General features: G+C 63.8%; 32 protein-coding genes and 7 tRNA genes (1 of these 39 only partly in view). 9 read left to right on the top strand and 30 right to left on the bottom strand.

What is annotated here, in order from left to right:
- From KDG50_11685 to KDG50_11700, 4 genes are all read right to left on the bottom strand, one after another.
- A protein-coding gene (locus KDG50_11685; protein ID MCB1866085.1) for a 5'-nucleotidase C-terminal domain-containing protein crosses the window boundary here: on the bottom strand, nucleotides 1-699 show its start. It extends 957 nt beyond the left edge of the window; only the first 699 of its 1,656 coding nucleotides appear in the window; its start codon is at nucleotides 697-699; its stop codon lies beyond the left edge, outside the window.
- 230 nt (nucleotides 700-929) lie between these two features.
- Nucleotides 930-1,553 carry an outer membrane lipoprotein chaperone LolA gene (gene lolA, locus KDG50_11690; GenBank protein ID MCB1866086.1) on the bottom strand — a complete coding sequence of 208 codons (624 nt, stop codon included), beginning with the start codon at nucleotides 1,551-1,553 and terminating at the stop codon, nucleotides 930-932.
- A gap of 1 nt (nucleotide 1,554) precedes the next feature.
- Complete coding sequence (locus KDG50_11695) at nucleotides 1,555-3,915, bottom strand: DNA translocase FtsK 4TM domain-containing protein (protein MCB1866087.1); 2,361 nt, start codon at nucleotides 3,913-3,915, stop codon at nucleotides 1,555-1,557.
- Nucleotides 3,916-4,027: 112 nt separating this feature from the next.
- Nucleotides 4,028-5,062 carry an alanine dehydrogenase gene (locus KDG50_11700; protein ID MCB1866088.1) on the bottom strand — a complete coding sequence of 345 codons (1,035 nt, stop codon included), beginning with the start codon at nucleotides 5,060-5,062 and terminating at the stop codon, nucleotides 4,028-4,030.
- Between the two features lie 385 nt (nucleotides 5,063-5,447).
- Between KDG50_11700 and trxB the strand changes: the two genes are divergently transcribed.
- Nucleotides 5,448-6,419: a thioredoxin-disulfide reductase gene (trxB, locus tag KDG50_11705; protein MCB1866089.1), complete on the top strand. Its 972-nt coding sequence runs from the start codon at nucleotides 5,448-5,450 to the stop codon at nucleotides 6,417-6,419.
- A gap of 95 nt (nucleotides 6,420-6,514) precedes the next feature.
- On the opposite strand, the gene KDG50_11710 is transcribed toward trxB, so the two are convergent.
- The 6 genes from KDG50_11710 to KDG50_11735 all read right to left on the bottom strand — a co-directional run bounded on the left by KDG50_11710 (nucleotide 6,515) and on the right by KDG50_11735 (nucleotide 12,195).
- Nucleotides 6,515-7,315 carry a ParA family protein gene (locus tag KDG50_11710; protein MCB1866090.1) on the bottom strand — a complete coding sequence of 267 codons (801 nt, stop codon included), beginning with the start codon at nucleotides 7,313-7,315 and terminating at the stop codon, nucleotides 6,515-6,517.
- 206 nt (nucleotides 7,316-7,521) lie between these two features.
- Complete coding sequence (locus KDG50_11715) at nucleotides 7,522-8,658, bottom strand: acyltransferase (protein ID MCB1866091.1); 1,137 nt, start codon at nucleotides 8,656-8,658, stop codon at nucleotides 7,522-7,524.
- Nucleotides 8,655-9,380, bottom strand: a complete 726-nt coding sequence (locus KDG50_11720; protein MCB1866092.1) for a hypothetical protein — start codon at nucleotides 9,378-9,380, stop codon at nucleotides 8,655-8,657. Before KDG50_11720 ends, KDG50_11715 begins: the two co-directional genes overlap by 4 nt.
- A 23-nt stretch (nucleotides 9,381-9,403) precedes the next feature.
- Nucleotides 9,404-10,792 (bottom strand): NAD(P)(+) transhydrogenase (Re/Si-specific) subunit beta, encoded by a 1,389-nt coding sequence (locus KDG50_11725; protein MCB1866093.1) that lies wholly within the window; start codon nucleotides 10,790-10,792, stop codon nucleotides 9,404-9,406.
- Between the two features lie 12 nt (nucleotides 10,793-10,804).
- Nucleotides 10,805-11,092, bottom strand: coding sequence for an NAD(P) transhydrogenase subunit alpha (locus KDG50_11730; protein MCB1866094.1), 288 nt, complete (start codon nucleotides 11,090-11,092; stop codon nucleotides 10,805-10,807).
- A complete protein-coding gene (locus KDG50_11735; protein MCB1866095.1) occupies nucleotides 11,092-12,195 on the bottom strand; it encodes a Re/Si-specific NAD(P)(+) transhydrogenase subunit alpha in 1,104 nt (367 codons plus the stop codon). Before KDG50_11735 ends, KDG50_11730 begins: the two co-directional genes overlap by 1 nt.
- Nucleotides 12,196-12,412: 217 nt before the next feature.
- Between KDG50_11735 and KDG50_11740 the strand changes: the two genes are divergently transcribed.
- The 4 genes from KDG50_11740 (at nucleotide 12,413) to moaC (ending at nucleotide 17,599) form a co-directional block, all read left to right on the top strand.
- Nucleotides 12,413-13,447 carry a glycosyltransferase family 2 protein gene (locus KDG50_11740; GenBank protein ID MCB1866096.1) on the top strand — a complete coding sequence of 345 codons (1,035 nt, stop codon included), beginning with the start codon at nucleotides 12,413-12,415 and terminating at the stop codon, nucleotides 13,445-13,447.
- Nucleotides 13,444-14,370 carry a glycosyltransferase family 2 protein gene (locus tag KDG50_11745; protein MCB1866097.1) on the top strand — a complete coding sequence of 309 codons (927 nt, stop codon included), beginning with the start codon at nucleotides 13,444-13,446 and terminating at the stop codon, nucleotides 14,368-14,370. The genes KDG50_11740 and KDG50_11745 overlap by 4 nt, the downstream gene beginning before the upstream one ends.
- Nucleotides 14,371-14,529: 159 nt before the next feature.
- Entirely contained in the window at nucleotides 14,530-17,067 is a 2,538-nt protein-coding gene (locus KDG50_11750; protein MCB1866098.1) for a glycosyltransferase, read from the top strand.
- 34 nt (nucleotides 17,068-17,101) lie between these two features.
- On the top strand, nucleotides 17,102-17,599 hold the full coding sequence (moaC, locus tag KDG50_11755) for a cyclic pyranopterin monophosphate synthase MoaC (GenBank protein ID MCB1866099.1): 498 nt from the start codon (nucleotides 17,102-17,104) through the stop codon (nucleotides 17,597-17,599).
- 30 nt (nucleotides 17,600-17,629) lie between these two features.
- On the opposite strand, the gene KDG50_11760 is transcribed toward moaC, so the two are convergent.
- From KDG50_11760 to KDG50_11830, 15 genes are all read right to left on the bottom strand, one after another.
- The gene (locus KDG50_11760; protein ID MCB1866100.1) at nucleotides 17,630-22,099 is read right to left on the bottom strand and encodes a glycosyltransferase; all 4,470 of its coding nucleotides are present in this window, start codon (nucleotides 22,097-22,099) and stop codon (nucleotides 17,630-17,632) included.
- Nucleotides 22,099-22,956, bottom strand: a complete 858-nt coding sequence (locus KDG50_11765) for a glycosyltransferase family 2 protein (GenBank protein MCB1866101.1) — start codon at nucleotides 22,954-22,956, stop codon at nucleotides 22,099-22,101. The genes KDG50_11760 and KDG50_11765 overlap by 1 nt, the downstream gene beginning before the upstream one ends.
- Nucleotides 22,953-23,426, bottom strand: a complete 474-nt coding sequence (gene ispF / locus KDG50_11770; GenBank protein MCB1866102.1) for a 2-C-methyl-D-erythritol 2,4-cyclodiphosphate synthase — start codon at nucleotides 23,424-23,426, stop codon at nucleotides 22,953-22,955. Before ispF ends, KDG50_11765 begins: the two co-directional genes overlap by 4 nt.
- Nucleotides 23,426-24,130 (bottom strand): 2-C-methyl-D-erythritol 4-phosphate cytidylyltransferase, encoded by a 705-nt coding sequence (ispD, locus tag KDG50_11775; GenBank protein ID MCB1866103.1) that lies wholly within the window; start codon nucleotides 24,128-24,130, stop codon nucleotides 23,426-23,428. The genes ispF and ispD overlap by 1 nt, the downstream gene beginning before the upstream one ends.
- On the bottom strand, nucleotides 24,130-24,414 hold the full coding sequence (gene ftsB / locus KDG50_11780; GenBank protein MCB1866104.1) for a cell division protein FtsB: 285 nt from the start codon (nucleotides 24,412-24,414) through the stop codon (nucleotides 24,130-24,132). The genes ispD and ftsB overlap by 1 nt, the downstream gene beginning before the upstream one ends.
- Nucleotides 24,415-24,462: 48 nt before the next feature.
- Nucleotides 24,463-25,749, bottom strand: coding sequence for a dicarboxylate/amino acid:cation symporter (locus KDG50_11785; GenBank protein MCB1866105.1), 1,287 nt, complete (start codon nucleotides 25,747-25,749; stop codon nucleotides 24,463-24,465).
- Between the two features lie 9 nt (nucleotides 25,750-25,758).
- Entirely contained in the window at nucleotides 25,759-27,660 is a 1,902-nt protein-coding gene (locus KDG50_11790; protein MCB1866106.1) for a SurA N-terminal domain-containing protein, read from the bottom strand.
- Between the two features lie 61 nt (nucleotides 27,661-27,721).
- Nucleotides 27,722-27,798, bottom strand: a tRNA-Asp gene (locus KDG50_11795).
- 47 nt (nucleotides 27,799-27,845) lie between these two features.
- Nucleotides 27,846-27,921 (bottom strand) — tRNA-Val (locus tag KDG50_11800).
- 17 nt (nucleotides 27,922-27,938) lie between these two features.
- Nucleotides 27,939-28,211: an HU family DNA-binding protein gene (locus tag KDG50_11805; GenBank protein MCB1866107.1), complete on the bottom strand. Its 273-nt coding sequence runs from the start codon at nucleotides 28,209-28,211 to the stop codon at nucleotides 27,939-27,941.
- 293 nt (nucleotides 28,212-28,504) lie between these two features.
- Entirely contained in the window at nucleotides 28,505-30,943 is a 2,439-nt protein-coding gene (lon, locus tag KDG50_11810; protein ID MCB1866108.1) for an endopeptidase La, read from the bottom strand.
- Nucleotides 30,944-31,070: 127 nt separating this feature from the next.
- Entirely contained in the window at nucleotides 31,071-32,345 is a 1,275-nt protein-coding gene (gene clpX, locus KDG50_11815; protein MCB1866109.1) for an ATP-dependent Clp protease ATP-binding subunit ClpX, read from the bottom strand.
- 129 nt (nucleotides 32,346-32,474) lie between these two features.
- Nucleotides 32,475-33,119, bottom strand: coding sequence for an ATP-dependent Clp endopeptidase proteolytic subunit ClpP (clpP, locus tag KDG50_11820; protein ID MCB1866110.1), 645 nt, complete (start codon nucleotides 33,117-33,119; stop codon nucleotides 32,475-32,477).
- Nucleotides 33,116-34,420, bottom strand: coding sequence for a trigger factor (locus KDG50_11825; protein MCB1866111.1), 1,305 nt, complete (start codon nucleotides 34,418-34,420; stop codon nucleotides 33,116-33,118). The genes clpP and KDG50_11825 overlap by 4 nt, the downstream gene beginning before the upstream one ends.
- Before the next feature lie 63 nt (nucleotides 34,421-34,483).
- Nucleotides 34,484-34,568 (bottom strand) — tRNA-Leu (locus KDG50_11830).
- Nucleotides 34,569-34,692: 124 nt separating this feature from the next.
- Between KDG50_11830 and KDG50_11835 the strand changes: the two genes are divergently transcribed.
- Complete coding sequence (locus tag KDG50_11835; GenBank protein MCB1866112.1) at nucleotides 34,693-35,568, top strand: CPBP family intramembrane metalloprotease; 876 nt, start codon at nucleotides 34,693-34,695, stop codon at nucleotides 35,566-35,568.
- Between the two features lie 83 nt (nucleotides 35,569-35,651).
- Here KDG50_11835 and KDG50_11840 read toward each other — a convergent pair whose 3' ends face one another.
- From KDG50_11840 to KDG50_11860, 5 genes are all read right to left on the bottom strand, one after another.
- On the bottom strand, nucleotides 35,652-35,948 hold the full coding sequence (locus KDG50_11840) for a hypothetical protein (protein MCB1866113.1): 297 nt from the start codon (nucleotides 35,946-35,948) through the stop codon (nucleotides 35,652-35,654).
- 247 nt (nucleotides 35,949-36,195) lie between these two features.
- Nucleotides 36,196-36,271 (bottom strand) — tRNA-Lys (locus KDG50_11845).
- Between the two features lie 308 nt (nucleotides 36,272-36,579).
- Nucleotides 36,580-36,655 (bottom strand) — tRNA-His (locus tag KDG50_11850).
- A 60-nt stretch (nucleotides 36,656-36,715) separates the two neighbouring features.
- A tRNA-Arg gene (locus KDG50_11855) sits at nucleotides 36,716-36,792 on the bottom strand.
- A gap of 11 nt (nucleotides 36,793-36,803) precedes the next feature.
- A tRNA-Pro gene (locus tag KDG50_11860) sits at nucleotides 36,804-36,880 on the bottom strand.
- 137 nt (nucleotides 36,881-37,017) lie between these two features.
- On the opposite strand from KDG50_11860, the gene folD reads away from it, so the two are divergent.
- From folD to KDG50_11875, 3 genes are read left to right on the top strand one after another with little or no spacing between them, the layout of a single operon-like run.
- The gene (gene folD, locus KDG50_11865; protein ID MCB1866114.1) at nucleotides 37,018-37,878 is read left to right on the top strand and encodes a bifunctional methylenetetrahydrofolate dehydrogenase/methenyltetrahydrofolate cyclohydrolase FolD; all 861 of its coding nucleotides are present in this window, start codon (nucleotides 37,018-37,020) and stop codon (nucleotides 37,876-37,878) included.
- A gap of 34 nt (nucleotides 37,879-37,912) precedes the next feature.
- Nucleotides 37,913-39,334, top strand: coding sequence for a glutamate--cysteine ligase (locus tag KDG50_11870; GenBank protein MCB1866115.1), 1,422 nt, complete (start codon nucleotides 37,913-37,915; stop codon nucleotides 39,332-39,334).
- A complete protein-coding gene (locus tag KDG50_11875; GenBank protein ID MCB1866116.1) occupies nucleotides 39,331-40,389 on the top strand; it encodes a succinylglutamate desuccinylase/aspartoacylase family protein in 1,059 nt (352 codons plus the stop codon). The genes KDG50_11870 and KDG50_11875 overlap by 4 nt, the downstream gene beginning before the upstream one ends.
- Nucleotides 40,390-40,616: the final 227 nt, after the last annotated feature.

The following is a 40,616-nucleotide window of genomic DNA, read 5'->3' on the forward strand; positions in this document are numbered from 1 at the left end:
GTGCGAGAGCAGGATCACGACGTCAACGTCCTGCTTGTTCCGCAGGTTGTCCACGTCGGCCTGCACCTCGTCCAGTCGCAGGCCGAAGCTCCACTGCGGATGATTGGTGACTTTCGACATCCAGTGATACGTCATGCCGATAATGCCGACCTTTATGCCGTTGAGTTCGCGCACAATGTACGGTTTCAGATTGGGCAGATCGGCGCGCTCACCCCACTCGGCGTCGTAGAAATTGGCTGCGACAATCGGAAACTCTGCGGCTTCGAACAAGGCCTCCACCGTACCCTGGTCGTAAAATAAGTCCACATTGCCGGGCACCATCGCGTCATAGCCCATCGCGTTCATGACTTCCACCACCGGCTTGCCAGCCAAGCGCACCGGCACGGCTGTGCCATGCCAGGTGTCGCCACTGTCCACCAACAAGGTACGATCTGGATGGCGCTGCCGCTGCTGATCAATGGCAGCCGCCATATGGGCCATGCCGCCCGAGCGGCCTTCCTCCCGCGCGCGATCGACAAACTGATAATCACCTTCCTCGCGATGAAAAAGCGGGCTCAAATAGCCGTGCGTGTCATTTGTCCACAGAATGCGCAGTGTTGGCTCTGCTGCGGGTTGCAAGCCCCTGGCCGTAATCCCCAGCGCCAGGGATAGAAAAACCAGTCCCAGAATGTTCAGTGGATCAAGTGGTTTTAACGACACCGGCACCCCTTGAATAAAAAGGACCTATTGCCCAGTGTAGACGGAATGGGCCAGTTCGCCGTGCGCGCGGTGTATCTTCCTGATGCCTTTGATAATGAGCGATCGCGCCATCTGTATGGAAAGCGAAACCCGCGCAAGTCGGGCGTGTTCACCCGGGAATTCGCCATCAGACCAATATCCAGCACTCCGGAGCAGACACCACCCGGCCGCCGCCCGAGCGCTCCGTTGCATCAGCCCTGGAAGACGTCGAAGGCGTTCTGTGGTTCGAACTTGAATTCCTTTGGATCAAGCTCGAGGTTGCGCACGACGTCGCGAAACTCGATGCGCGTCGTGCGTCCAAGTCGATCGTCGATCTCGATCACGCGCAGGTCCTTTAGTCCGAAACCGGCCCGCAGGCGCGTGAAGTCGCCACTCTGGTCGTGCGGCGTCATCTCGGCCCACTGATAATCGCGCTCCAGGCCGAGATCGCGAACATCGAAGTCGTCGGTTATGCGCCCGCCACCGGCGAGCAGAACCGCCGGCGTGTTTCGCAACGCCAGCGACTGCAACGCGACGCTGACCTGATCGAGTTCGACATCGTGCACCCAGATGCTGAGCCCGTCGGCGACGATGATCTGCTCGGTGGGTTCGATGTAGGTCCAGCGAAACCGACCCGGGCGGCTGAGCAGCAGGAAACCGCTCCCGCGTTGCAACTCGCGGTGATGCTCGTCGTAAACCGTCTGCACAAAACTCGCGCGCAGGGTCTTGACGTCGGACAGGAATTTTTCCAGCCGCTCGCTCGCGGTATCGCCCCGCGCGAACCCGGCGGCGACCAGCAGCGACGCGAACAGAACAAACCGGGTCAGTCCAATCAATTCAGTCCTCCGGCGGTGGCGGCGCGATGACCTCGCGCATGCCGTTGTGCATGGGCGCCGAGACGATGCCGGCCGCCTCCATCTCCTCGATCATGCGCGCGGCACGGTTGTAGCCGATCTGCAGGCGACGCTGGACACCGGAGATCGACGCCCGGCGCGTCTCGGTGACAATGCGCACGGCCTGGTCGTACAGCGGGTCGGACTCACCGCCATTCGAGCGCGCGGAGTCGCCGTCGCGCACCTCGCCGGGCAACAGTGGCAGATCGGCTGTGTCGTCTGTGACACCGGCGACATAGTTCGGTTCGCCGGTGGATCGCAGGAATTCGACGACCTTGTGGACCTCGTTGTCGCCCACGAAGGCCCCGTGCACGCGTACCGGCAGCCCCGTACCGGGTGGCAGGTAGAGCATGTCACCCTGTCCGAGCAGGGTCTCGGCGCCCATCTGGTCGAGGATCGTGCGCGAATCCACCTTGGCCGAGACCTGGAATGCCACGCGCGTCGGAATGTTCGCCTTGATCAGCCCCGTGATGACGTCCACCGACGGGCGCTGTGTGGCAAGGATCAGATGGATGCCGGCGGCGCGGGCCTTCTGCGCGAGGCGCGCGATCAGCTCCTCGACCTTCTTGCCGACGATCATCATCATGTCGGCGAGTTCGTCGACCACCACGACAATGAACGGCATCTTTTCGAGCAGCGGCGCCGGTTCCACCACCGCGGGCTCGCCATCGGCCGTAAACGGCGGCGGCGCCACGAAGAACGGGTCGCGCAGGGGCTCGCCGCGCTTGGCGGCATCGTCCAGCTTGCGGTTGAAGCCGGTCATGTTGCGTACGCCGAACGCCGCCATCAGCCGGTAACGGCGCTCCATTTCGGCGACACACCAGCGCAGGGCGCTCGAAGCATCCGCCATGTCGGTCACGACCGGCGCCAGCAGATGCGGTATGCCCTCGTAGACCGACAGCTCGAGCATTTTCGGATCGATGAAGATCAGTCGCACCTGATCGGGCGTGCTCTTGTAGAGCAGACTCAGGATCATGGCGTTCAGGGCCACGGACTTACCGGACCCGGTCGTTCCCGCCACCAGCAGATGTGGCATGCGCTGAAGGTCCGCAACGATCGGCTGCCCGGAGATGTCCTTGCCGAGCACCAGCGTCAGCGGCGAGGCCGAGCGGTCGTAGTCACGCGAGTGCAGAATCTCCGACAGCGCGATGAGCTCACGCTGCTCGTTCGGGATCTCGATGCCGATCACCGATTTGCCGGGGATGATCTCCACGACCCGCACGCTGACGGTCGACAGCGCCCGCGCAAGATCCTTCGCGAGTCCGACAATCCGGCTCGCCTTGATGCCCGGTGCCGGCTGCAATTCGAATCGCGTGATCACCGGGCCGGGCGTCGCCGCGACGACCTCGGCCTCCACGCCGAAATCCGCCAGTTTCAGTTCGAGCTGCCGGGACATCGCCTGCAGCGTCTCGGCCGAGTAACCGCCCTTCTGCGGCGGCGGCGCATCGAGCAGATCCAGCGCCGGCAGCAGGGCCCCAGCCGGACCGGGCGTCGCCTTGAACAGCGGCTTCTGCCGCTCGCGCTCCACACGCGGGCTCGGCTCGACCGTGCGTACGACCGGCTCGATTCGCACCGGCTCGCGCTTTTCGATCTTTTTCGAGGTCGCCTTCACGGTGCGTTCACGCTCGGCCGCACTGGCGCGCGCACGCGAGGATTCGCGCAGTCGCGTCCAGCCGCTGCGGATCGCCGCGAGCATGTCCAGCGTCGCGCGGCCCACCGCATCGATGAACCCGAGCCACGACCAGCCCGTGAACAGCACGATGCCAACCACGAACAGTGCGAGCAGCAGGATCTTGGTACCGACGGCGCCCGCCTGGGCGCCCAGTGCATTCGCAACCAGGTCACCCAGGACGCCGCCCGCGGTCGCCGGCAGCCCTGCGGCCATGCCGGCATCGCCGAGCAGCAGCCGCGCGAGCGCGCTCCCCGCGATGATGGTGGCGGCCAGGGCGCCGATCCGGATCGCGAGAAGGCCCGGACCGTGTGCTGGCGCGCCGCGACTGGACGCGGGCCGTAGCCAGCGCCAGCCGGCCAGCCCGATGAGCAGGGGAAACAGGAACGCGAACAGCCCGAAGACGTACAGGGAAACGTCGGCGACCCAGGCGCCAATCCAGCCGCCGGCGTTCTGGACGCGCGTATGCGCACCGCCCGCATGTGACCAGGCCGGGTCCTGCGGGTGATAGGTCAGCAATGCCAGCAGTACGTAGGCGGCGCACACGAGCACGACGAGCAGCGCGGCCTCGCGCACGCCGCGCGCCAGGATCGGGTGCCGTTCGGCGGCCGGCTGGGCCTTACGCGCCTGCGCCATTACGCACCTCGAAACAAGTGTTGAAACTGTCTATAAGCACTTGTTTGATTGAATAATGTTGATGGCATGGATTGTACCGTACCGGATGGTTCAGCGCCGGGCGGCGGCCCTTTCAGATCACGCGCTGATCGTCGACACTGATCGCACCGGCCAGCGCGGGATCGCCCCGCCAATCGGGGTTCGCCAGGCGTCGCACCCAGGGCATCAACACACCGGACAAAGCCAGGGTCGAGGTGCGCGGCACGATGCCCGGCAGATTCGTGATCGTCGAGTGTAGAACGCCGTTCACGGCATAAGGCGCTTCGCCATGGTGCATCGGACGGGTGGTGGCCACGCAGCCGCCCTGATCGACCGAGATGTCTACGATTACGCTCCCGGGACGCATGGCTTCGACCATCGCCCGGGTCACGACAACCGGCGCCCGCGCACCGGGGACGAGCACGGCACCGATCACGAGATCGGCCGCGCGCACCGCTTCGCCGATGGCTGCGGGCTCGGCAAACAGCGCGCTGACATTCGGGCCGATCGCCCGCGCGCGACCCAGCGCCTCGCGTTTCAGGTCGAACACCTCGACCGCCGTGCCGAAGGCGGCAGCCAGACCTGCTGCCGCAAGGCCCGCGGTACCCGCGCCCAGCACCACGACGCGCCCCGTCTCCACGCCCGGAATCCCGCCCAGCAGCACACCGCGACCGCCACCGGCCTGTTCGAGCAGATGCGCGCCGATCTGAATGGACAGACGGCCGGCGATCTCGCTCATGGGCGCCAGCAACGGCAACGCGCCGTTCGCGAACAGCATTTCAAACGCCAGCGCCGTCACGCCGCGGGCCGCCAGCGCCGGCCCGAGGTCCGGCACGGCTGCGAGATGCAGGAAGCAGAACAGCGTTTGTCCGGCCTGGAGCATGGCAACCTCGTCGGATTGCGGCTCCTTGACCTTCACGACGATGTCGGTTTCGGACCAGACCTGCGTGCGGGTTCCGGTCCGGGCGCCGGCTGCGAGGTATTCGGAATCCGCAAACCCGCTCGCCACGCCCGCCCCGGTCTCCACGCTGACCGCATGACCGGCGTCGACCAGCTCTTGGACGGCCGCGGGCGTGAACGCTATGCGCCCTTCGTGGGACTTGGTTTCGCGCGGCACGCCTATGTGCATCCCGTCACCTTTACCATTGTGGAAGGGAAACGTAGTATGACCCCAGCGACGCTCCGCGCCAGCGCCGTTCATGAAGGGTTTTCGGCGGTCTGGCCGGGTCAGAGCGGTGGCCCGCGAGGCGCCGGCCGCAACACAGCGGGGCTTGAGGTCCCGGCCCGCCAAACCCATCTGAGGAAGCGCTGATCGAATCTGCGTTTCCTGCTGCGTACGGACGCGCCGCAGTTTTCGACGGCTGCAAGCCGCGGAAAGTGAATGAAGACGAGAGATTGCGCCTTTTCGTTTTCGCCGCTCTGGCGAGCCAGGATGGTTTGATCAGAGTTCCCTTGGATTTACCGCCAATGCACCATCCGGCACAACGGTGCTGTGCGATGTGGAGCGATTGTACATGAGCGAGATACAGCACCATCGATTGTTGATCCTTGGCTCGGGCCCCGCCGGCTACACGGCGGCGGTGTATGCGGCGCGCGCGAACCTCGATCCGGTCCTGATCACGGGTCTCGAGCAGGGTGGCCAGCTCATGACCACGACCGACGTCGACAACTGGCCCGGCGACGACGACGGTGTTCAGGGGCCGGACCTGATGGAGCGCATGCGCAAGCACGCCGAGCGGTTCGACACGAATCTGGTGTTCGACCACATCCACCGCGCGGACCTCGGCAAGCGACCGTTCCTGCTTTACGGCGATTCGGGCACCTACAGCTGTGATGCACTCATCGTCGCAACCGGCGCTCGGGCAAGCTATCTCGGCCTGGAATCCGAGGAAAAATACAAGGGCAAGGGCGTTTCAGCCTGTGCAACCTGTGACGGTTTTTTCTATCGCAACCAGAAGGTCGCAGTCATCGGCGGCGGCAACACCGCCGTGGAAGAGGCGCTGTATCTAGCGAACATCGCGGCCGAGGTCACACTCGTGCATCGGCGCGATGAATTGCGTGCCGAAAAAATCCTGCAGAACAAACTGTTCGAAAAGGCCGCCAACGGCAATGTGCGCATCGAGTGGAACCATGTCCTCGACGAAGTGCTCGGCGATGACAGCGGAGTGACCGGCATGCGCATCCGATCGACGGTCGACGACTCGGCCAGGGACATTGATCTGCACGGGGTGTTCATCGCCATCGGACATGTCCCGAACACCGGAATCTTCCAGGGACAGCTGGACATGGACAACGGCTATATTCGCGTGCAGAGCGGGCGCGACGGGAACGCCACGGCGACATCGGTCCCAGGGGTGTTCGCGGCTGGCGACGTCATGGACCATGTTTACCGACAGGCAGTAACCTCGGCCGGAACCGGGTGCATGGCGGCGCTGGATGCCGAGCGATACCTCGACGCCTTGGCCCATTCCTCAGCGGCCAAATAACCCGCAAGCAGACCACTCGGCGGCGATGTAACAGGCCGTTGAAAACAGGATTTTGGCAGCCGGCCGAACGGGGCCGAGCGACCCCGGACGCTCGATCAGCTGACCTGCTCGACGGAAGGTTGCCCAGAGGTCAGGGCTGCGTCGATCCAACGCATGACGCGATTGAGCTGCGCAACATCACGCCGCGTGTTCGCGTCCAGCGGAAGATCCGCCACCCCTTTCCCGACCGCCGCCGTCCGCACGTAGTTCTGCGTGTCGCGGAGCACGCCGACAACGGGTATCTTCACCTGCACGAGAAACCGCTGTAACGCACGATACGCAATGGTGTTCTGACGGACCCGATTGGCGACAATCCCCACGGGCTTGCCAAGCGATCGCACCTTTGCAGTCAGCAGAAGTTCCTGAACAAACCGGGCCGCGGCATGGATATCGATCGCGGACGGCAACACCGGCACCACGATGGCATCGGCCTGGCGGACATGGTCCATGAGCAACTCTCGACGGACCCCGGCCGGCGTATCAACCAGACAGACATCGGTAAAAGGCTCTACGCGCATGAACCAGGAGCGGGTCACCCCGACCGGCACCTCGTGCGCGGAAATACACTGAATGCGTGGAAGCTGCGTATCGCGCAGACTGGCCCAGCGGGCGCTGGAACCCTGTGGGTCATAATCGAGCAACGCCGCCGTCTGGCCACGGCGCGCAAACGCGGCGGCGAGATTCGTCGCAACGGTCGTCTTGCCGCAGCCGCCCTTGTGATTGATCACGAGGATCCGGCTGACGCAGCCCCCACAGCTCAATGAATTGTAGTCCCCCAACCTTTTACCCTCCCGGCCGCTTGCAGCACCGGGCAATACTCTGGGTAATTTTGTAGCAGGAACAAGGGGTTTCAGCAAGTTTTCGTGCCACTGGCTCAGGAAAACGCTCTATGTGGACTGCGGCCGAGGGCCGCCGGGCTGCTAGAGCGTGCGCCGCCACCGCCTGCCAGCCCAGGACTCCCGGTTCGGTCGCAGCGTAGTGCCGAGCCCGGGAAGCCGCTTGCAAGCCATTGAATATCCTCGCACTCTCGGACCATCAGGGACTGCCGACCAATCACCTGAATCTAGGATCTGTGGCTGCCGCCTCGCTCTGCGCGCCGGCCGAAGTGGCTGCGCCGAAGCTGAAAATAGGGGCGTTCGGCAATTGCGAACAGCCCGATCGCAAAGACCAGGCTGAGCGCAAACTCGCTCGCCAAGAGAACGGCGTAGGTCCAGCCCCCCGCCGCCAGCTTTGCGACCTGTCCCGCCAAGTGAAAGGTCAGCACCAGCGCCGGCACGTGGACCAGATAAAACGAATAAGAGATATTGCCGAGATAGCGAATCGGTGCCAGGGTAAACAGTCCATTCAACCAACCTTTACCGAACACGACCTGAATGAACAGCCAGCCCCCGGCGAACGAATAAATGGGCGTAAAGATGGCAAACTCGTGAATGAAGGAAAACGACAGCGTTGCCAACAGATACAACAATGCGACCCAATGATCGCTCACCCTCCGGGCAATCACCGAGAGCGCATCGTCCGACTGTTTCGCCACTATTGCCCCGGCGATGAACATCCCGAACCGGGGATTCCCCTCGCCACTAAGCCATGCTGCAATCACGATAAACGCGAACAACAAGACAAGTCGGGTCGTGGTGTTGACACTAAGATTTTTGAAAAGTAAGGGAAATACAATATAAAACGCGAATTCATAGAACAGCGACCATGTTACAAAGTTGATCGCCTGGATGCCGTGTTTGGGGACACCATTCAGGAAAAAAAGATTGCCAAGAAGAATCCATGGGTCCAGCTTGTACTGATGCAGCCACGTGGAAATGCCGATCATCAATACTAACGACACGAGAAATGCGGGATAGATTCGCACTGTTCGCCAGAACAGAAAGCGCCCATATTCGAAGCGCGCGCGCCCAATCATGCGCGTGATCAGAAATCCGCTGATCAAGAAAAACAGGTCCACCCCGTAGTGGGAACGAAACAGTACATACAATCCGATATCCGACCATCCCTGCAGGTCGAGAATGTTGACCAAATCAAGATTCTGGCCTTTCATGAAGCGCGCGTACGATCCGGTCGTATGCACGATCATGACAACCAGCACGGCGTATGCCCGCAGCCCTTCCATGGCCGCGTAACGGTTCGATTCATTGGGTAGCGCGAACAGGCCGCTACCGGGCGCGTGGTTTCCGGGGTGGTTGCTCACCGGCGTTCGTAAACGGTCGTGCGTATCACGCCGCCCAGCTGTGGCACCTCATGCAGTACGCGCGACCGATGGCCGGCAAAGCCAAACGGCGGCTTCGTGATGTCAACCATTGAACGCTGACGCAGACGGATACCCGGCCCGTGAGGCTTGTCTCGATTCGCCCGGACAAACAGACCGACCGGTCGATGTTCCGACACAATCAGTCTGGGATACACGTGGAGTTTGGGCACGACCTCGGCAATCTCGGCGTTGCTCAGGTGCTGTAGGACCTGCCGGATGATCGCCACATCGCCGCGCGGAAGTGCGTCGGCAACGATGTCGAGCTGCCGGAAATCGGCCCCAAGCCCGGCAAAGTGAGACCGATTGCGCTCGATCAACGCGCCGACGACGTCACAGGCCAGATACGATCCTGCCGCGCTCACCAGCTGGGCACCGATGTGAAAATCCCCGCAACCCAGATCCACCACCCTCGGGCACCCGGGCATCGATCGCAGATAGCTGCGTACCGCACGGACATATGAATCCGTGATTGCGGCGTCATGCGAACCCGAACCCGAGAAGTAACCGTCGTCACCCCGCCCCCAGGTTCCGCGGGCGTAGATGTCGGAGAACACCGACTCCAGCGTTTGTCCTTCGTACTGGAGATCGATTGCCTGCGCGGTCGCCGCTCCATGCCAGCGCCGATGCAGACGCCACCACTGCTCGCGCAGGGCCCGCAGCATCGTTCGCAGGTCCCGCGAAGTCTTCAGGCGTCCTTGACGGCGCGGGTCAGGCCTTCAACAACATCCTTGGCATCGCCGAGCACCAGCGAGGTGTTGTCACGATAGAACAACAGGTTGTCGACGCCTGCATAACCCGGACGCAGGGACCGTTTGACGAAGAACACCTGGCGGGCCTTCTCGACATCGAGAATGGGCATGCCGTAGATCGGACTTGAGGGATCGGTCTTGGCCGCAGGATTGGTGACGTCGTTGGCACCCACGACCAGCGCGACATCGGTCGAGCCGAACTCCGGATTGATCTCCTCCATCTCCAGCACGTGGTCATACGGGATGTCCGCCTCGGCCAGCAACACGTTCATGTGGCCGGGCATGCGTCCGGCGACCGGATGAATCGCAAACTTCACCTCGATCTCGCGACTTTCCAGCAGTTCGGTCAGTTCTTTGACCGCGTGTTGCGCCTGTGCCACGGCGAGCCCGTAGCCGGGCACGACGATGATCTTCGATGCGTTGACGAGCCAGTAAGCGGCATCCTCGACACCGGCGGTCTTGATGCCCTTGTCCATCGCCTGCCCGGTCGCGCTCGGCGCGGCCGCATCGCCGCTGCCAAATCCGCCGAACACCACGTTGAAAATCGAGCGGTTCATCGCCCGGCACATGATGAACGACAGAATCGCGCCAGAGAAACCGACCAGCGCACCGGTGATGATCAAAAGCTTGTTCTGCAGCGTGAATCCCGTCGCTGCGGCGGCCCAGCCCGAGTACGAGTTCAGCATGGAAATGATCACGGGCATGTCCGCGCCGCCAATCGGGATGATCAACAGCACGCCGAGCAGGAACGACAACAGCGTCAGCGCCACCAGCGCCGCGACCGAGTTCTGCGTAACGAACACAACCGTGAGCACGACGATCAGGATGGCCAGCGCCAGGTTGATCCAGTGCTGGCCTGCGTAACGAACCGGGGCCGATCCGATCAGCCCCTGAAGTTTGCCGAATGCGACGACGGACCCGGTAAACGTGATCGCACCAATGACGATGCCGATGCCGAGTTCGGTCATCAGCACCGAATTCAGTTCGTTCGCTGCGAGGTGCGACCAGTAGGTGCCCACCGCGACGAGCACCGCCGCCATACCCACGAAGCTGTGCAGGGCCGCGACCAGCTGCGGCATGGCCGTCATCTGGATGCGCTTCGCCAGCACGACGCCAATCCCCGAGCCAATCACCACCGCGACGGCAATCAGGCCATAGCGCGTGACATGCGCGCTTGCCAACGTCGCAACCAGCGCAATCGCCATGCCGGTGATCGCGAACAGGTTCCCGCGGCGGGCCGAGGCCGGCGAGGTCAGGCCGTTCAGGCCGAGGATGAAGAGCGCACCGGCGACCAGGTAGATCAGCCCGAGGAGATCGGCAGGCAGTTGCATGGCGGTTTACTTCTGCTTTTTCTTGAACATCGACAGCATGCGCTGCGTGACCATGAAGCCGCCGACGATGTTGATCGTCGCCAGCAGCACGGCAAAAAACCCGAACCAGCGCGCGCCCGTTGGCGCCGTCTCCAGCCCCGTGACCAGCAGCGCGCCGACGACGATGATTCCGGAGATGGCGTTGGTCAGCGAAACCAGCGGTGTGTGCAGCGATGGCGTCACGCCCCAGATCACCCAGTAGCCGATGAAACAGGCGAGCACGAACACGTACATCGCGATCATGGTTTCGGACATCAGTGACTCTCCTCGCGATTGGCCCAGGCCGCGGCCGTGATCTCATCGGACGCGAAGTCGATGAACTCGCGTGAGCCATCGCGATCAGCCGTCATGAGTTCAAACAGGTTGAGCAGATTGCGCGCGTAGAACGAACTGGCGTCCGCCGCGAGCATGGACGGGTAGTTCGTGAAACCCACGATGGTCACCCCATGCGCCGTGATGACCTCATCGGCTTTTGTCAGCGGACAGTTGCCACCGGTTGCCGCGGCCAGGTCGACGACCACCGAGCCCTCGCGCATGCCCTGCACCGCCGCCTCGGTCACCAGCACGGGCGCGGGGCGGCACGGAATCAGCGCCGTGGAAACCACGATGTCGGCCCGGGTCAGGGCCTGTTCGAGTGCGGCCTGCTGGCGGGCCTTGGCCTCGTCCGACAGTTCTTTGGCATAGCCGCCCTGCCCGGCCCCGCTTTCACCGACCTCCAGTTCGAGGAACTTCGCGCCGAGTGATTCGATCTGCTCGCGGACTTCCGGTCGCACGTCATACGCCCAGACCTCGGCGCCGAGCCGGCGCGCCGTCGCGATCGCCTGCAGCCCCGCCACGCCGGCACCGAGCACATAGAATTTCGCGGGCTTTGCCGAACCGGCCGCGGTCATCATCAGCGGCAGAAACCGCCCATAGCGGTTCGCGCCCTCAAGCACCGCTCGATAGCCGGCGATATTCGCCTGCGAGGACAGCGCGTCCATGGACTGCGCCCGCGAGATGCGCGGAATACGTTCCATCGCAAAGATTTTCACGCCCTGGGCGCTCGCCGCCGCGAGCGTGCCGTCGTCCTCGCACAGCTCAAGCAGGGACACATGCACGGCCCCGGACCGCATCTGCGCGAGGTCGTCGCGTTCCGGCCGCCGGACCTTGAGCACCAGATCGGCGGCCAGCGCCGCGGCCCGGTCCACGCATTGAGCACCGACAGCCTCGAACTGTGCGTCGGTATAGGCCGCTGCATCGCCGGCGCCGCGCTCGAGCAGAACCGCCGCGCCGCGGGCGACATAACGCTTCACCGTGTCGGGAACCGCGGCGACACGCCGCTCCCCGGGCAGGGTCTCTTTGAGAATTCCGATTTTCATGCCGCTCGAGTTTGTGGTTTTACGAATGGGGCGGCGACCGGCGCAGGCCGGAATCGCGGTGGGCAGCCATTATGATTTGTTGCAGTGCACAAATCAAGGCGTTCGTGCGCCTTTGCACCATTCAATCGCATCAACCGACCGATCACGTGCCCGCCCGTCCGCAGGCCTTTGTGTCAAAATCGGCGCCCATGCGCGGGCGGACGCTCGCTTGATCCTCATGCTCGTTGCAATGCAGCCGCCGCCCGATTCCGCGACCAGCGCGCCAGACCCCGTTATACCGCAGCAGGCACCATTGGACGGCGCCGTGCTTGTCGTGATCGTTCTCGCAACGCACAACGGCGAAACCCATCTGCGCCAACAGCTGGAATCGATTGCCGCGCAGACGTACCCGAACTGGCACCTCCTGGCGCGCGACGACGTATCGTCCGACGGCAGCTGCGCAATCCTGAACGAGTTCCAGCGCGAACTGGCCGGTCGCGTAACCATCCTGAGCGCTCCGGATCTGAACCGGGGGCCGTTACGCAATTTTTCTGACCTGATTGAGGCGGCACTCGCCGCCGAACGCCCATGGAGTCGGCAGCGCTTCTGTATCGCGCTCTGCGACCAGGACGACCACTGGCGTCCGGATCGACTTGCGCGCGGCGTTGAGGCCCTATTCACACAGCCTGATCGGGAACCCTGCCTGGTGCACTCCGACCTCGCCGTGATCGCGAACGACGGCGCAGTGATCGCCAAACGATTCACGGCTTACCAGGGCCTCAACCCGCGACACAACCGATTCGCCGATCTGCTGCTCACGAACATCGTCACCGGCTGCACGATCACACTCAACACGGAACTTGCCCGCAAGGTAGTGCCGATTCCCGAACATGCCGTGATGCACGACTGGTGGATCGCACTGGTCGCGGCGCTGACCGGGCGGATCGTGTTCGTCGATGCACCGCTCGTTGGCTATCGCCAACATGGACGGAATACGCTTGGAGCACGCGAGGACCTCAGGCGATCGGTCATCAACCGGATCAGGGCCCTGACATCGCCGCGCAATGACCAGGCGTTTCGCGCGGTTGCACGCCAGGCCGCCCGGATCGCTGACAGCCGCCCGCGCGGACTCACGCTGCGCGGGCGTTTCGCCGCCTGGGTCGCATCCACGCTGCTTCGACCGTCGAGTCGATGCCTGCGGCTGCTCGGCATCGTCGGACTGCGCCTGCTGGCCGGACGGCGTCCGGTGCGACGACGCGCGGCAGCATCATGAGTGCGTCTGGAAGTGTCTGCGCGGTCGTCGTGACCTACGATTATGACTATGCGCTGCTCGCCGAGATGATCGCATCGATTCACGATGTGCTGCCGCAGATCATCATTGTCGACAACAATGCCCGGCCCGACGAGCAGGCCATCAAAGGCATGGGCGAGCGGTTCTCACGTTGCATTTTCATTGTCAATCGGCATAACGCCGGTCTGGCAATCGCATTGAATCAGGGCATCGAACGGGCATTGAATGCCAGTCATGGCTGGGTGTTGTGTTTCGACCAGGACAGCCGGCCGACGCCAACCATGCTCAATGCGCTGCTGGAGGCTCGCGTAGTTGTCGCGCCGGAAACAACGGCGGCGATTGGTCCACGGATTCACGATGAGCCCGGCCACCGTGATCTGCCGTTCGTGCAATTCACCTGGTATGGCGTGCGTCGCAACGTCGTGGATTCCACGGACAGCCGCTTTTTCGCCGCAGACTTCCTGATCACATCGGGATGCCTGATCAGTGCGCATGCATTGCGCACCGTGGGGTTGATGGAAGCCGATCTCTTTGTCGACAACGTTGATCTGGAGTGGTGTCTGCGCGCTCGGGCCGCGGGGTTCCGGTGCCTGGGACTTGGCGCGGCCGTCCTGAATCATCAGATCGGGCACGGCAGCCGACGTCTGCCCGGCGTCGCCCGGCCGATCCTGATGCACGGGCCTCGACGTCAATACTTCATGATGCGCAATCGCATCGCGCTGTATGGCCGCGCATACGTCCCGTGGCAATGGAAGACCGGCGATCTGCCGCGCCTGGTTTTCAAGCTCGTCTATTTTCCGCTGTTCGTGACGCCGCGCTGGCAGAACCTCACCAGCATGCTGGCCGGCATCCGCGACGGTGTGCGCGCGCTGCGCGCCGCCGGACGTATCCCACGCAGTGTCTGAACGGGGCGCCCTGTAGAATGGTGCGCACGAAACCGACACCCATTGCACCGCCCAGTTATTTCAGGAATCCCGCATGAACCCGGGGCCCCGAGCCGACGCCGAACCTGAGTCCAGCGCCCGCGTGGCGACGTTTCACTAGCACGCAAGGCAAGCGGAGTCATGCGCGTCTGTCTGGTCACCTACGGGAAGTTTCCCGATCCATCCGGCGTCGTGGCGGGCAACAGTGTCCGCGGACACCTGCTCGCGCGCGGTCTACTCGCGCACGGCATCGGCGTCGATTGGCTGTATCCCGCGTTTCTGGACCGGGAGAACGACCCGAAGTTGCCCAGTACCAGCAACATTCGAGTGTACTCGTATGCCGACACCGCCGATCTGCTGTCGCGCATTGACGGGCTCGCACCCGACGTGGTGCTGGTGGGTTACTGGGAAATGCTTGAGCATTTTCCAGAGAACTACGCACGACCAATCGTCGTCGATGTCGTGGCCCCGCGCATACTCGAAAGCCTGTACGAAAACGGTCGTGATCTCAGCGAAGATGTGACGCGACTGACCACGCTGTACCGGCGTGCCGATCTGTTCATCTGCGGCACCGAGCGCCAGCGGCATTTCCTGTTGCCGTGGCTGATTCTCGCCGGGTTCGACTGCCGCGAACAGGTGCCGTCGATCGTCATCCCGATCTCTGTGGAACCCGCGGAACATCCGCTCGTGCCTCCGACCGAGCCCGAGCCGTGGCGTTTCGTGACCGGCGGTGTGCACTGGCCGTGGCGACGGACCCGGCGCTGGATCGATGCGCTGGAGCACGAAGTCAGGGCCCTGGACGGTCGTGCACACCTCGAATTGCTGAGCGGACGCTATGTCTATGCACCGGACCGGGACCAGGCCGCGGTTTCAGACGCCCGGCAGTCCGCGTTCGTAACGGAGCATGCGCTGAAGCCCTATGGAGAAATGCAGGGTTTTCTGCGCGGATGTCATGTCGGACTTGAACTCGCCGACCGCAATACCGAGCGCGAATACAGCCAGTCGTTCCGGGCCATGGAGTTCCTGCGCCAGGGACTCCCTCTGATCTGCAACCGATTTCTGGAGATCGCCGAGCACATCGACCATGCCGACGCAGGCTGGATCGTCGACGACCCGGCGGAACTCTCGGCCCTGGTCAGGCGCATCATCACCGATCCGTCGGAGTGGACCCGCCGCAGCAACAACGCGCTCGCGCTGGCCGATGAACGGTTTCATTTCGCGCGTACCGTCGAACCGCTGATCGCATACCTGCGCGCACCCGCGCGCCCGGCACGCGGGAATCAGCCACTGGGCCACCGGCCCGAACCGGTTTCGCCGGCCGAAACCCAACCCGGAGAATCCACGCAATCCACCCCGCCGCTTACACCGATGCAGGCGGGCCAGGTCGACGGCCTGCCGCGAAAACACACCCTGATCCGGCGACTGGCGCAGGGTGCAGGCGCGGTGCTGCGTCGCCTGGCCCCGGGTCGATCGGCTGGCGTGATCACGATCACCCGCGACGACATCGATCCGCCGGACCATGGCGCGGCGGTCAAGATCGACCGAACGGCCTGGGCGCTGTCCCTGCAACTAGGGCACACCTGGATCGTGACCGAACGCCGGGACCGATACTTCGAATACACAGATGGCGTACGCAGCGAACGGCGCTTCCCGTTCTGGCTGCGCTGGCTCGGGCCCGATCGGCGGCGGGTGCATGCGCGGCTGACCGCCGCCGGCATCCCCGCCGACAACGCGTTTCTGTACGCACCGCTGCATGACTGGAGCTTCATCCTGCGTACGGTGTACGTGGCGCTGCGCCACGGCGCACGTCGCTATCTCGCGGAATTTCCCGCCTATGCGCGGGCCGGACTCTGGGCGCGGCGCATGCTTGGCGGTCGGCTGATGATTGCCGAACACAATGTGGAATATCAGCGCCTGCACGAGCAATACCCGAGCATGCCCGAACTCGGCTATGAAATCGCACGTCTGAGCGAGCTGTTTCTGTGCGGCGCGGCGGATGCGGTGATCGCTGTATCGGATCGCGACCTTCAGACACTGGCCGCCGCCGGCGTGCCGCGCGAGCGGCTGCGAATGGTGCCGCACGGGGTGGATCTGGATGCCTTTGATCAAGCCGTTCCGCTGGATCTCCAGACACACTACGCGATTGAGCCCGGCACGCCCGTGCTCGTCTACCACGGCATCTACGGCTACCCGCCGAATCTGGAGGCCATGCAGGTGTTCGCGAAGGAAATCCTGCCGCGCATCCATGCGCGCGGCCTGCGCCCGAAGGTGCTCGCCATCGGACGTCATCCGCCCGCCCGCCCGCTGCATGAAGACATCATCTTCACCGGATCGTTGCCCGCGCTGGCGCCGGTATTGCGCGCCGCGCAGATCGCCGTGGTGCCCCTGATGCAGGGTGGTGGCACGCGCATGAAGGTGCTCGACTATTTCGCCGCCAATCTGCCCGTGATCAGCACCAGCAAGGGTGTGGAAGGCCTGCCCGTGCGCGATGGTCGCGAAGTGGTCGTGCGCGACGATTTCGGTGCATTTGCCGCCGCCGTCGTGGACCTCGTCCAGAATCCGGACCAGGCCCGCAAGATCGCCGCGAAGGGCCGCGCGCTTGTCGAACGACTGGACTGGCGTGAGATCGGTGCCCAGTATGTCCGCGCGTTTGATCAGTCACGCGCAGGCAATCATTGACGAAATCATTTCCGTTGACCGTGCACGAAACCTGATGAACGACGACGAACCCAGACTCACGCATCTGAACGAGGCCGGCGAAGCGCACATGGTCGATGTCGGCGACAAAACACCCGCGCGTCGCCGTGCCATTGCCAGCGGTCTGATTCGCATGGATCGACGCACGCTGGAGATGATCGCGGACGGCGCCCATCCAAAAGGCGATGTGTTTGCCGTCGCGCGTGTGGCCGGCATCATGGCCGCCAAACGTGCTTCCGAAACCGTTCCACTGTGTCACCCGCTGGCGCTTTCGCGCGTCGCAGTGGACCTGGGAACCGATCGCGAGATCAATGCGGTTGTCGTTCACGCGACCGCGGAGACGACCGGACCGACCGGCGTGGAAATCGAGGCCCTCGCCGCCGTGCAGGCCACGCTGCTGACGGTCTACGACATGTGCAAGGCGGTGGATCGCGGGATGGTGATCGACCAGGTGCGGCTCGAGCACAAATCCGGCGGTCGATCCGGCACCTGGGAACGCACACGCCAAGCCTGACCACCCGCGGTAGCGGACCGATCCGGCGGCTCAGTCCGCAGGGCGATCCAGAATTCGCGCCAGCGTCTCTCTCGCGCGCGCGGTGGAAAAGTTCTCTTCGATGTTGCGCACACCGCCTGCTGCCAGACGCCGCCAGAGCGCGGAATCCGTATAGGCGCGGACGATCTGGTCGGCGAATGTGACTGCATCGTCAGCGACGAGCACGTCCTCGCCATCGACCAGCCCCATACCCTCCACCGCAACCGCCGTTGCCACGGCCGGCACACCAAAGCTCATCGACGAATTGATCTTGCCCTTGACGCCGGCGCCAAAGCGCAGCGGTGCCACCGTCAGACGCACGCGACGCAGCAGTGCGTCGAGATCCGGAACGAAACCCATCACCGTGACCCCGTCGCCAGACAGCGCGCGGACCTCTTCGGTGATGTTGCTGCCGACCAGCATGAGTTCGGCATCGGGAAGCTGTCGACGGACGCGTGGCCAGATGTCCCAGACCAGCCACTGGGCCGCATCCACGTTCGGCGGGTGCCGGAACCCGCCTACGAACAGAACACCCGAGCGCTGACCAAAATCGGCGCGACTCGACTCCGGTTCCGGTTCATGGATGTTGGAGACCACCTCCACCACGAGCCCGGGGTTCTCTCGCAGCAGCAGTTCCCGCTCGACCGGGCTCACGACCAGCGTCACATCCGCGGACTTCATCACGCCAATCTCCTGCTGACGGGTCCGCGCGGCATCGGCACGGCGCTGATCGTCGTTGCGCAACTCGGCCTCGCGCTGCTCGCGCAGATAGTGCAGATCCACGGTGTCGAAGATGAACCGGGCCTGCGGCGCGTGACGTCGGATCAAATCGGCATACCGACCGGCGATGTGATGGCGGCTGACCAGCACGGCCGCCACACCTGCGCCGTGATTGCGAAACCACGCTTCGGCACGCGGCTGCCAGTTGCAATAGACCTCGATACCAAGATCGCGCAGCTGATCGCCGTAATCGCCGTGACACGAACCGTTTGCCGGAAAGAACACCACATGCATGCCAAGCGACTGCACGGCCTGCATGAGCCTGACGATACGCAAAGAACCCGAATCCTGATCGGGTGTGGGCATGATCGCGTCGATGAGCACGAGCGTCGGCCGCTCGCGGCGGCTGGGCCAGTCGATGTTCGAACTTTCGGAGGCCGCCCTTGCCGAGCGCAGGCGTTCCAGCGCTGAACCTGCGGTGCTTGACTGGAATAACGCACGCGGCTGCACGAAAACCCTGCGCCCGGCCAGTCGCGCGCTCACGCTGAGTTCATACGCCGCGGATTCGAACGAATCCGCGGCAGCGGAGACCCCACCGAGCGCCTCGAAGGTCGCGCGCGTCATTGCGATTGCCCCGGGCCCCAGCGCATCCACTTCGGTAAAAAATCCAAAGCGGGCGGCATCCGCGCGCTCGCCGGCACCACGCGGCTTGACACCGCCATTCTCCAGGACTCTCAACCCCGCAGCGACCAACTGTCCGTGGACGTCGGCCAGGGAACCACCAACAATCGCCGTCGAATCCGCGACAGCGGCCGCGTACAACAGATCGACGGCACCTGCCCCCGGGACGCAGCCGGCATCGATGAAAATCAGCTTTTCCGCCCGCGCGTCAGCCACGGCGGCTGCGAGCAGACGCGGGACTTCCGCGCCCGCTGCTGCATCAATCGCACGAACCCCTTCCACATCATTCAACGCCTCGGCGTCGGCGCCCGCGACGAGGACTTCATGGGCAACCTCCGGCCTGTGGCTGGCAAGCGCATTGAGCGACGAACGAACCGGGACGCGGGAACGACTGGCCAGGACAATCAGCGAAATGCGGGGTTTCTCGCTCGTATCCAGCCTGATCGGCGTGGCCACCGGCTGTGCAGGTTCGCCAGATTCCGGTTGCACAGCACCCGGGCGCAACCGGGAGCGAATACGCCGGGCGTACTCCGTCGCCGAGCGCAGGGGTCTGGTGATGCGCCAGGAGCGACTGTTCTCGATCAGGTTCAGGCGCTGCTGTGTCAGGCTGTGCTCGGATTCCAGCGCAAGCCGCGATCTTTCGCTCGTTTCCAGCCGTTCGCGCGTATCGCGAAGCTGATCCTTGAGGGTTTCGGAGTAGTCGACCAGCTTGTCGCGGACCGCACTGACTTCGCGCAGGGTGGCGTCAAGCTGTTCATGACGCTCCAGAAGCTGGTTGTGCCGGCCCAGCAACTTGTCGTGACGTTCAACGAGCGCGTCGTGCGCACGCAGTTGCTCCAGGAGCCGCCCGTGACGTTCCACCAGTTCATCGTGCGCCTTGAGCCGATCGAGCAGTCTCTCCTGATCCGCCATGACCCGCGCGCGTTCCTGCACGAAATGCGCATGCTCGATCTGACGATCCTGATTGATCGCATTCAGATGTCCCTGGTGTTCATCACGCTCGCGCTGCAACTGATCCGTGGCCCGCCGGAAGTGACCGCGAGTGTTCTCCAGTTCGCGCTCGACGACCGACGCGTGAATTTCCAGGTGCTCGAACGCGCGTGCGCGGCGCTCCGTGACGGCGTTCCAGAACGACTGTTCGGCGTCCGGCATGCGGGGCCGATAACGTAGCTCGCTGACCTCGACAGGCCCGAGCAGGGCGGCATAGTCTGCAACCATCGCCTCTGCATCACGCTCACCGACAGACCGGGTACGGGCCGCAGCGAGACGCCCGGGGTCTGCAGCCAGCGCGACGAGTTCGGCGATCGCTTCGCGTTCGTCGTCAGGCAGCAATGCGCCGCCACCCCGCTCGATGCGCTCACCAAGCGCGCCGATCGCGGTCGCGACCAGCGGAATAGCCAGCTCTTGCAGTTCGAGCGCGATATAGGAAAACGTTTCGGCGATCTGCGATGGAATCCACGCAAGCGAAGGTTGCAGCGCGTTGACGTAACTCGCGAGCTGCGCCGGCTCGTAGTTTTCGATCATCGTCAGACCCGTGCACATCGGGACCTGATCCCCGCCAACGCCCGCCCCCAGCAGCACGATGTCCCAGGCGCCGAGCAGCGCGTCCAGGTTACGCACGATCAGCAGGCGCCCCTTCTCCGGAGACATGCGTCCGGGCACCAGCAACAGCGGTTTGCCCGTTCGGGAAACTCGCTGGAGCTCGGCGTCATCCGCGGCAGATTCGCCCACCGGTTCGAGCCCGTGCTCGATCACCGTAGCTGGCGGCAGGCGCCCGTCCGACAGCTCGCCCACGAGTCGCGCCGCCGCCCCAGAGGGCGCAATCAGTGCGACTTGCCGGGTTTCCACCGCCGCGACGAAACGCTGCATCCGCCGCGCCCAGCGTTGCGGTCCGAGATCGGCGAACACGCTCGCGTACGGGTTTGCGTCCAACCGATGCACATGCCCGGCCAGGGGATCCTGACCCGGCGTCAGCCGCGCTGCGAACATCACCATGTCGTGGAAGACGAACACCGTGGGGCGACCTGTTTCCAACGCTGTGATCGTGTGGCCGATCAACGAGGACACGAGCACGGCGTCCACCCCGTAGTCGCTCAGCACGCTGTCGAGAACGTTGTCATAGTCCAAACTGTTCGTTTCAATATCACCGTTCGGCGCATCCAGCACCCATCGTCGCAGTGGGTCGCGTTCATTGCCGTAGTACAGGGCCAGCGACTGTCCATGCTCACAACGCTTCCATTGCCCTTCGGAACGCAGCTGCAGATGATGGCGCGCCGCATCGGCGGCGATGAAGTCGTGTACGAAGCGCGCAATACCGCCGCCCCAGCTGTGCGTGACATGCAACACCACGGGTTTGCGATCCGCACCCGGATATCCGGCGATCCTGCTGTGTGCATCGCGCAACGCGACGCGCAACTCGTCGAGCGCATCGCCGCGTGCGAGGGCATGCGGATCGTCCTGCGCCGCGCGCGCCACCGGCAGCGCGGGGTGCCCTACGAAGACATGGTCGCAAAGACCGATGCGTGCACCGCCGTCCCGCAGCGCTGCGAGCAGATCCGCAAGCGTGCAGCCGAACGAATCCCCGTGCGGCAATGCGTCCACCTGGAGACAAAGACACGGACCGACGGGCTCGCGGGTTTCGATGACCAGACGACGGGATGCGCAAAAGACCTGCGCATCCAGTGGGTCGGAGGCGCGCTGGTCGTGCGCAGAATCCGCTGGAAGCGGCGCGGCGTGCACGCCGGCGCCGCTCAACGGCGCGACCGCGACCAGTTTCGAATCGGCGCTGAATGCGTGTTCGAGCCGTGCGAAGCCGAGCGGCGCGATCGCGGCCTGCGGTGCAAGCAGCACCACGAATCTCGCGTTGGCTAAGCCCGCTCGATCGCGCAGTTCATTCCAGGGCATGTGCACCGCATCGAGTCTGCCGTCCTCCGGGCGCGCTCCCGCGTCGGATTCGACACCCAGCAATGCGATTGTGCCCTGTCCGTCCAGCCCTGCGAGCCAATCCGGATCCGGCGCACTCGCAGGCGAATGCATGACTGCAATCAGCCGACCGGGTGCGTCGACCATCCGACCGGCCATCAGCGGGCGGACGCCTGGTGGATGTTCAACCAGGCCAGCGCACGTTCCCGAAACGGACGTGGCGGGTCCGCATCGATGAACGCCCGAACCAGCTTCCCATAGTGTGGATGCGCGGCACTGAGGACTCGATCACCGGCCTGCATCAACTCACGGCGCGACTCGCCGAAACTGCTGCCACCCTTGTGAAAGACATAGACATCCGTGGCGAGCACATTGCGCAGCCCGGCCGCCAGCGCACGCATGCACCAGTCGTTCTCCTCGCCGTAGCCGCGCGGATAACTTACGGCATCGAACAGGCCGACCCGGTCGATCGCATCGCGGCGGATGTACATGCAGAATCCCACCGCCGTCGGGATATCAATCGTCTGGCCGCTATTCACGCTGGAGAAAGCACGATCGAGCTGCGCCACGCTCTGCCCCGGCGCCAGGGCATTGTCGATGAGGAACTCCGGAAAACTCGCAATCGTCGCGTTGTTTGAAAACGGCGTGACGCTCGCGATATCGGGCGCGCTATGCGCGGCGTTTCGCAGTCGCGCGACCCAGTCGTTCGCAACTACTGTGTCGCTGTTCAACAGAATGACGTCATCACGCCAGGCAGCATCCATCGCGGCGTTGGCCGTCCGGGTGAATCCGAGATTCTCGGGCTGGCGAACAATCCGCACCCCGGGAGTCTGCGTGTAACGATCGAGCAGCGCGCCGATCTCCGCATCCGGGCTCGCGTCATCGCGCAGTTCAAGCGTGAATGGCGGGTTGATCGCCATGCTCGCGACCACGCTTTCCACGCAGCGCTCGACCAGCTGCGCCGCGCCATGGATCGGGATCGCGACCACCAGGCCGCCGGGAGACACGAGGTTCATATCGACTCAATCAGCACGACGGCAAACGCCGCAATGCCCTCCCCGCGTCCGGTGAAGCCAAGCCCTTCGCTGGTCGTCGCCTTCAATCCAACGGCATCGACGCCGATCTGCAGGTCGCTCGCGATGTTCGCGCGCATTGCATCCACATGCGCGGCGAGGCGTGGCGCCTGCGCGACGACGGTCAGGTCCGCGTTCACAACGCGATAACCGACCTTCGCCACCCTTGCAACCACGCTGCGCAAGAGTTCGCGTGAATCGATGCCGCGATAGCGCTGATCGGTATCCGGAAACTGCCGGCCGATATCGCCGAGTGCCCCCGCACCCAGCAACGCATCGCAAAGCGCATGCAGGACCACATCGCCATCGGAATGCGCGACCAGACCGTGAGAGTGTGGAATGCGCGTTCCGCCCAGCACCACATGGTCGCCCGGTCCGAACCGATGCACGTCAATGCCCTGCCCGATTCGCATCAGCTGATCTCCCGCGAAAGGAACTGTTCGGCGCGTTCGAGATCGCCCGCACGCGTGATCTTGATGTTCTCGATCCGCCCTTCAACGATTGCCGGCCGGACGCCATGGGCCTCGAGCGCCGAGGCTTCGTCGGTGATGCGCAATCCACGGTCAAGCGCCGACTCGATTGCATCGACCAGCAGTCGATAGCGAGAAACCTGCGGTGTATAGGCCTGCCAAAGATCCGCCCGATCCACGGTCTGAACGACGACGCCGTTCGCGACGCGCTTGATGGTGTCGGCAACTGGCACCCCAAGCAGGGCCGCCTGGCCATTCTGCCTTGCCGCATCAAACACCCGATCTATATCGGAAATGCCCAGGCAGGGACGCGCGGCGTCGTGGACGGCGATCCAGTCGTCATCGCTGACCCGACCGCGAAGCGTATGCAGTGCTGCGAGCACCGAGTCGACACGCTCGACGCCGCCGGCAACCGCCGTGACCCGCGCATCCGCATGGAATTGAGACTGCTTCCAGTGCATGTCGTCGGCACGCAGCGCTACGACCACGCCTACGACCGCCGGTGCTTGCAGCAGCGCCCGCAAGCTAATGTCGAGTACGGTTGCGCCGGCAAGCGGAAGATACTGTTTCGGCGTCTCAACGCCCATGCGGCGCCCCGTGCCGGCGGCTGGCACGACTGCCCAGAGTCGGTCGCCTGGAGAGCCCATTACCGGTTCGCCCGAGGTTCTACGATCTGGTAGAAGGTTTCACCGGGACGCACGAGCCCGAGTTCGTTACGCGCCCGCTCCTCAAGGGCCTCGTTGTCGGTGCGCAGGGCCTCGACTTCGCGCTCCAGAACCAGATTGCGTTCGCGCAGACGCACGTTCTCGGCGATCTCGACCTCGGCCTGCGTCGCCAGTCTGCGTAGTTCGATCAGACCGCCGTCACCAAACCAGAGGTGGTAGTGCACGACCACCAGCAGAAAAATCAGTGCGAGAAGGATCCAGCGCATGTCTCACGCCAGCGCCCGGAAATCGTGGGTAATGCGCCGCTGCGACACTCAGACGCGGCCCGAAGAAGGTTCCGACGCCAACGGCCGCTCCCCCTCCAGGCGCGCGATCACAACCGAACCGCAGCTGTCGCTGAACACGTTGACACTGGTGCGACACATATCGAGCACGCGATCGACCGCCAGAATCAACCCGATGGCTTCCAGCGGCAGGCCGATGATGCCAAGGATGATGGTGATCGCAACCAGGCTTGCGGCCGGAATACCCGCGACACCGATCGAGGTCACCAGCGCGACCCACACAATCGTGAACTGCTGCGCGAGTGACAGATCGAGTCCGTAGGCCTGGGCAATGAAGATCGCAGCGACGCACTCATACAGGGCCGTGCCGTCCATGTTGACCGTTGCACCCAGTGGCAGTACAAAGCTCGCAGTCCGATTGGACACGCCGGCATTCGCCTGCACGCAATCCATGGTGACCGGCAGGGTCGCGGACGAAGATGCGGTTGAGAATGCCGTCAACAGCGCGGGACTCATCGCCCGGTACATGCGAATCGGCGAAACGCCGCCGACCATTCGCAGTATCAGCGGCAGGGCCACGCCGATGTGCAGACCCAGTGCGATGAGCACCGTCAGCGCAAACGACAGCAGCGGCAAAAGCGCGGCAAAACCGGTGGTTGAAATCACCTTCGCGACCAGCGCGAACACGCCCAGCGGCGCGAAGCGCATCACCAGTTCGGTGATCCGCATCATGACCTCGAACACGCCGGTCCAGAAGCCGAGCAGGGTTTTCGCCGGACCATCGGCGATCCGCACCATGAAGTAACCGAACAGCAGGCTGAAGAAGATGAGCCCGAGCATCTGACCGTCGGCGGCGGCGGCCACGACGTTGGTCGGAATCATGCGGATGAAGACTTCGACAACGTCTCCCGCGCCGCGATCCTGCACCTTTGCCGTGACCGACGCGGTTTCGGCCGAAAACCCGACCTTGTCGCGGACCGGACCATCGGCGTCGATGCCGGGCTGCATCACGTTGACCATCACAAGCCCGATCAGGATTGCGATCAGACTGGTGCTGAGGTAGTAGACGATGGTTCGGGCGCCGAGTCGCCCGAACCCGCCCTCGCCACCCAGGTTGCCCACGCCCACGATCATCGACGAGACGATCAGTGGGACGATCAGCATCTTCAGCGCATTCAGGAAAAGCTTGCCGACGAACTCATAGGTATCGAGCAGAAAATGCGCGAGCCCGACCGGCAGGCTCTCATGAATGGCGCCGGCCGCCGCGGCCAGAACCAGCGCAATCAGGATCTGCCAGTGGAGTTTGAGCTTCAGCATCGACCCGGATTATTCCGAATCGCCCTTGGAGTCGAACCGTTCAATCTCCGCGACTGAACGTAACGTACGCAGATAGGCCGTCAGCTGCGCGCGGCCCATCGCGCGGCGGTACTCGACCGTGTCGGCCGCCGTCCCGGGTGTCTCGCCGTCCCGCACGCTCTCCAGCGACACAACCCCGCTGTCACCGTTCGCAAACTGTACCGTGCCGACACTGGACCCACCTGCGGCGGGTTTCGCGAGACCGAACAGTGTCGCAATCAGTTCCGGCGGATGGTTCGTGTCGTGCCGTGCGACGGCATCGAGCTTTTCCGCCGAGCCGCCGGCCGCGACTGCCAGTTCGGCAAACGCAGCGCCATTTCGGGCGCGGTTCGCAAGTTCGTCGGCCCGTGCCGCCACCAGATCGGCGGCACGGTCAGCACGCAAGGCCTGCACGACCTGCGCGCGAACCTCGTCAAGCAGAGGTATCCGGCTGTCCTGGTGATCGGTGACCCGCAACACCACCAGATGCTCAGGGGCAACCTCGACGGGATCAGAGTTGTGACGGGCGCCCAGCACTTCATCGCTGAAGGCTGCATTGGATACTCGCGGCGAGGCGAGAATCCCGTCGCGCGTTTCTCGCGTCACCCAGTCGGTTGTATGCCGTGTCAGACCGAGTTCCTCCGCGGCGGGTTCGAGCGAATCGGGCTGCTCGTACGCCAGCTGGGCCAGGCGCTCGGCCTGTTCGAAATAGATCTTTTCGGCCTTTTCGCGCGCAACCAGTGTTCGCAGCTGATCGCGAATCTCGTTCAGGGCACGCACACGCTCCGGCTCGACGGAATCGAGTCGAATAAGATGCAGGCCAAAACGCGTCTCGATGGGACCACGCAGCTCGCCAGTCTGCATCCCAAACACCGCATCGTCGAACGCCGGCGCCATGACCCCGCGGCGGAAACTACCCAGATCGCCACCGGCGGGTGCCGAACCCTTGTCGTCTGAAACCTCTCGCGCGACGTCGTCGAACGATTCGCCTTCCGCGATGCGCTTGCGCGCCGCCTCGATCCGGTCACTGGCAGCCGTACGGGCCGTCTCGTCCGCATTCGCGTCAAGGCGAATCAGGATATGCCGTGCACGCCGCTGCTCGGGCTGGGTAAAGCTCGATTTCGCGCTCTCGTAGTGGCGTTGCAGTTCTCCGTCGTCGACCTTGATGGTCGACGCGATGTCATCGATTTGCAGTTCGACGTAAGCGAGCTTGACCCGCTCGGCTTGCCGCCAGCGTTCGCGGTTCGCCTCATAGTAGGCGATCACATCGCCGTCGCCGGCCTCGCCCACGGCCGCCGTGGATTTGCTGACACGAAAAAAGTGGCCCGATCGCGTCTGGCCCGTCAGCCGCGCCACCGCACGCTGCTCGCCTGGGGTCAAGAAGTCAGTACCGGCGATGCCGCGCGCAAGTTGCTGATGGACGAGATCGTCACGAACTTGCAGCGCAAATCCGTCGGGACTCAGCCCCTGGCTGCGAAGCGCCTGCTGATAGCGGTCATAGTCGAACTGGCCACCGACCTGAAGCTCGGGCAGTTCTTGGATGTACTGCTGAATTGCGCCGCTGCCGGCACCCAGCCCGAGTTCACCGGCCTTCTGGCGAACGAGTTCCTGATCGATCAGTCCATCGACCACCTGGGCGCGCAGCTCGCGATCCGCGATTGATGTCGGGTCGAAACCCGGACCCGCGAGCCGTGCGAGCTCCTGACGGGCGACGGTGAATGCGCGCTGCACCTGGCCGTCGTCGATGTCCTCGCCGTTGACAGTGGCGACCGGCGCCTGACTGCCACCGCCGATGTATTGTTGAATTCCCCAGAGGGCAAACGGAATCGAAATCAGGACCACGATGGTCCAGGCGATCCAGCCCTGCGCGCGATCACGAATCGCTTGCAGCATTTATGCGTAAACCGAAACGAGATGCGGACCGCGTGCGAACGCGGGCCGCTGATTTGGAAGTTGGCGGAGTGGACGGGACTCGAACCCGCGACCCCCGGCGTGACAGGCCGGTATTCTAACCAACTGAACTACCACTCCGGCGTTTGGCGCGGGAACTGCGCCGCAGCTTTTTTTGGCCCGGATGCTGGTGGGTGCTGAGGGGTTCGAACCCCCGACCCTCGCCTTGTAAGGGCGATGCTCTCCCAGCTGAGCTAAGCACCCGGACCGAGGAAAGCGCGTTAGTTTACGGCATCCTTCAGGGCCTTTCCAGCCTTGAATGCCGGCACTTTCGAGGCGGCGATTTCAATCATCTCGCCGGTGCGCGGATTGCGGCCCGAACGCGCGGCGCGCTCGCGCACCACGAAGCTGCCGAAGCCCACCAGATTCACGCTGTCGCCACCGCGCATCGCATCGGTGACCACTTCGACGAGCGCATCCACCGCCCGCGTCGCCTCTGCCTTGCTCAGGTCGGCGACGGCTGCAACGCGATCGATCAGTTCGGTCTTGTTCATCTTCGAGAACTCCCTTGGGATTGGAATAGTGTGGATACGTAGATAGCCCGGTGCGGCGTCAGACAACCAAGCATGGCAACAAAACCTTATAACAATCGAACTCCGCCTCGGTCAAGCGAGCGCGCCATCGAGTCGAGTGTTGCAGACATCGCCCACGGGAACGGATTTCGCGCAAGTGGTTGATTTTCATGGTCTGCCGCGAACTGCATCCTTTCGATCTCCGCGCCAATACGGCGCCCTCGCGCGGACACCCGCGACCACCCAGCGGTTGAAACGAGCATTTCTACAGCTTGCTAATGATGTGTGAGTTCCGGCCCCTTGGAGCGTTCGCCCTTGCCATCCGAGGATTCCGCTGCTTCCTTGTCCTTGCCCTCGCTCAGCGGAGTCGGCGCGTGAACCAGCGCCACCTCAAGCACATCGTCAATCCAGCGTACTGCACGAATATCCAGGTTCTGTCGAACGTTTTTCGGAATGTCGATCAGGTCGCGCTCGTTTTCATGCGGGATCAACACGATCTTGATGCCACCGCGATGCGCCGCGAGCAGCTTTTCCTTCAGACCGCCGATCGGCAGCACCTCGCCACGCAACGTGATCTCGCCGGTCATCGCCACGTCGGCGCGAACCGCAATGCCCGTCAGCGCCGAAACCATGGCCGTACACATGCCGACGCCAGCGCTCGGCCCATCCTTCGGAGTCGCGCCCTCGGGCACGTGGATATGAATATCGTTGACCTGGTGAAAATCCGGCCGAAGACCCAGCGCCGCAGACCGGCTGCGCACCACGGTCATGGCCGCCTGAATCGACTCCTGCATGACCTCACCCAAGGAACCGGTGAAGCTGAGCTTGCCCTTCCCAGGCATAACGGCCGCTTCAAGATTGAGCAGCTCACCGCCGTTCTCAGTCCAGGCAAGCCCCACGACCTGGCCAACCCGATCCTGCTCCTCGGCGCGTCCGTAGCGGAACCGTTTGACACCCAGGTATTGCTCAAGCGATTTTTCGGAGACCGTGCGTCGCTTGGTCTTGCGAGAGTCGAGCAGGATCTCTTTCACCACCTTTCGGCAGATCTTGGAAAGCTCGCGCTCGAGATTACGGACACCGGCCTCGCGCGTGTAGTGCCGGATGACATCGCGAATTACCGCCTCACTCACGTGAAGTTCGTCATCCTTGAGCCCGTTGTTGCGCATCTGTTTGGGCAACAGGTAACGCTGCGCAATATTGACCTTTTCATCCTCGGTGTATCCCGAAAGGTGAATGATCTCCATCCGGTCACGCAGCGGGGCAGGAATGTTCAGGGTATTCGCCGTTGCGACGAACATGACGTCGCTCAGGTCGAAATCGACCTCGAGGTAATGGTCGTTGAAGGTATGGTTCTGCTCTGGGTCCAGCACTTCGAGCAGCGCGGACGATGGATCCCCACGGAAATCCATGGACATCTTGTCGATCTCATCGAGCAGGAACAGCGGGTTACGCGTACCGATTTTGGCCAGGTTCTGCATGATCTTGCCCGGCATGGAACCGATGTAGGTACGTCGGTGGCCGCGAATCTCGGCCTCGTCCCGCACGCCGCCTAGGGCCATGCGCACATAGCTGCGCCCCGTAGCCCGTGCAATCGATTGACCAAGGGAGGTCTTGCCCACCCCGGGGGGGCCGACCAGGCAGAGAATCGGACCTTTGAGTTTCCTGACCCGCTGCTGTACGGCGAGATACTCGACGATTCGTTCCTTGACCTTTTCCAGACCATAGTGGTCTTCTTCGAGCACCGCCTCGGCCTTGGAGAGATCGAGTTTCACGCGGGTACGCTTCTTCCACGGCACCGACAGCAACCAGTCGATGTAGTTGCGTACAACCGTGGCCTCCGCCGACATCGGTGACATCAGCTTGAGCTTGCGCAGCTCGGAGTTTGCCTTGCCCAGCGCTTCCTTGGACATGCCGGCCGCGGCGATGCGCTTTTCCAGATCGTCGATCTCGTTCGGTGCATCTTCGAGGTCACCCAGTTCCTTCTGAATGGCCTTCATCTGTTCGTTCAGATAGTACTCGCGCTGATTTTTCTCCATCTGTTTTTTGACGCGACCGCGAATGCGCTTCTCGACCTGGAAGATGTCGTTTTCCGACTCCATGAGCCCGATCAGGTGCTCGAGTCTTGCGCGCACGCCGTGCATTTCGAGAACGGCCTGCTTCTGGTCGAGCTTGAGCGCCATGTGCGCGGCCAGGGTGTCGGCCAGCCGGCTTGGGTCTTCGATACCCGCGAGCGAGGACAGGACATCCGGCGGAACCTTCTTGTTCAGCTTCACATACTGTTCGAAAACGCCCAATGCCGAACGGGTCAGGGCATCGGTCTCTGTCGAGCCCTGCTCGGCATCGTCGTCCTGGATGGCCGCGACACGCGCTGAAAAATAATCGTCGGCGTGGATGTACTCGATCACACCAGCGCGCTCGACCCCTTCCACGAGCACCTTCACGGTGCCATCCGGAAGCTTCAGGAGCTGCAGAACCGTGGCACGGGTGCCGATGCTGTACAGATCATCGGTGCCCGGGTCGTCGATTTCGGCGCCGCGCTGCGCGAGCAGCAGAATCTGCTTGTTGGAACGCATCGCCTCGTCCAGCGCCCGGATCGAACGATCGCGCCCGACGAACAGCGGTATGACCATGTGCGGATACACGACCACGTCGCGCAGCGGCAGGACCGGCAACTCGTCGGAGACCTCGGGACTGGGAAGCTTGACGCTGGGCATCTTCACGTTCTCACAAGCAGGTGCGCGACGGGGTGCCGCGCCGATGGGGTCATCTGGAGCCGCGCTGGGGGCGATTCAAGGTCGGAGGGAAAACAGGGGATGCAGCCCCCTGTTCCCGCTGTCGGCGTCACTCGGTCGCCGCGCGCCGGCTTTCGCTGCCGTCAATGATGAGATAGGGCTCGGAATCGCCGCGGATGACGCCGGCGTCGATTACCACTTTCGAAACGTTCCCCATTGAGGGAAGCTCGTACATCGTGTCGAGCAGGATCTGCTCCATGATGGTGCGCAGCCCGCGAGCGCCAGTCTTTCGCTCCATGGCCTTGCGGGCAATCGAGCTGAGGGCATCATCGCGGAATTCCAGCTCCGAACCTTCCATGCGGAACATGCGCTGGTACTGCTTGACCAGCGCGTTCTTGGGCTCGGTCAGAATCTGGATCAGTGCTTCTTCGTCGAGCTCTTCAAGCGTTGCGACGACCGGCAGGCGACCAACGAACTCGGGGATCAGGCCGTAGCGGATCAGGTCCTCTGGTTCCACCTGACGCAGCACCTCGCCCACATTCTTGCTGTCGCTGGGGCTGCGCACCTCGGCGGAGAATCCAATGCCGCCACGCTCGGAGCGATCCCGGATGACCTTGTCGAGGCCCGCGAACGCGCCACCGACGATGAACAGGATGTTGCGCGTATCGACCTGCAGGAATTCCTGCTGCGGGTGCTTGCGCCCGCCCTGCGGCGGGACCGAGGCGATCGTGCCCTCGATCAGTTTCAGGAGCGCCTGCTGGACGCCCTCGCCCGAGACGTCGCGGGTAATCGACGGGTTGTCGGACTTGCGCGAGATCTTGTCGATCTCGTCGATGTAGACGATGCCCGTCTGCGCCTTCTCTACATCGTAGTCGCATTTCTGCAACAGCTTCTGAATGATGTTCTCGACGTCCTCACCGACGTAGCCTGCCTCGGTCAGGGTCGTGGCATCGGCGATGGTGAACGGCACGTTGAGCAGCCGCGCCAGCGTCTCGGCGAGCAGGGTCTTGCCGGAGCCCGTGGGGCCGATCAGCAGGATGTTGCTCTTGGCGACCTCGACCTCGTCGTCACCGCCGGCCATCTCCAGCCGCTTGTAGTGGTTGTAGACGGCAACCGACAGAACCTTCTTGGCCTCTTCCTGCCCGATCACGTACTCGTTCAGTACATCCTTGATTTCGCGGGGTTTTGGCAGGGAACTCGTGCTCGAACCGGCGTGCTCCTGCATCTCCTCGCGGATGATGTCGTTGCACAGCTCCACGCATTCGTCACAGATGAACACCGACGGGCCCGCAATGAGCTTGCGCACCTCGTGCTGGCTCTTCCCGCAGAACGAGCAGTACAGCAACTTGCCGTCTTCGGTTCGGTTCTGCTTGTCGTCTCTCATGTCTGGGTTCCGCAGCGAGCCAGGAGAATCCGCCATGGCGCCGCACGGCGCGACGAAGGCCCTGTTCCCATCATAGCCGATCGGTTGGTCGGCGCAAATCCGACCCGTTCCCGTTGTCGGGCGCCATGATCAGGCCGGTTTTGACGCCGGCGGTGCCGCACGCGCATCCAAGACCGAGTCGATCAGTCCGTAGTCCACCGCGTCGGTCGAGGACATGAACCGGTCGCGGTCGGTATCGCGCTCAATCGTCTCGATCGACTGACCAGTGTGGCGCGAGAGGATGCGGTTCAGTCGGTCACGAATCAGCAGGATTTCCCTCGCGTGAATGTCGATGTCCGTCGCCTGCCCCTGAAACCCGCCGAGCGGCTGATGGATCATCATGCGCGAGTGCGGCAGCGCAAAGCGCTTGCCCTTCTCGCCGCCGGCGAGCAACAGCGCGCCCATGCTCGCGGCCTGGCCGATGCACATCGTGCTGACGGCCGGGCGGATGAACTGCATGGTGTCGTAGATCGCCAGGCCCGCGGTCACCGAACCACCGGGCGAGTTGATATAGAGGTGGATGTCCTTGTCCGGGTTTTCGGACTCCAGGAACAGGAGCTGTGCGACCGTCAGGTTCGCCATGTGGTCTTCGACCGGCCCGACGACGAAAATCACGCGTTCCTTGAGCAGTCGCGAATAGATGTCGTAGGCACGCTCACCGCGCGCCGTGGACTCAATGACCATCGGCACGAGCCCAAGCGCCCGCGCACCGACGCCACCGGCTGACAGGCTCATCGACCGCCTCCGGCGCCCATGACGTCCTTGAACCCCACGGGTTCATCGGTAACGGCGGCACGCTCGAGCACCCAGTCGACGACCTGATCTTCGAGCACTGCCGCGCGAATCGACTCGCGCTGGTTCTCGTCGCTCATCAGCCAGCGTTCGACCTGCTCCGGATTCTCGTAGCTGGATGCGATCGTATGTACACGCCGATGGACACGCGCCTCGTCTACGGAAATCGAGTGCTCCTCGACAATCCGGTTGAGCAACACGCCCAGTCGCACTCGGCGGCGCGCGTTCTGTTCGAACATCTCGCGCGTCAGCGACTTTGCGGCGCCGCCACTGCGGGCGACCTGGTCGGCAGCCTGCGATTGCAAGCGCGTGACTTCGTCGTCGATCAGCGCACGCGGCACCTCGAAATCGTGCGCGCGCAACAGCATCTCGAGTACGCGGTCCTTGGTTTTCGCGCCGAGTTTGTCGTCGAATTCTCGCTGCATGTTGTTCTGCACCTCGCGCCGGAATTCCGCGACATCGCCGCTTTCAACCCCGAAGCTGCGCACGAATTCCTCGCCGACTTCCGGCAAGGACGGCTCGGCGACTGCGGTGACGTCGACGCTGAAGTGCGCTGGCTTCCCCGCCAGATGACTGGCGCCGTAGTCGGCCGGAAAGCTGACGTCAAACTCCACGGTCTCACCGGTGGCCGCACCGGTCAGCGCCGCCTCGAAACCGGGGATCATCCGGCCACTGCCCAGCACCAGATCGACACCTTTTGCGCTTCCGCCGTCGAACGGCTTGCCGTCCAGCGTGCCGACGAAGCCGATCGTCAGCCGGTCCCCGTCGCGCGAGGCACGGTCAACGTCAACCCAGTGCACCCGCTGACGACGCAAGTCGTCCAGCATCCCGTCGACGTCGGTATCCGTTATCGTGCCCGTCGGCCTGGTGACGGACTGCGCCGCGAGATCCGCGAGTTCGAACTGCGGAAACACTTCGAGCGTCGCGGTCACGGCGATTTCGCCGGCATTTCCCTCATCAATCTTTTCGATCACCGGCTGGCCAACCGGACGCAGGGACTGCTCGCGAACGGCATCGCGGAACGAAGATTCGATCGCCTCGCCAAGGGCCTCCGAACGCAAGTCACCGCCGAAGCGCTTGCGCAGCACGGACACCGGCACCTTGCCAGGCCGGAAACCCTTGATGTTCGCGGTGCGCGACATCGACTGGAGCTTGCGCTCGGCGGCCGCATCCACGTCGGCGGATGGAATCGTAAACGACAGCCGGCGTTCCAGTTCGCCGGTCTTTTCTACCGAAACCTGCATAGTGTGTGATCGCTCGTCAGGGAAAGGTCGGGGTCATGGCTGCGCGGGCGTTTCCGGCGATGCTGGTGCGAAAGGAGAGACTCGAACTCTCACGGGTTACCCCACTGGAACCTAAATCCAGCGCGTCTACCAGTTCCGCCACTTTCGCGCATGGGCGCGATCGGGATATCGGGCCGCCCTAACCCGCTGATTATACCGGGATGGGCCGTCGATGTCGGGACCGAAACACCCGCGACGCGGGCCGGATGTTAGCATGCCGCCCCCTAATGACCGTGATCCTCGCATTTCTGGCCTACATCGCGGTCGCCCTGACCGCCAGCATCGTGCTCGCAATTGCGGGCGGCGCGCTGCTCGGTCCCGACGCCCAGCCGCACAAATGGACCGACGAAACCGCGCAGCTGGTCGGCCTGCTCACGTTCGTGCCGTTCGCATTCTGGTTGGGAATGCGCAGCAAACGGGCGTTTGGGTATGGCCTGGCCGTGCGGCCGTTCGTGCGCACGGTCGTAGAGGGCTGGGTGCTGGGGGTGGTCATGCTCATTCCGCTCGGGCTAGTGCTGATCGCCATGGGCGTGCGGCCGCTGGACCCCGATTGGGATTTCGGCCTGCGGTTTGTGCAGAAAGTCTTCACCGCACTGATCGCGGGCATCCTGGTCGGCCTGATCGAGGAGACCTTTTTCCGCGGCCCGGTCTGGACGGCGATCGGACGGCGCAGCGGCACGGCCGTCGCGATCGTCGTCACCTCGGCCCTATATTCGGCGCTGCATTTCATCCACTTTGGCCCGACCGCCGGTTCCGGGAACTCGATCTGGGCCAATGCGCAGGCGCAGATCGAATCCTTCCTGCTCGCGTACCCGCACCCGGTCGCGCCGGGCTCGGCCGTGGCCCTGTTCTTCGCCGGTGTGCTGCTGGCGACGTATCGCGCCCACGAGGGCAACTTGGCCCGTGCGATCGGCATCCATGCCGGCTGGGTGTTCGTGATCGCCATCCTGCGCGACCTGACTTTCCACGATCGGGCCGGCGAGTATGCGCACTGGGTCGACGCCTACAACCGCGTGACCGGCTGGTTCGCCGCCGTCTGGATCGGCCTGCTGGCCCTGGCGCTCTGGATTCGGGTTCGAAAGCGCATCCCGGCACGGCCTGAGGGCTGAAACTCCGTGGCAATCGCGGCTCGTCCCTGAGCCGCACACCGGCCGACGTCAGACTGTGCCAGTCCGCTCAGCCGGCGCAGTTCTCACCAGCGATGATGACCATATCCGTAATCGAACACGAACCACGGGATGTAGTAGTGGCGTGACTCGTGATGCGAACGGTGTCTCCATTTGCGGTCGCGGTCATGGCGGTAATTGTGGCCGTGGTGCTTGCGGTCGTCGCGGCGCCAGTGACGGTCGTCGTGATCGCGATCGCGATGCTTGTAGTGCACGGCGATCACGGCGGACTTGCCATCGGCATGGCCCCCATGGGCCAGCGCGGGCGTGACACCCGCTGCCGCCAGCACCAGGGTGAGGAAGGTGAGTGGAATTGCTTTCATCGTCGTAGCTCCTCGCAGATTGCTGCTATTGCGGGGTCTACGTTACGAGCGACTCGCTGAACTCAAACTGAATCAACGCGGCCAAAAAAACCACGCGCAAGATTACGCGGTGCGGCTGCGCGCATCGCGCCATCCTTATTCAATGTGGAGCTGAATCATTGCAGGTCGGAGAGAACGAAAATTGGCATTTTCGCTTTCTCTACACACGCAATCCCGGATGGATTGGCCCGGGCTCGCCGGGAAGGAATGGTGGGCCGTCAGGGACTCGAACCCCGGACCTAGTGATTAAGAGTCACCTGCTCTACCAACTGAGCTAACGGCCCAAACTGTCTGCGTCGAACAGCGCGCGAAACGCGCAGCTTGGAGACGCCATCATAATGCAATGAAGCCAGCCACAAAAAGTGACACAGGCTTTCACACCAAGGAAACTCTGACTTATTCAGAGTTCCCCGCGGCACACGGAAGTGCCGCCACTTTCGACGGCCGCAAGCCGTTGAAAATGAGAGAAAACGAAAAATCACGCTTTTTCGTTTTCGCTGCTCTGGCAATCCTTCGACGGATTGATCAGAGCCTCCCTAAGGAAGTCTCGCTCTGGCACGCCAGAGGTCTCTATCCGAACTTCCCGAAAAACTGGGGTGAGCGATGGGACTTGAACCCACGACCACAGGAGCCACAATCCTGCGCTCTACCAACTGAGCTACGCCCACCATCGTTTTCGTCCGCCACCTGCAACGCACGCCCGCTGCCTGCCCCCGGCGGCGCAAAAGTGGCGCGCCCGGCAGGACTCGAACCTGCAACCCCCGGCTTAGAAGGCCGGTGCTCTGTCCGGTTGAGCTACGGGCGCAGGCGACCGACTGGTCGGGGTGGAGGGATTCGAACCCCCGACATCCTGCTCCCAAAGCAGGCGCGCTACCAGACTGCGCTACACCCCGTGGAACTCGGTGATCGGGATGCGCCAGCGTCGCGACCGAAAGTTTGTAAATATACGGCGCGGCTTTCACCGTGGTCAATTCGCGGCCCGGTCGTTATGATCACGCGCCGTCCGTCCCGTTCCGGAGCCAGCCCGCCAGTGACCGCACAGATTCTCGACGGCAAGTCCATTTCCGCAGGCGTTCGCGCCGATGTCGCGGCCGCCGTGACCCGGCGCCTGGCCGAGGGTCGACGCCGCCCGGGGCTGGCTGTCGTCCTGGTCGGCGAAGACCCCGCATCGCAGGTCTACGTGCGCAACAAGCGCCGTGCCTGCGAGGAAGCCGGCATTCACTCGGCGGAACACCGTCTGCCCGCCGAAACGACCCAGGCGGAACTCCTGACGCTGATCGACGCACTGAATGCCGCAGCTGAAATCGACGGTATCCTGGTGCAACTCCCGCTACCGGGACACATCGACGCCGAACAGGTCATCGAGCGCATCCGGCCGAGCAAGGACGTGGACGGCTTTCACCCGTACAACGTCGGCCGTCTCGCGCTGCGCATGCCGCGTCACCGCTCCTGCACCCCGAAGGGGATCATGCGTCTGCTGGAGGCGACCGGGCGCGATCTGGCGGGCCTGGATGCCGTGATCATCGGTCAGTCGAACATCGTCGGCCGGCCGATGGCGCTCGAACTCCTCGCCGCCCGCTGTACGATCACGGTCTGTCACAGCCGCACAAAAAATCTCGCGGAAAAGGCCCGGGCCGCCGATCTGCTGGTGGTGGCGACCGGACGGCCGAGCATGGTCCCCGGGGACTGGATCGCACCGGGCGCCATCGTCATCGACGTCGGCATCAACCGACTGGACGACGGGCGGCTGGTCGGCGACGTCGACTTCGACGCGGCGCGCGAGCGCGCAAGCTGGATCACGCCGGTGCCGGGTGGCGTCGGGCCGATGACCATCGCCGCCCTGCTCGAAAACACGCTCGACGCTGCCCGTCTTCACGACGAATCGAACTGAATCCCCATTTCACTGCCCCGCGGAGCCGGACCAAATGGGCCAGGAAATCGATCAACGCCGTTTCACCGACGACGATTTCGCGCGTTTCCGCGAGCGGCTCGCCGTTGAGACCCGGCTCGTGGTGGAACGGATTGAGGCATTTTCCGGCGATCGCGTGCCGTATCGCATCGGCTGCGAACTGGAGTCCTGCCTCGTCGATCCGCGCTCCGGCGGCCCCGCGCCCGATAACGAACGACTGATCGCCGCGCTCGACGACCCCATGGTCGTGCCGGAGCTGTCGCGCTTCGATTTCGAACTCAATGCCAGCCCTGCCCTGCTGGCCGGCGACGGTTTCGCACAATTGCAGGCCGATCTGCACGCGCGCTGGCTGCGCTGCGCCGGCGCGGCCAGTTCGCTGGACCGGCGCGCGGCGATGATCGGGATTCTGCCGACGCTGCGCGAGGGCGACCTGACGCTGGCGAATATGAGCCACGGAAATCGCTACGCGGCGCTCAATGATCAGGTCATGGCACTGCGCGGCGGCCGGCCGATCCACATCGACCTTGACGGCGTCGAGCGGCTGGAACTGGATCACGGTGATGTGATGCTGGAGTCCGCGGCGACCTCGTTCCAGGTGCACCTTGAGGTCGACCCGCGCGATGCGGCGCGCTTCTACAACGCGTCGAAGATCGCCTCGGCGTTGACCGTCGGCTGCGGGGCGAACTCACCGTTTCTGTTCGGCCGCAATCTCTGGGCCGAGACGCGCATCCCGTTGTTCGAGCAGTCCGTGGATGTCGGCGCGCCCGAGTCGGGACAACGCGTCAGCTTCGGCATCGATTACGCCCGTGACTCCATCACCGAGTGCTTCACCGGCAACCTGCATCGCTATCCGGTGCTGCTGCCGCTGGTGGCCGCCGACCACCCGCCAACCGACCTCGCGCACCTGCGCCTGCATAACGGCACGATCTGGCGCTGGAACCGTCCGCTGGTGAGCCTGACCGATGACGCGGTCTCGGTGCGGATCGAGCACCGGGTGTTGCCGGCCGGCCCGACCGTGCTGGATGCGATGGCGAACGCTGCGTTTTACGTCGGGCTCGCGATCGCACTGGCGGAGTCCGCGGACCCGCCGGAGCAGCGCCTGGACTTCTCGGCGGCGGACACGAACTTCTACTCCGCTGCACGCGAGGGCCTGGCCGCCCGTGTGCGCTGGCTGGACGGCCGCAGCCACGACCTCAACGATCTTGTCGCTGGCGCCGGACTGAAGCTTGCCCGCGACGGCCTCCGCCGCGGCGGCGTCGATGCCGACTTGGCGGGCGATCTACTCGCGGTCATCGCCGAGCGCGTGCGCCGAGGTCAAAACGGCGCAGCCTGGCAGCGGGCGTGGGTCGAACACCATGGTCGGGACCTTGCGGGACTCACGGCCGCATACCTGGAACTCCAGGACCGCGGCACCCCGGTACATCAGTGGCCGGTATGACCCCCTTTCGCCAGCTCGACGCACTGCCAGCGGGTTTTCTGGACTGGCCCGCCAGCGCGCTCGCACGAGAACTCGGCGCGCCCACCCTCATCCACCTGCCGGGCCGGCGCGAACCGGCACTGTTCGTTTCGGTCCTGATGCATGGCAACGAGCCAACCGGCTGGCACGCCGTGCAGGCCCTGCTGCGCGACCATGCCGGGCGCGAGCTGCCGCGCGCGCTGTCGCTGTTCATCGGCAATGTGGAGGCCGCCGCGCAGAACCGGCGTTTTCTGCCGGATCAGCCCGATTTCAACCGCGTCTGGCCCGGAACCGACCTGCACGATCATCCGGTCGCGCGGATGCTGGCCGAGGTCACCGGGATCATGCGCGCGCGCAGCGTGTTCGCGAGCGTCGACATCCACAACAACACGGGCCTCAACCCGCACTACGGCTGCGTCAATCACCCGGGCGCCGGGTACCTGCAACTCGCGACGCTGTTTTCGCGCACGGTGGTGTATTTCCTGCGACCACGTGGCGTGCAGTCCATGGCGTTCGGCGAATTCACCCCGGCCGTCACACTCGAATGCGGCCGGCCCGACGATGCCGCCGGCATCGCCCATGCCCGGGAATATCTGGAGTCCTGTCTGCGCCTCGCCGAGGTGCCGGATTCGCCCGTCGCGGCGCACGACATCGATCTGTTCCACACCATCGCGACCGTGAAGGTGCCCGACGGCGTGGGCTTCGGCTTCGGCACCCACGATCAGACCCTGAATCTGGCCGCCGATGCCGACCGGCTGAATTTTCGCGAACTTCCGGCCGGCACCGAGCTGGGTCGCGTAGCCGGCGGCCAAGGTCTGCCGCTGGACGTGCGCGACGAATTCGGCGCCGATGTTGCCGCACAGCTGTTCGCCCTGGACGAGTGCCGGCTCGTCACCCGGCGCAACCTGATGCCGTCCATGCTGACCTTGGATACCCGCGTGGTCCGTCAGGACTGTCTGTGCTACCTCATGGAGCGACTGCCCGACGCCGCAGGCGTGGCTCGCCACGGACCTGCCGAGTGTCCTGTCCCGCAATGATCTATCGTCTCTGCGTGACTGAGCAGGGCTGAATCAAGGCGGCGATTCGCAGCCATAGCCAGGCTATGGACAGGATCGCCAACGCTGAGTCAGCCCTGCCCAGCCGCGCCCGCAGGGAGGGCCCCTACGGTTCGAGGGCGGTGTTGCGCCGCTTGCCAATGGAATGACCATTGCCTTCACGACGCGCCTTGCCCTCGAACCGTAGTAACCCTCAGAAATGACAGATC

Source organism: Chromatiales bacterium (assembly GCA_020445605.1).
Lineage (GTDB): Bacteria > Pseudomonadota > Gammaproteobacteria > JAGRGH01 > JAGRGH01 > JAGRGH01.

What these genes read in the sequence shown, in the direction of transcription:
- KDG50_11695 (MCB1866087.1), bottom strand. Translation starts at nt 3,915, where the DNA reads ATGGCGCAGGCGCGTAAGGCCCAGCCGGCCGCCGAACGGCACCCGATC.
- KDG50_11700 (MCB1866088.1), bottom strand. Translation starts at nt 5,062, where the DNA reads ATGCACATAGGCGTGCCGCGCGAAACCAAGTCCCACGAAGGGCGCATA.
- trxB (MCB1866089.1), top strand. Translation starts at nt 5,448, where the DNA reads ATGAGCGAGATACAGCACCATCGATTGTTGATCCTTGGCTCGGGCCCC.
- KDG50_11720 (MCB1866092.1), bottom strand. Translation starts at nt 9,380, where the DNA reads ATGCTGCGGGCCCTGCGCGAGCAGTGGTGGCGTCTGCATCGGCGCTGG.
- KDG50_11730 (MCB1866094.1), bottom strand. Translation starts at nt 11,092, where the DNA reads ATGTCCGAAACCATGATCGCGATGTACGTGTTCGTGCTCGCCTGTTTC.
- KDG50_11735 (MCB1866095.1), bottom strand. Translation starts at nt 12,195, where the DNA reads ATGAAAATCGGAATTCTCAAAGAGACCCTGCCCGGGGAGCGGCGTGTC.
- KDG50_11740 (MCB1866096.1), top strand. Translation starts at nt 12,413, where the DNA reads ATGCTCGTTGCAATGCAGCCGCCGCCCGATTCCGCGACCAGCGCGCCA.
- KDG50_11745 (MCB1866097.1), top strand. Translation starts at nt 13,444, where the DNA reads ATGAGTGCGTCTGGAAGTGTCTGCGCGGTCGTCGTGACCTACGATTAT.
- KDG50_11750 (MCB1866098.1), top strand. Translation starts at nt 14,530, where the DNA reads ATGCGCGTCTGTCTGGTCACCTACGGGAAGTTTCCCGATCCATCCGGC.
- moaC (MCB1866099.1), top strand. Translation starts at nt 17,102, where the DNA reads ATGAACGACGACGAACCCAGACTCACGCATCTGAACGAGGCCGGCGAA.
- KDG50_11760 (MCB1866100.1), bottom strand. Translation starts at nt 22,099, where the DNA reads ATGGCCGGTCGGATGGTCGACGCACCCGGTCGGCTGATTGCAGTCATG.
- KDG50_11765 (MCB1866101.1), bottom strand. Translation starts at nt 22,956, where the DNA reads ATGAACCTCGTGTCTCCCGGCGGCCTGGTGGTCGCGATCCCGATCCAT.
- ispF (MCB1866102.1), bottom strand. Translation starts at nt 23,426, where the DNA reads ATGCGAATCGGGCAGGGCATTGACGTGCATCGGTTCGGACCGGGCGAC.
- ispD (MCB1866103.1), bottom strand. Translation starts at nt 24,130, where the DNA reads ATGGGCTCTCCAGGCGACCGACTCTGGGCAGTCGTGCCAGCCGCCGGC.
- ftsB (MCB1866104.1), bottom strand. Translation starts at nt 24,414, where the DNA reads ATGCGCTGGATCCTTCTCGCACTGATTTTTCTGCTGGTGGTCGTGCAC.
- KDG50_11785 (MCB1866105.1), bottom strand. Translation starts at nt 25,749, where the DNA reads ATGCTGAAGCTCAAACTCCACTGGCAGATCCTGATTGCGCTGGTTCTG.
- KDG50_11790 (MCB1866106.1), bottom strand. Translation starts at nt 27,660, where the DNA reads ATGCTGCAAGCGATTCGTGATCGCGCGCAGGGCTGGATCGCCTGGACC.
- KDG50_11805 (MCB1866107.1), bottom strand. Translation starts at nt 28,211, where the DNA reads ATGAACAAGACCGAACTGATCGATCGCGTTGCAGCCGTCGCCGACCTG.
- lon (MCB1866108.1), bottom strand. Translation starts at nt 30,943, where the DNA reads ATGCCCAGCGTCAAGCTTCCCAGTCCCGAGGTCTCCGACGAGTTGCCG.
- clpX (MCB1866109.1), bottom strand. Translation starts at nt 32,345, where the DNA reads ATGAGAGACGACAAGCAGAACCGAACCGAAGACGGCAAGTTGCTGTAC.
- clpP (MCB1866110.1), bottom strand. Translation starts at nt 33,119, where the DNA reads ATGAGCCTGTCAGCCGGTGGCGTCGGTGCGCGGGCGCTTGGGCTCGTG.
- KDG50_11825 (MCB1866111.1), bottom strand. Translation starts at nt 34,420, where the DNA reads ATGCAGGTTTCGGTAGAAAAGACCGGCGAACTGGAACGCCGGCTGTCG.
- KDG50_11840 (MCB1866113.1), bottom strand. Translation starts at nt 35,948, where the DNA reads ATGAAAGCAATTCCACTCACCTTCCTCACCCTGGTGCTGGCGGCAGCG.
- KDG50_11870 (MCB1866115.1), top strand. Translation starts at nt 37,913, where the DNA reads ATGGGCCAGGAAATCGATCAACGCCGTTTCACCGACGACGATTTCGCG.
- KDG50_11875 (MCB1866116.1), top strand. Translation starts at nt 39,331, where the DNA reads ATGACCCCCTTTCGCCAGCTCGACGCACTGCCAGCGGGTTTTCTGGAC.